34 protein-coding genes and 1 tRNA gene are annotated in these 42,190 nt (G+C 70.7%); 19 read left to right on the top strand and 16 right to left on the bottom strand.

The genetic code is table 11. The annotated features are described in order from the left end of the window. The first annotated feature begins 274 nt into the window (after window positions 1-274). Window positions 275-1,288, top strand: a complete 1,014-nt coding sequence (locus tag ABT170_RS39425; protein WP_351875882.1) for a questin oxidase family protein — start codon at window positions 275-277, stop codon at window positions 1,286-1,288. Between the two features lie 37 nt (window positions 1,289-1,325). On the opposite strand, the gene ABT170_RS39420 is transcribed toward ABT170_RS39425, so the two are convergent. Then, a complete protein-coding gene (locus tag ABT170_RS39420; RefSeq protein WP_329943862.1) occupies window positions 1,326-2,108 on the bottom strand; it encodes a dioxygenase family protein in 783 nt (260 codons plus the stop codon). 181 nt (window positions 2,109-2,289) lie between these two features. Between ABT170_RS39420 and ABT170_RS39415 the strand changes: the two genes are divergently transcribed. After that, window positions 2,290-2,802, top strand: coding sequence for a MarR family winged helix-turn-helix transcriptional regulator (locus tag ABT170_RS39415; RefSeq protein ID WP_329943863.1), 513 nt, complete (start codon window positions 2,290-2,292; stop codon window positions 2,800-2,802). Window positions 2,803-2,850: 48 nt separating this feature from the next. On the opposite strand, the gene ABT170_RS39410 is transcribed toward ABT170_RS39415, so the two are convergent. Then, a complete protein-coding gene (locus ABT170_RS39410; RefSeq protein ID WP_351875878.1) occupies window positions 2,851-4,401 on the bottom strand; it encodes an MFS transporter in 1,551 nt (516 codons plus the stop codon). A 43-nt stretch (window positions 4,402-4,444) separates the two neighbouring features. On the opposite strand from ABT170_RS39410, the gene ABT170_RS39405 reads away from it, so the two are divergent. Further along, on the top strand, window positions 4,445-4,609 hold the full coding sequence (locus ABT170_RS39405; protein ID WP_351875875.1) for a hypothetical protein: 165 nt from the start codon (window positions 4,445-4,447) through the stop codon (window positions 4,607-4,609). 116 nt (window positions 4,610-4,725) lie between these two features. On the opposite strand, the gene ABT170_RS39400 is transcribed toward ABT170_RS39405, so the two are convergent. Beyond that, a complete protein-coding gene (locus tag ABT170_RS39400) occupies window positions 4,726-5,388 on the bottom strand; it encodes a TetR/AcrR family transcriptional regulator (RefSeq protein WP_351875872.1) in 663 nt (220 codons plus the stop codon). A 260-nt stretch (window positions 5,389-5,648) separates the two neighbouring features. On the opposite strand from ABT170_RS39400, the gene ABT170_RS39395 reads away from it, so the two are divergent. Further along, window positions 5,649-6,926 carry a M6 family metalloprotease domain-containing protein gene (locus ABT170_RS39395; RefSeq protein ID WP_329943867.1) on the top strand — a complete coding sequence of 426 codons (1,278 nt, stop codon included), beginning with the start codon at window positions 5,649-5,651 and terminating at the stop codon, window positions 6,924-6,926. Window positions 6,927-7,003: 77 nt separating this feature from the next. On the opposite strand, the gene ABT170_RS39390 is transcribed toward ABT170_RS39395, so the two are convergent. From ABT170_RS39390 to ABT170_RS39365, 6 genes are all read right to left on the bottom strand, one after another. Further along, on the bottom strand, window positions 7,004-8,764 hold the full coding sequence (locus ABT170_RS39390; RefSeq protein ID WP_351875869.1) for a class I adenylate-forming enzyme family protein: 1,761 nt from the start codon (window positions 8,762-8,764) through the stop codon (window positions 7,004-7,006). 247 nt (window positions 8,765-9,011) lie between these two features. After that, window positions 9,012-9,947 (bottom strand): dihydrodipicolinate synthase family protein, encoded by a 936-nt coding sequence (locus ABT170_RS39385; protein ID WP_329943869.1) that lies wholly within the window; start codon window positions 9,945-9,947, stop codon window positions 9,012-9,014. Continuing rightward, the gene (locus ABT170_RS39380) at window positions 9,944-10,951 is read right to left on the bottom strand and encodes an ABC transporter ATP-binding protein (protein ID WP_329943870.1); all 1,008 of its coding nucleotides are present in this window, start codon (window positions 10,949-10,951) and stop codon (window positions 9,944-9,946) included. The genes ABT170_RS39385 and ABT170_RS39380 overlap by 4 nt, the downstream gene beginning before the upstream one ends. Beyond that, a complete protein-coding gene (locus ABT170_RS39375; RefSeq protein WP_351875866.1) occupies window positions 10,948-12,978 on the bottom strand; it encodes a dipeptide/oligopeptide/nickel ABC transporter permease/ATP-binding protein in 2,031 nt (676 codons plus the stop codon). Before ABT170_RS39375 ends, ABT170_RS39380 begins: the two co-directional genes overlap by 4 nt. Window position 12,979: 1 nt before the next feature. Then, entirely contained in the window at window positions 12,980-13,930 is a 951-nt protein-coding gene (locus tag ABT170_RS39370) for an ABC transporter permease (RefSeq protein WP_351875863.1), read from the bottom strand. 125 nt (window positions 13,931-14,055) lie between these two features. Next, window positions 14,056-15,651: an ABC transporter substrate-binding protein gene (locus ABT170_RS39365; protein WP_329943873.1), complete on the bottom strand. Its 1,596-nt coding sequence runs from the start codon at window positions 15,649-15,651 to the stop codon at window positions 14,056-14,058. Between the two features lie 168 nt (window positions 15,652-15,819). Here ABT170_RS39365 and ABT170_RS39360 point away from each other — a divergent pair, with 168 nt between their 5' ends. The 3 genes from ABT170_RS39360 (at window position 15,820) to ABT170_RS39350 (ending at window position 19,691) form a co-directional block, all read left to right on the top strand. Further along, entirely contained in the window at window positions 15,820-16,551 is a 732-nt protein-coding gene (locus ABT170_RS39360; protein WP_329943874.1) for a FadR/GntR family transcriptional regulator, read from the top strand. 461 nt (window positions 16,552-17,012) lie between these two features. Then, window positions 17,013-18,023 carry an acetylxylan esterase gene (locus ABT170_RS39355; RefSeq protein WP_329943875.1) on the top strand — a complete coding sequence of 337 codons (1,011 nt, stop codon included), beginning with the start codon at window positions 17,013-17,015 and terminating at the stop codon, window positions 18,021-18,023. A 183-nt stretch (window positions 18,024-18,206) separates the two neighbouring features. Continuing rightward, window positions 18,207-19,691: an exo-alpha-sialidase gene (locus tag ABT170_RS39350; protein WP_329943876.1), complete on the top strand. Its 1,485-nt coding sequence runs from the start codon at window positions 18,207-18,209 to the stop codon at window positions 19,689-19,691. Between the two features lie 122 nt (window positions 19,692-19,813). Here the strand turns inward: ABT170_RS39350 and ABT170_RS39345 are convergent, their stop codons facing one another. Next, the gene (locus ABT170_RS39345; RefSeq protein WP_329943877.1) at window positions 19,814-20,506 is read right to left on the bottom strand and encodes a FadR/GntR family transcriptional regulator; all 693 of its coding nucleotides are present in this window, start codon (window positions 20,504-20,506) and stop codon (window positions 19,814-19,816) included. 151 nt (window positions 20,507-20,657) lie between these two features. Between ABT170_RS39345 and ABT170_RS39340 the strand changes: the two genes are divergently transcribed. The 7 genes from ABT170_RS39340 to ABT170_RS39310 all read left to right on the top strand — a co-directional run bounded on the left by ABT170_RS39340 (window position 20,658) and on the right by ABT170_RS39310 (window position 29,800). Then, the gene (locus ABT170_RS39340) at window positions 20,658-21,617 is read left to right on the top strand and encodes a dihydrodipicolinate synthase family protein (RefSeq protein WP_329943878.1); all 960 of its coding nucleotides are present in this window, start codon (window positions 20,658-20,660) and stop codon (window positions 21,615-21,617) included. Beyond that, window positions 21,614-22,606, top strand: a complete 993-nt coding sequence (locus ABT170_RS39335; protein WP_351875858.1) for an ROK family protein — start codon at window positions 21,614-21,616, stop codon at window positions 22,604-22,606. The genes ABT170_RS39340 and ABT170_RS39335 overlap by 4 nt, the downstream gene beginning before the upstream one ends. Then, on the top strand, window positions 22,603-23,391 hold the full coding sequence (locus ABT170_RS39330) for an N-acetylmannosamine-6-phosphate 2-epimerase (RefSeq protein WP_329943880.1): 789 nt from the start codon (window positions 22,603-22,605) through the stop codon (window positions 23,389-23,391). The genes ABT170_RS39335 and ABT170_RS39330 overlap by 4 nt, the downstream gene beginning before the upstream one ends. Window positions 23,392-23,507: 116 nt before the next feature. Continuing rightward, window positions 23,508-24,998 carry a sialate:H+ symport family MFS transporter gene (locus ABT170_RS39325; protein ID WP_351875855.1) on the top strand — a complete coding sequence of 497 codons (1,491 nt, stop codon included), beginning with the start codon at window positions 23,508-23,510 and terminating at the stop codon, window positions 24,996-24,998. A gap of 146 nt (window positions 24,999-25,144) precedes the next feature. Continuing rightward, window positions 25,145-28,861: an AAA family ATPase gene (locus ABT170_RS39320; RefSeq protein WP_351875852.1), complete on the top strand. Its 3,717-nt coding sequence runs from the start codon at window positions 25,145-25,147 to the stop codon at window positions 28,859-28,861. Window positions 28,862-29,037: 176 nt separating this feature from the next. Then, window positions 29,038-29,110 (top strand) — tRNA-Arg (locus tag ABT170_RS39315). Window positions 29,111-29,224: 114 nt separating this feature from the next. Next, on the top strand, window positions 29,225-29,800 hold the full coding sequence (locus ABT170_RS39310; protein ID WP_351875849.1) for a hypothetical protein: 576 nt from the start codon (window positions 29,225-29,227) through the stop codon (window positions 29,798-29,800). A gap of 70 nt (window positions 29,801-29,870) precedes the next feature. Here the strand turns inward: ABT170_RS39310 and ABT170_RS39305 are convergent, their stop codons facing one another. Continuing rightward, a complete protein-coding gene (locus ABT170_RS39305) occupies window positions 29,871-30,164 on the bottom strand; it encodes a tyrosine-type recombinase/integrase (RefSeq protein WP_351875846.1) in 294 nt (97 codons plus the stop codon). Then, window positions 30,137-30,559, bottom strand: a complete 423-nt coding sequence (locus ABT170_RS39300) for a tyrosine-type recombinase/integrase (RefSeq protein ID WP_351875843.1) — start codon at window positions 30,557-30,559, stop codon at window positions 30,137-30,139. The genes ABT170_RS39305 and ABT170_RS39300 overlap by 28 nt, the downstream gene beginning before the upstream one ends. Window positions 30,560-31,119: 560 nt before the next feature. Here ABT170_RS39300 and ABT170_RS39295 point away from each other — a divergent pair. Beyond that, window positions 31,120-31,704: a hypothetical protein gene (locus ABT170_RS39295; RefSeq protein ID WP_351875840.1), complete on the top strand. Its 585-nt coding sequence runs from the start codon at window positions 31,120-31,122 to the stop codon at window positions 31,702-31,704. Next, a complete protein-coding gene (locus tag ABT170_RS39290; RefSeq protein WP_351875837.1) occupies window positions 31,701-32,270 on the top strand; it encodes a peptide deformylase in 570 nt (189 codons plus the stop codon). Before ABT170_RS39295 ends, ABT170_RS39290 begins: the two co-directional genes overlap by 4 nt. Before the next feature lie 65 nt (window positions 32,271-32,335). On the opposite strand, the gene ABT170_RS39285 is transcribed toward ABT170_RS39290, so the two are convergent. Both ABT170_RS39285 and ABT170_RS39280 read right to left on the bottom strand, forming a co-directional pair. Then, window positions 32,336-33,076 carry a hypothetical protein gene (locus ABT170_RS39285; RefSeq protein ID WP_351875834.1) on the bottom strand — a complete coding sequence of 247 codons (741 nt, stop codon included), beginning with the start codon at window positions 33,074-33,076 and terminating at the stop codon, window positions 32,336-32,338. Further along, entirely contained in the window at window positions 33,073-33,480 is a 408-nt protein-coding gene (locus ABT170_RS39280; protein ID WP_351875832.1) for a hypothetical protein, read from the bottom strand. Before ABT170_RS39280 ends, ABT170_RS39285 begins: the two co-directional genes overlap by 4 nt. A gap of 504 nt (window positions 33,481-33,984) precedes the next feature. Here ABT170_RS39280 and ABT170_RS39275 point away from each other — a divergent pair. Both ABT170_RS39275 and ABT170_RS39270 read left to right on the top strand, forming a co-directional pair. Then, window positions 33,985-34,617, top strand: coding sequence for a hypothetical protein (locus ABT170_RS39275; RefSeq protein WP_351875829.1), 633 nt, complete (start codon window positions 33,985-33,987; stop codon window positions 34,615-34,617). Between the two features lie 448 nt (window positions 34,618-35,065). After that, a complete protein-coding gene (locus ABT170_RS39270; RefSeq protein WP_351875826.1) occupies window positions 35,066-36,676 on the top strand; it encodes a S1 RNA-binding domain-containing protein in 1,611 nt (536 codons plus the stop codon). Window positions 36,677-36,763: 87 nt separating this feature from the next. Here the strand turns inward: ABT170_RS39270 and ABT170_RS39265 are convergent, their stop codons facing one another. Then, the gene (locus ABT170_RS39265) at window positions 36,764-37,621 is read right to left on the bottom strand and encodes an aminoglycoside phosphotransferase family protein (protein ID WP_329943884.1); all 858 of its coding nucleotides are present in this window, start codon (window positions 37,619-37,621) and stop codon (window positions 36,764-36,766) included. 423 nt (window positions 37,622-38,044) lie between these two features. On the opposite strand from ABT170_RS39265, the gene ABT170_RS39260 reads away from it, so the two are divergent. Then, complete coding sequence (locus ABT170_RS39260) at window positions 38,045-39,706, top strand: chitobiase/beta-hexosaminidase C-terminal domain-containing protein (RefSeq protein WP_351875823.1); 1,662 nt, start codon at window positions 38,045-38,047, stop codon at window positions 39,704-39,706. Between the two features lie 184 nt (window positions 39,707-39,890). On the opposite strand, the gene ABT170_RS39255 is transcribed toward ABT170_RS39260, so the two are convergent. Continuing rightward, complete coding sequence (locus tag ABT170_RS39255; protein WP_351875821.1) at window positions 39,891-41,966, bottom strand: DUF8823 domain-containing protein; 2,076 nt, start codon at window positions 41,964-41,966, stop codon at window positions 39,891-39,893. Window positions 41,967-42,190 lie beyond the last annotated feature (224 nt).

Raw genomic sequence — 42,190 nt, 5'->3', positions numbered from 1 at the left:
TTGCGGGCCTTTTTTTTTTTGGGTTTGTTTTGTTGGTGTGTTTTGTGGGGGGGGGGGGGGGGGGGGGGGGGGCCCCCCCGGCCCCCCCACCCCCGCACAGCCCGCCCCGGAACCCGCACAGCCTCCGGAACCAGGACCACGGCCCGATCCCGACCAGGACCCCGGACCGATACGACCGGGGCCGCGGCCCGATACCGACCGGGACCCCGGACCGATACCGACCGGGACCGCAGCCCGATACGCCCCGCCCCGCGGGTCTCTAGCGTGAAGCGGCATGAACGACACCACAGGCACCCTCGACGAAGCCCTGGAGCGCCTCCATCTCTCGGGTCCCGAGCGCGACGGCTGGCTCAGCAATCACGCGCCGATGGCCGTGGAGGCGCTGGTACGGCACGGCCAGGCCCCGGCCGTGCACCGCTGGCTCGACCACTACAGGGCGAAGCTGGAAGACATGCCGGACACCGATTCACCGGTGACCGAACGGAACTGGCGGGAGGCGCTCGGCGATCCGCGCCGCATCGCCGACTGGACGGCGTACTTCGGGCGGGAGACGGCCGAGCGTCCCTGGCGCGACGTACTCGCCGAGTGGTGGCCGATCCTGCTGCCCGGCATCGCGGCGGGCGCCACCCACCCGGTGATCCGGGTCGGCCACTCCGTACGCACCCTGCTGGCCGGGGAGCCGACCGCGCCGCGCGTCCAGGAGCTGGCACACGCTCTCGGTTACTGGGCCGCCCGGCACCAGCCGCTGCCGGACCTCCCCACGCTCGCCCCCGCGCCGAGCGCCGCCGCCGCGCTGGACGCGGTACCCGCGGTGGCCGTGCAGAGCGGCGGCATCCTGGACCGGCTGACGCAGCTCACCGGGTTCCCGGACTGGCCCGAGCGGACTCCCGCCGGTCCGGACGCCGCCCGGACCGCACTCCATGAGCTGGTCCGGGCCTCGACCCACCGTTACGCCACTCACGGGTACGGCGAACCGATCATGCTGGTGCACGCGGCGACCGCCCCCAACGCGGTGCTGCGCACCCTGCCCGCGCTCCCCCGCGAGCTGTGGGCGCCGAGCCTGGCGGCGGCCTGGGCCGCGAGCGCCGCGGTCACCGCCGCCTACACGCCCGCCGCGCCCGCCCCGTACACACCGGCGAGCGCCACGGCCGAGGAACTGTTCGAGCGGGCGGCCGCGCACGGCGACGACCACACCATCAAGTTCACCGACACCGCGCTGGACATCGGCGACGCGACCGCCCTCGCGGCGGCCCGGCGCGCGATCGAGCTGAACCCGCCGGCCCGGTAGAAAGAACCCCGGCAGAAAGAACCCGGGCAGAAAGAACTCAGCCGAACTGCACCGAGCGCTTCGCCAGCCCCATCCAGAATCCGTCGATGACGCTGCGCCCCCGGTCGAGTTCGCCCTCGGAGGCGCCCAGCGTCACGAACAGGGGCGCGAAGTGCTCGGTGCGCGGGTGCGCCAGCCGGCCCGCCGGGGACTTGTGCTCGAAGTCCAGCAGCGCATCGATGTCCTGCTCCTGGAGCGCCCGGTCGCCCCAGTCGTCGAACTCGGCCGACCAGCCGGGGATGCCGCCGCCCGGGTGCCGCAGGGCCGCCAGGTTGTGCGTGAAGAAGCCACTGCCGACGATCAGTACGCCCTCGTCGCGCAGAGGGGCGAGTTTGCGCCCGATGTCCATCAGCTTCTGCGGGTCCAGCGTGGGCATGGAGATCTGGAGTACGGGGATGTCGGCGCCCGGGAACATCTCCACCAGCGGCACATACGCACCGTGATCGAGCCCGCGGTCCGGGATGTCCTGCACCGGCGTACCGGCGCCGCGCAGCAGTTTGCGCACACTGTCCGCCAACAGCGGGGCGCCCGGGGCGTCGTAGCGCACGGTGTAGTAGTGCTCGGGGAAGCCCCAGAAGTCGTAGACCAGCGGCACGGGCTCGGTGGCGCCCAGCGCGAGCGGGGCCTCCTCCCAGTGCGCGGACACCATCAGGATCGCGCGGGGGCGGGGCAGTCCCGCGGACCAGGCGGCCAGCTGGCCGGGCCAGACCGGGTCGTCGGCGAGCGGCGGCGCACCGTGCGAGAGGTAGAGGGCGGGCATCCGCTCCGCGGTGACAGTCATGGCACTTCCCCAATCCACGGTGGCTCAAGGCAGGCGCTCCACAGGTCACACAAGGCCATACTCAGGGGTTCCTTCTTCAGGATTCCTGCGTAACCTTCCGGCGATGCTTCTTGAATCTTCAAGTTCCTATCTCTGGAGACCTTAGCTTCATCTAGTTAAACATTCAAGAAAAGGTCGTACAGTGGAGTACATGACCACGGCATCCACCAGCGCGCCGCGCTGGCTCACCGACGACGAACAGAGCGTCTGGCGTGCCTATCTGCATGCCACCACGCTCCTGGAGGATCACCTCGACCGCCAGTTGCAGCGCGACGCCGGCATGCCGCACATCTATTACGGACTGCTCGTCCAGCTCTCCCAGGCGCCCCGGCGCCAGATGCGGATGACCGAGCTGGCCAGGAACGCGAAGATCACCCGTTCCCGGCTCTCGCACGCCGTCGCGCGGCTGGAGAAGAGCGGCTGGGTGCGGCGCGAGGACTGCCCGTCCGACAAGCGCGGCCAGAACGCGGTGCTCACGGACGAGGGCCACGAGATGCTCCGCCGCTCGGCGCCGGGGCACGTCACCGCCGTACGGCAGGCGATGTTCGAACGGCTCACGCCCGAGCAGGTGCGCAGCCTCGGCGAGATCATGCGGGTGCTCGCCACCGGTCTGGAGCCGGAGGGTACGGACGCGGATCTGCCCTGGCTCCGCTGAGCGGGACCAGGGCAGATCAAATCCGGCCATTACGGGTACCGGCGGGTGTCAGTGCGCGATGACGGGGATCTTGAACTCGTCCTCCGCACCGGCCCCCCGGCCCGAACCGGCCGAACCCGCCGAACCCGCACCCGGGCCCACGCCCGGCCCCGCGCCCGGACGCCCGGTGTTGATCATCGTCACCGCGATCGCGGAGGCCGCGACGAGGATGCCGACCGCCCACCAGATGGCACTGGCGAAACCGCTGACCATCGCCTGGAGCTCCAGGAGCTTCGGGTCCGTGGCGCGGGCGGCGTGCTCGGCGACGTACGCCGTGGTGGCGCCGGCCGCGATGGTGTTCAGCAGTGCCGTGCCAATAGCGCCGCCGACCTGCTGCGAGGTGTTGACCATCGCGGAGGCGACACCCGCGTCACGCGGCTCGATACCGTGCGTGGCCAGGGACATGGCGGGCATGAAGGCCGTGCCCATGCCGAGGCCGAGCAGCAGCTGACCGGGCAGGATGACGCTCGCGTAGCTGGTGTCGACGTCCAGCTGGGTGAGGAACAGCATGCCGAGGGCGGCGACCAGGAAGCCGGGTCCCATCAGCAGGCGCGGGGGCACCCGGGTCATCAGCCGGGTGCCGATCTGGGTCGAGCCGGTGATCATGCCCGCGATCATCGGGAGGAACGCGAAGCCGGTCTTGACCGGCGAGTACCCCTTCACGACCTGGAGGTAGTAGGTCAGGAACAGGAACAGGCCGAACATCGCGATGACGGCGAGACCCAGCGAGAGGTAGACCCCGCCGCGATTGCGCTCGGTCAGGACGCGCAGCGGCAGCAGCGGCGACTTCACCCGCGACTCGGTCACGACGAAGGCCAGCAGCAGCGCTCCGGCCGCGACGAACATGGAGACGGTCAGCGCGTCGGACCAGCCGGCCGACTCGGCACGGGTGAACCCGTACACCAGGGCGACGAGGCCGAGCGTGGACAGGATCACACCGGGGATGTCGAGCGGCGAGCGGTTGCGGCCGCCGGCCGGTTCACGGATGACGAAGTACGCGCCCGCCGCCGCGATCACCGCGAACGGGATGTTGACGAAGAACGTCCAGCGCCAGTTCAGGTACTCGGTGAGGAAGCCGCCCAGGATCAGGCCGACCGCGCCACCGCCACCGGCGATGGCCCCGTAGATGCCGAACGCCTTGGCGCGCTCCCTGGCATCGGTGAACATCACGGCGAGCAGCGAGAGGGCGGCCGGTGCGAGCAGCGCGCCGAAGGCACCCTGAAGCGCGCGGGAGCCGAACATCATCGCCTCGCCGGTGGCCGCTCCGCCGAGGGCGGAGGCCAGCGCGAAGCCGATCAGGCCGACGACGAACGTGCGCTTACGGCCCCAGAGGTCGGCGATGCGTCCGCCGAACAGCAGGAGTCCGCCGAAGGCGAGCGCGTAGGCGGTGATGACCCACTGCTTGTTGCCTTCGGAGATCCCGAGGTCGGTCTGGGCGGACGGCAGCGCGATGTTCACGATGGTCGCGTCGAGGACGACCATCAGCTGGGCGAGCGCGATGAAGGCCAGGGCTTTCCAGCGACTTGGGTCGGGAAGCAGGGTGTCGGCCGTTTTTGACATGGGAGTAGCCACCTAGGGACGTGCGAGGACGCGCAAGGACGTCGTGAAGGTCGTGGGTGTCTTGAGGGTCTTGAGGGTCGTGGGAATCGTCGAGAAGGCCGTGGGAGTCGTCGAGGCCGCGGAGGCCCTGAAGCCCGTGCAGGCCGTGCAGGTGGTGCAGGTAGTGCAGGCCGTGGAGGCTGTGCAGGTCGTCAGCGGGCGGAAATGAGCGCACGCCGGAGCCCGCGCGTCGCACCCGTACGCACACGAAGGCGTACGGAGGCGTGGGTGAAGTCGTCGGCCGGGCGGGGCCCCGGGGCCGGAGAGGTCAGATGGGCGCGGGCGTCAGGAGCGACGCCGCAGGTCCTCCAAGGTCGCCGCCGATCCGGGCAGTACGGAGCGGGCCGGGGCTTCCAGGCCGTCCAGGAACAGCTGCAGATGGCGGTGGGTGAACCGGTCGATGTCCAGGCAGGCGGTGCCGGGCAGTGGCCGGGTGAGCTGGGAGAGGGCGACGAGTACGTCACCGACGGCGATGTCGGTACGCAGCCGCCCCGCGGTCATGGCCCGCCGCACAAGCCCTTCGACGGCCTCTTCGAGGCGCCGGCGCTCGGCGAGCAGGTCGGGGTGGTCCTTGTCGAAGACGCCGGAGAGCATCGGACACAGGGCGCCGATCCGCTCGTCGGCGGCCTCGTGCACGAAGCGGCTGAGCGCGGCGAACGGGTCGGACTCCGCCGCGAGTGCCTCTTCGGCCCGGTCGGTGGTGCGGGAGGTGACCACGAGGACGACCTCGTGAGTCAGCGCCGCCCGGTCGGGGAAGTTCCGGTAGAGCGTGGCATTGCCGACTCCGGCCCGGCGCGCGACATCGTCGAGCGGGACCTCGGGCCCGAACTCGACGAACATCTCGCGGGCGGCCGCCACGATCCGCTCCCGGTTGCGCAGCGCGTCGGCCCGCGGACGGGGCGTACGGCGCCGGGCTGCCGGTGCTGCGGTTTCGTCGACGGTCTGCACGACTGCGGCCTTCCCTCCGGGTGTCCGGTCGACCCCTTCGGGTAACCGGGGATCGTTTCCCCGTTTCACGGGGACACACGTGCAAACGGGGAGAGGCTCCCCGGTTATTTCCCCCTTCGGAGTGACGTGGGTCACACCTCCTCATGGGAAAACCCTCCGATCGGCGCACCCAGCGGGCGGCCCCGCACCGCCCGGCACAGGCTGATCGCCAGAGCGCAGTCAGGGGTCGGCCGGCTGCCGCGGACCCGAAGGCGCCTGAAATGCAGCAGCCCCGCCACCGGATACGCAGATACCGCCGCCCGGCCGCACTCGCCGGAGCGACCGCCCTGGTCATCGCGGCCATGGCATCGGCCAGCTCCACCCTCCCCGTACCCGGGCCCGCCGCCGCGGGCCCGGTGGCCGCCGTGCCGGAGTCCGGACACGGCCCCTGCCGGATCCCGGCCACCATGGGCGTACAGATGTCGGAGGGCATGCCGACCCCGTCCGGCTACTCCCGTTCCACCGGTCAGGTCCGAGCGCTCAACCTGATGATCGACTTCCCGGACGCACCGGGTTCCGGGACGGCCGAGGACCGGTTCGCGGAGTTCTTCCCGCAGACCTCGGACTGGTTCCGGACCAGCTCCTACGGCCGGCTCGACTACCGGCCCGAGGCCCCGGTGAAGACCTGGCTGCGGATGCCGCTGCCGTTCGCGGAGTACGGGATAGAGCGCGGCTCACCCTACGAACCGGGCTACCGCAAGCTCGTCGAGGACCTCGTCGAGGTCGCCGACCCGAGGGTGGACTTCTCCGCGTACGACCTGGTCAATGTGCTGGTCACCCCGAACGCGGGGCCCTCGGCACTGGACACCGTCCTGTCGGTGACCTTCTCCGGCAACGACGACGCCCCGTACGCGGACGGTGTCCCGCTCGCCAACACCTCGTTCGTCTACAGCCGCCAGGACGACGGCTCCGGCTCGTACGCCGAGACGGGCTACCGCGTCCTGCCGCACGAGAACGGCCATGTCTTCGGGCTGCCCGACCTCTACACCATGGAGGGCGGCGGCTCAGTGGGGCACTGGGACATCATGTCCGAGGACTGGGGGGCCAACAACGACTTCCTCGGCTGGCACAAGTGGAAGCTCGGCTGGCTCGACGACAACCAGATCAGCTGCGCCTCCCGGCCCGGCACCAGTGATCACGTCCTCGGCCCGCTGGCCACCACCGGCGGCACCAAGCTCGCCTTCGTGCCACTGGGCGCCCAGTCCGGCTACGCGGTGGAGGTACGGACGGCCGCGGGCAACGACGAGGCGGTCTGCCGGCCCGGCGTACTGGTCTACAAGGTCAGCTCCGACGTGGACACCGGCCAGGGCCCGGTCTCCGTCGCCGACAGCACCGAGGACAGCGGCGGCTGCACCCGGCGGCCCAATGTGCACGCCGAGCTGTCCGACGCGCCGTTCCGGCCCGGTGAGACGTTCACCGACCGGGCCAACGGCATACGGATATCCGTGCTCGACAAGGACTCGGCGGGCGAGTACCGGATACGGATCACCCGCCCTTGACCGCTGACCGCTGACCGCTGACCGCTGATCTCTGACCTCTGGCACCTGGTCCTTACGCCTGTCCTGGCACCTGGTCCTTACGCCTGCCCCTGCTCCTGCTCCTGCTCCTGCTCCTGCTCGGCCAACCGGTCGTGGACCGTGCCGCGCAGTTCCCGCTTGAGGATCTTCCCGGTCGCGTTGCGGGGCAGCGGCTCATCGGTGAACAGGACATGGGCCGGCACCTTGAACGCGGCCAAGTGCCGCCCGACGTGCTCCCGCAGCCCGTCCGCCGTGACCGCCGCACCGGTGCGCAGCCGGACGACGGCCGCGACCTCCTCCCCCAGCACGGGGTGCTCCACGCCGAGCACGGCCGCGTCCTCGACATCGGGATGGTCGTGCAGCGTCGCCTCGACCTCGATGCAGTACACGTTCTCGCCACCCCGGATCACCATGTCCTTGATCCGGTCGACGATGCTGATCCGGCCCTCGCGCAGCACGGCGAGGTCGCCCGTACGGAACCAGCCGCCGGTGAACGCCGCGGCGGTCGCCTCCTCGTCGCGCCAGTAGCCCCGGACCAGCGCCTGGCCGCGCAGCCACAGCTCTCCGGCCTCGCCGTCCGGCAGGGACTCGCCCTGCGCCCCGGCGATCCGCACCTCGGTGGTCGGGGTCGGGCGGCCGACGCTGTCCGGGTGGGCCCGGTAGTCGGCGCCGAAGTTCGCCAGGACGCCGCCGCTGGTCTCGGTGAGGCCGTAGCCGTTGCGAGCCTCGATCCGCTCGCCGTACCGGGCGGTGAGCCGGGCCACCAGGTCCGGCGGGGCCGCGGCGCCGCCCGTGTTGAGCATCGCCAGGCTCTCCAGCCCCTCGCCCGCCCCCTCGGAGGCGGCGGCGAGCAGCTGGAGCGCGGTGGCCGGGACTCCGGCGTAGTGCGTGACGCCGTGCTCGCGGATCAGCCGGAGCGCCTCGTACACGTCCCACTTGCGCATCAGGACGAGCGAGCCGCCCGCCGCCATCGACGCGTAGAAACCGGTGAACGCGGCGACGTGGAAGAACGGGAACGTCATCAGCGTGACCGGCGCGGGCCCCTGCCCCGGGATGACCCCGCGCCCCAGCGCGGAGGCCGCGGCGTGATAACGCGGGTTCAGTGCGGCTCCGGCCTGGGCGAGATGGGTGGCGACGGCCCCCTTGGGACGCCCCGTGGTGCCGGAGGTGTAGATGATCGTGGCGTCGTCCTCGGGCCGGACCTCCACGTCGGGCGGCGCGGCCAGCGGGTCGGGCGCGGGAAGGTCCTCGTACCGCTCCACACGCGCCGCGCCGGCGCCCCCGGCGGGCGGCCCGCCGTGGAACAGCACCACGCGCGCCCCGGTCCTCCCCGCCCAGCCGGCCACCCTGGGCAGCCGCTCCCCGTCGACCAGGAGCACCCGCGGTTCGCAGTCGTCGAGGGCGTACGCGAACTCCTCCTCGGTCCACCAGGCGTTGAGCGGTACGGCGACCAGCCCTGCCAGCTGCACGGCCCAGAACGCGATCTGCCACTCGGGGTGGTTGCGCATCGCGACGACGGCCCGGTCGCCGGGGCGCAGCCCGTACGTCCCGCTGATCCTGCACGCGAGGGCGGAGGCCGCGGCGAAGAACTCCCCGTAGGAGTAACGGCGTTCCCCGGCGATCAGGAACGGACGGTCGCCGTACGCCCAGGTGGTCTCCACGAACTCGCGGAGCGTGCGCGGCCCGTCCACGTAGACCAGCGGACCGTGCTCGGCACGCGTCACCGCGAAGGGGGCGCCTGGCGCGGTGAGGGAGGCCTCGATTCGAGCGGTGGCACCGGGGTCCGCGGGGGCGGGCCCGACCGGGTCCGGGGAAGGCATCGGGTCGGTGTGCGGCACGGGCTGCCTCTCCAAGCGCTTGCTCAGTATCCGGGCGACGCTATGCCCGTGCCCCGGCGCCGTCAAGGGAGCCCCGACCGCCGCCGCCCGGCACCCGTACCCGCCCCTGATCAGGCGCCGGACGGCGGAGTGACGGCGGAGGGCGGAGTGACGGCGGAGGGCGGAGTGACGGCGGAGGGCAGCCCCGCTTGTCCTCACACCCGGTCCGTCCTCACACCCGGTCCGTCCTCTACACCCGGTTCAGGCCCGCGCGGTCCAGGCAGGCGGCGATCGTCGCCGTCTCCTCGGCGTCCAGGGGGCGCATCGGCGGGCTCATCACGTTCGTCGCGATGATGCCGCGCAGCATCAGGGCCGTCTTGAACGCGCCGAGACCGGCGGCCGTGGCCGACGCGGTGCCGGGGCGGGCCGCGCGGATGATGTCGAACAGCGCGACGAGCCGGTCCTGTTCGGCCCTCGCCGTCGCCCAGTCGCCCCGTACCGCCGCCTCGTGCAGCCGCACATAGCCGTGCGGGTCCACATTGCCCAGGCCCGGGACCGAGCCGTCGGCGCCGCTGAGCATCATCGCGTCGACCACCAGCTCATGACCGGTGAGCAGGGAGAAGTCCGGCAGCTCGCGGGCTCCGAGGGCCAGCCGGCGGAACGAGCCGTCGTCGCCGCTGGAGTCCTTCACCCCGGCGATCACGCGATCGGCGGCGAGCGGCAGCAGCAGTTCCGGATCGAGCTTGCTGTGGACGCAGACCGGTACGTCGTACGCGAGCAGCGGCAGATCGACCGCGGCGGCGATGTCCCGGAAGTGGCGGTCGATCTCGTCGGCGTGCGTACGGGTGTAGAAGGGTGCGGTGGCGACCACCGCGTCGGCCCCGAGTCCGGCCGCGGCTCCGGCCCGCTCGATGGCCCGGTTGGTGGTCGTCTCGATGGCCCCGACGATGACGGGGACCTGGCCCGCCGCCGCACCGGTGATCACCTCGATGACCTCGTCCTGCTGCGACGGCGTCAGGTACGCGGTCTCGCCGGAGCTGCCCAGGGCGAAGAGGCCGCTGACACCTCCGTCGAGGAGATGGCCGACCACCCGCTCCAGGGAGGCCCGGTCGATGCCCCCGTCCGCCGTGAGCGGAGTGACGACGGGCGGGATCACGCCGGAGTACTGGGGAGTTCGGGCGGTCATGCGGTGCTCCTTGCGGACGGTACGGGGGTCGGGTCCCCGGTGAGGGACGCGGGGTTCTGCGGGTGGACGCAGTGCCAGCGGTGTTCGTCCGGCCCGGAGGTGACGGCCGGGAAGACAGTGGCGCACTCGTCGTCCGCCTTCCAGCAGCGGGTGCGGAACGGGCAGCCGGACGGCGGGTTGGTGGCCGAGGGCACGGGGCCGGTCAGCACGATCCGCTCGGTGGTCTCCAGCAGGCTCGGCGTCGCCGAGAGCAGGGCCTCGGTGTACGGGTGCGCCGGGGCGCCCGCGACATCGGCGGCCCGGCCCTCCTCGACGATGCGGCCGAGGTAGAGGACGGCGATGCGGTCGGCGAGGTACCGCACGGTCTGGATGTCGTGCGAGATGAACACCATGCCGAGGCCGAGGCGTTCGCGCAGATCGACGAGGAGGTTGAGGACCTGGGCGCGCACGGAGACGTCGAGCGCGGAGGTCGGCTCGTCGGCGACGATCAGTTCCGGTTCGAGGGCCAGTGCGCGGGCGATGGCCACCCGCTGGCGCTGGCCGCCGGAGAGCCGGCCGGGCAGCGCGGCGAGGGTGTGGCCGGGCAGGCCGACCAGGTCGAGGAGTTCCTCGACCCGGGCCTCGCGGGAGGCGCGGGTGCCGCGCCCGTGCACATCCAGCGGGTCGCGCAGGATCCGGCGGACCGTGAGCCGCGGGTTGAGGGCGGTGGAGGGGTCCTGGAAGACCACGCCGACCGCGGACCCGAAGTCGTCCCGGCGCTCGGCCGCCGACATCTCCCACAGATCGCGGCCGTGGAAGCTGACCTGGCCCTCGGTGGGCTTCTGCAACCCGGTCAGGACCCTGGCGAGGGTGGACTTTCCGCAGCCGGACTCACCGACCAGGCCGACGATCTCGCCGCGCTCGATCTCCAGGGTGGCGTCGGTGAGGGCGTGCACGGCGTCCCGGCGGAAGACGCCTCCGCTGCGTGCCTTGTGGCGTACGTGAACGCCGTCGAGCCTGATCACAGGGCGCTCCCTTCCAGCTGTGCGGCGGACGTCGCCGGGTGGTGGCAGGCGAAGCCGTGGTCGTCCGCACTGCCGCGTGCGGTGAGTTCCGGGGTGGCGGTGCGGCACAGTTCGGTGGCCGCGCCGCAGCGCGAGGCGAACCGGCAGCCCTCGCCGAAGCCCTGGGGCGCCGGGACCACCCCGCGGATCTGGTGCAGCCGGTCGGCGCCCGCCTCCAGGGAGACGACCGAGCCGAGGAGGCCGCGGCTGTAGTGGTGGGTGGGGTCGGTGAGTACGGAGCGGGTGGCGCCGATCTCGGCGAGGCGGCCCGCGTACATCACCGCGACCCGGTGCGAGAGATCACCGACCAGGGCGAGGTCGTGGGAGACCAGGACCATCGCGAAGCCGAGTTCCTCGCGCAGCCGGACGAGGAGTTCCACGACCTGGGCCTGGACGGTGACGTCGAGGGCGGTGGTCGGCTCGTCCGCGATCAGCAGACGCGGGCTGCGGGACAGCGCCATGGCGATCAGCACACGCTGGCGCTGGCCGCCGGACAGCTCGTGGGGGTAGCTGCGCAGGGTGCGTTCGGGGGCGAGGCCGACCAGTTCGAGGAGCTCGGCCGGGGTCTTGGTGCCCCCGCGCGAGGTGAGCTGCTTCAGCTGGGTGCCCACGAGCACGGACGGGTTGAGGGAGGAGAGCGCGTCCTGGTAGACCATCGCGATCTCCGGGCCCATCAGGGCGCGGCGCTCCTTCGGAGGGAGCTTCAGCAGGTCCCGGCCGCGGTAGAGGATCTCGCCGCTGACCTCGGCGTTGCGGGCGAGGAGGCCCATCACGGCGAGGCTGGTGATGGACTTCCCGCAGCCCGACTCCCCGACCAGGCCGAGGGTTTCGCCCTCATGGACGGTGAAGTCGAGCGAGTCCACGACGGGGACGGTGCCGTAGCGGTCGGGGAAGCGGATCGCCAGGTCGCGTACGACGAGGAGTTCGGCGGCGTCCTCACGTACCGGGACGATCGACGGCTCGGTGGCGTGGACGCGCCGGGCGAGCTTGGCGAGGGCGGCGTCGATGTCCACGGTGGAGCGGGCCTCCACCGGGTCCGGCGCGGCGGCGGTGGCCGAAGGATCGGCGGCGGAGGGATCGGCGGCCGAGAGACCGGCGGTAGCGGGATCGGCGGCGGGATCGGCGGTGGCGCGGGGCTTCTTCGGCGCGGCCGAGGCGTCGGTGAGGCCCTCCGAGAGGATGTTCAGCGCCAGCACGGTGATCAGCAGCGCGAGGCCGGGGAAGAAGGTGGCCCACCAGCCGCCCGCGAGGAGGATCTGCCGGCCGTAGGCCAGCACGCTGCCCCAGCTGGGGTCGGGGTCCTGCACACCGGCGCCGATGAAGGAGAGGCTCGCCTCGAAGATGATCGCCTCCGCGACCATGACGGTGGCGAACACCATGACCGGTGCCATGCAGTTGACGGCGACATGGCGCAGCACGATGTAGCCGCGGCGGGCGCCGATGACCTTTTCGGCGGCGACGTAGTCCTCGCCGTACTGGGACAGCACATTGGCGCGCACGACCCGGGCGAGCGAGGGGGTGTAGACGAACGCGATGGTGAAGATGATCACCGGAACGCTGGTGCCGAAGACGGCGACCAGGACGGCCGCGAGCGCGATCGGCGGGAACGACATCACGACGTCGAGCGTGCGCATCACGGACTCGTCGCCGAGCTTGCGCGAGGTCGCGGCGAGCGAGCCGAGGACGGCTCCCACGACCAGGGCGACGGCCGTCGCGCCGAGGCCGATGACCAGCGAGTAGCGCGAGCCGTGCACGACGCGGGCGAACACGTCGCGCCCCGCCCGGTCGGTGCCGAACCAGTGCTCGCCACTGGGTGCCTGCACCGGGGTGCCGGTGGTCAGCGGGTCCTGGGTGAGCAGCGGCGCGAGTACGGCGCCGAGGACGACGGCTACGAGGACGCCGAGGGCGACGCGGGAGGTGACCGGCAGGGAGCGGAACGCGATGCCCGGTCGGGAGAGCTTCTTGGCCAGACGGCCCGTGGCGAGCATGTCACACCGTCCTGATGCGGGGGTTGACCAGCAGATAGAGCAGGTCGACGACGACGTTGACCACCAGGAAGGCGATGGCGATGGTCAGTACGGTGCCCTGGACCAGGGCGACATCGCCGCCGGTGACACCTTCGAGGATGAGCTTGCCCATGCCGGGCAGATCGAAGATCGCTTCGATGACGACGGCGCCGCTGAGCAGATAGCCGACCTTGACCCCGAGCACGGTGAGCGGGGTCACGAGCGCGTTGCGCAGCACGGAGCGGATCACCAGGAACACCGGCAGGCCGTTCCCGCGGGCGGTGCGCACATAGTCGCGGTCGAGCTCGGCGACCATCGAGGTGCGTACGAGGCGGGCGAGCGACGCGGCGACGGGCACGGCGAGCGAGAAGGCCGGCAGGGCCATGGTGGTGAGCCAGCCGCCGAAGGAGTCGGCCGGGTTGGTGTAGCCGCCGGTCGGGAAGATCCGGACGTTCAGCGCGAACTGCTGGATGAGCAGCACGCCGAGCCAGAACGAGGGGATGGCGACCCCGGCCATGGAGAACACCCGGAACAGCTGGTCGGGCCAGCGGTCGCGGTACATCGCGCCGAGGACACCGCCGACGACGGCGAGCACGATCGCGAGGATCAGTCCGAGGAAGGTCAGCTGGAGCGTGAGCGGGAAGGCGGCGGTGATCCGGTCGAAGACGGGCTGGCTCGGCGGGACGGTCATCCCGAGGTCGAAGTGGAGCAGCTGGCCCAGGAAGTCGAAGTACCGCACGGGCAGCGGGTCGTTGAGCCCGTTGGCCTCGGCGAAGGCCGCACGGGCCTCGGGGGTGGCGCTCTCCCCGAGCGCGTTGAAGGCCGGGTCGACCGGCGAGAACTGAAGCACCACGAAGACCAGCAGCGCGATACCGAGGATCATCACCGGCATCATCGCGACGCGGCGCAGCGCGAGCCGGAGAAAAGCAACCATCGTCGGGTTCCTTGCGATTGGGCGGACGGCGGGTCCGGGCCACCGGGGGGAGGCGGCCCGGACCGGAGGCGGCCGGGCGCGGCCCGGACCGGAAACGGTCAGGCGCGTGCCCGGACCGGAAACGGTCAGGCGCGGCCGACGTCCACGAACGACAGGCCCGTGGTGGGCAGCGGCTTGAAGCCTGGCAGCGCCTTCTCGTTCCAGGCCGTGGGCAGCTTGCGGTGCAGGATCGGGTACAGCGCGGCCTCGTCGGCGACCAGGTCGGTGGCCTCGCCCCACAGCTTCCTGCGGGTCGTCTCGTCGGCGGCCTGGGCGGCCTTGTCGAGGAGCTGCCTGAGCTGCTTGTACGCGGGGGACTTGCCCCAGCCGTAACGCTTCTCCGGCCAGAAGCCGTAGTAGAACCAGCGCATCAGGAGGTCGGCGTCGTTGCCGAAGACGGACGGGTCACCGGGGGCCACGAGGACCTCGAAGTCGCCGCCGTCGATCTTGGCGTACTGGGCCGGGGACTGGGCGATGTCGAGGGTGACCTTGACGCCCGCCGCCTCCCAGCTCTCCTTGAGCAGCGGGGCGATGTCCTTGACCCAGCCGGTGTCGGTGGTCAGGACGGTGAAGGCCAGGTTCTTGACGCCGGCTTCGGCGAGCAGTTCCTTCGCCCTGGCCACATCGTGCGTGTAGACGGTGGCGGCCTTGTGGTAGTCCGGGTGGGTCGCCGGGACATAGCCGGTGGCGGCCGCCGCGTTGCCGACCATGGCGGTGCTGATGATCTTCTCGGTGTCCAGCGCGTAGTGCAGCGCCTGACGGACCCGCTTGTCGGCGAACCGCTTGTCGGCGGTGTTGAACATCAGGAAGAGCAGCCCAAAGGACTGGACGGACTCGGTCTTCGCCGAGGCCGCGATCCGCTTGACGTCGATGTAGGGGACGTCCTCGATGGCCTGCACCCGGCCGGACTCCATGGCGCTGACCCGCGCCGACTGGTCCGACATCAGGCGCCAGACCATCTTCTCGGCCTTGGCCGGGTGCGGGCCGTTGTACGTGCCGTACTTCTCGAAGACGATCTTGTCCTCGCGGGTCGCCTCGATGAACCGGTACGGCCCCGAGCCGACCGGCTTGGCGTCGAATCCCTTGGCGTCCGCCTCGACGATCTTCTTCGGCACGATGCGGGCGACGGCGATGCGCGACGGGAACAGGGCGAAGGCGTACTTCAGCTTGAACTCGACGGTCTTGGCGTCGACCGCCGTGACGGTGTCGATGAAGGGCACGAACTGCGCCATCAGCGAGGCGTTCTTCTCGTCCAGGATGCGTTCGAAGCTGAACACGACGTCATCGGCGGTGACCGGCGATCCGTCGTGGAAGGTCGCACCGTCGCGGAGCGTGGCCCGGTAGGTGGTGGCGTTGATCTTCTTCGGCATCTCGGTGGCGAGCGCGGGGCGAGCCACGAGCGTTGCCGGATCGAGATCGACGAGACCTTCGAAGATGTGCATATTGGCGGCGTACGGAGTCGCGCCCGAGGTGATCATGGGGTCGAAGCCGGTCGACAGCGGATACGACAGACCGGCCTCGATGGTGCCGCCGCCGTCCCCCTCGCCCGCCGCGCCGTCGGTGGTCGAGGACGGCCCGCCACAGGCGGACAGTCCTGCCGTGATGGCGACCGCCGCACCGACGGCGCCGGTGTATCGCAGGAAGGTGCGGCGCTCCACACCGGCTGATCTCAGCTCGGGCACGGGTCCTCCAGGAAGGTGAAGGTGGGACGGAAGGGCGGAACACAGAGCCGAGACACGATCGCGGGGATCATTTCCAGCTGAAGCATGAGACGTCAGATGTCTGATGCCTTGATAGCGTTGGAACGTAGCTTGACAATCGAGAGGGGTCAAGAGGTGGGGAGTTCACATATGTCCGGTACGAGGCCCAGCAGACAGCTGCTCCGGCAGGAAGTCGTCGACGGCATCAAGCGCTACATCCTTGAGGAGAAGCTCCGCCCCGGAGACTCGCTTCCCACCGAGCCCGCCCTGTGCGAGGCACTCGGCGCCAGCCGCTCCAGCGTCCGCGAGGCCGTCAAGATCCTCAACGCCCTGGACATCGTCGAGGTGCGCCACGGACACGGCACCTACGTCGGCAGGCTCAGCCTGTCCGCGCTGGTGGAGAGCCTGACCTTTCGCGGACTGCTCTCCCCGGACGACGATGTCCAGGTCCTGGCCGACCTCGTCGACGTACGCGAACTCTTCGAGCGCGGGATGGCCGACCGGATCGTGTCCCTGCTCGCCCCGGAGCAGCTCGACGCACTGGACGGCCTGGTCGCCACCATGCGTGAGACCGGCGCCCAGGACGGGACCGGCTTCGTGGAGGCCGACCGGGCCTTCCACGCGCTGCTCGTCGCACCGCTCGGCAACAATCTGATCGGCCAGCTCTCGATGGCCTTCTGGGACGTGTACGCGATCGTCGCGCCGCACCTCAACGGCTTCACGCACGCCGACGAGACGGCGACGGTCGCCGCCCATCAGAGCATCGTGGACGCGGCACGGGCCGGGGACATTCCCGCGTTCATCACCTCGCTGAGCGAGCACTACGCCCCGGTCAGGCGCCGGATCTCCGAGGCCCGCGCCCGCGAGGACCGCCAGGACTGACCCGCCGCCGACGGCCCGGGGGAACGGCGCCGGGCCTCCGTCCGGGCAGGGCACCGGCCCCGTTCCGGACGGAGGCGGCAGGACCGGCGAACAGCGCCGGCACCGACCTCCGCGACCGGCCCCCGCCCACGGCCCACCGGCCGGCCACCCCGCCGCCGGTCCGCCGCCCACCGGCCGCAGCTCCCGCCCCGGCCACCCCTCCGCCGACCCGCCGCCGACCGACTGACGGCCCGGCAGTCACCCCACAGCCGGGCCGTCAGCCCCTGCCGGAACCCTTGACGGTCACCGCGACGGGTGCCTAGGGTCCGTGTGCCGACAGGACATCTGACGTCTTCTGTCGCTGTTTCATGACGAGCGGCGCCATCGCCCCACCACCTCGCCCCCCATCGCCTCCCCCACCGCCCCACCGCCTCATCGCCCCACCACCTCATCGCCTCATCGCCTTCCAGGAGGGCACCGCCATGCCTCTGACGGACCTTTCGCTCGCGGAGTGCCGCGCCCACCGGCCGGAACTCGCCGTGCCCGACGGCTTCGACGCCTTCTGGGCACGCACCTTGGGCGAAGCCCCCGTCGAGGGCCCGGACACGGTGGAGAAGCCGGTGTTCACCGCCGTCGACACCGGGGTCACCCAGATCCGTACGTACGACGTGACCGTGCCCGGCTTCGCCGGACGGCCGGTCCGCGGCTGGCTGCGGCTGCCCGCCGGGACCACCGGACCGCTCGGCTGCGTCGTCGAGTTCCTGGGCTACGGCCGCGGCCGGGGGCTGCCCCACGAGGATCTTCTCTGGGCGGCGGCCGGATACGCCCACCTGGTCATGGACACCCGCGGCCAGGGCTGGTCGGCCGCGGGCGGCAGCACCGACGACTCGGACGCGGGTTCCGCCGGAGCCGTACCGGGCTTCGTCACCCGCGGCGTCGAAAGCCCGGAGACGTACTACTACCGCCGGGTGTTCACCGACGCCGTGCGCGGTGTCGAGGCCATGCGCGGCCACCCCGAGGTCGACCCCGAGCGGATCGTCGTCACCGGGGTCAGCCAGGGCGGCGGCATCGCGCTGGCGGTGTCGGGCCTCGTCCCGGGGCTGGCCGGGGTGATGCCGGACGTGCCGTTCCTCTGCGACTTCCCGCGGGCGGCGGCGATCTCGGCCCGTCCTCCGTACACCGAGATCGCCGACTATCTCAGCCTGCACCGCGACCGCACCGCGACGGTCTTCCACACCCTGTCGTACTTCGACGCCGCGCTGCTCGCCACCCGCGCCACCGCGCCCGCGCTGTTCTCCATCGCGATGATGGACGACATCTGCCCGCCCTCCACCTGCTTCAGCGCCTACCACCACTACGCCGGCCCCAAGGACGTACGCGTCTACGAGTTCAACGGGCACGAGGGCGGGGCGGCGTACCAGCAGCGGGAGCAACTGGCCTGGGTGCGTTCCCTGTTCGCCGGCCCGCCGTCCGGGCGGGCCGGCCACCCCTGACCCCCTCGACGACGGGCTCCACCCCGAACGGCGGGGTCATCACCGGCCCGCACCGAAGATGATCAAGGATCTGCGGATCCTCGACGTCACCGGCCGGGTCTGCTCACTGTCCCTCCCCTGACGCGGCGGACGCCCTCTCGCGTCCCCGCCCCGGTTCTCCCCCCTCAGGAAGTGAGATCGTCCATGCAGCGAAACGTCTCCGTCGCCCTGCTCTCGGCCGCCATGCTGGTGGCCACCGCGGCAGGCACCGCACATGGCACCACCTCTGCCCCCTCTGCCCCTTCCGCCGCGGTCTCCGCGGCCTCTGCCGTCACCGCCGGTGAACTGACCTCCCAGGACCTGACCGTCGACGGAGTGGGCTCGCCCCACTACCGCATCCCCGCGCTGACCACCTCGGTCAGGGGCACCCTGCTCGCGGCCTACGACGCCCGGCCCACCCTCGGCGACCTGCCGGGCAACATCTCCATCGTGCTGCGCCGCAGCACCGACGGCGGGGCGACCTGGCAGCCGCAGCAGGTGGTCCGCAAGGAGGCCGCGCCCAAGGGCTTCGGCGACCCGAGCCTGCTGGTCGACCGCACCACCGGCCGTATCTTCGTCTTCTACGCGGCCGGGGTGAACCAGGGCTTCTTCGGCTCCGCCACCGGGAACGACGAGACCGACCCGAACGTCCTCCAGGCCGACTACAGTTACTCGGACGACGACGGTGCGACATGGACCCACCGCCGTATCACCCGGCAGATCAAGAACCCCGCCTGGGCAGGCATGTTCGCGGCCTCCGGCGAGGGCATCCAGCTCCGCGCGGGCGCGTACAAGGGCCGGCTGATCCAGCAGTACGCCATCCGGAACAACGGTGCCAACTACGCGGTCAGCGCCTACAGCGACGACCACGGCGAGACCTGGCGGATGGGCAACCCGGTCGGCCCCGGCGGCGACGAGAACAAGACCGTCGAGCTGTCCGACGGCAGGATCATGCTCAACAACCGCTCCAAGCCGTACCGCACGATCGCCTACTCCACCGACGGCGGCGTCAACTACACCCCGTTCACCCAGGACACCGCCCTGACCGACCCCGCGAACAACGCCTCGGTCATGCGTTACGCCCCCGACGCCCCGGCATCCGACCCCAGGTCGTCATGGCTGCTGTTCAGCAACACCGAGGACGGGTCGGCGCGGCGCAACCTCACGGTGAAGATGTCCTGCGACAACGGGAAGACCTGGCCGATCAGGAAGGTCGTCGACCCGGGCGCCGCCGCCTACTCGACGCTGACCGGGCTGCCCGGCGGACGCGTCGGACTGCTCTACGAGCGCGCCGACTACCAGCACATCACGTACTCGTCGTTCGACCTGACGTGGCTCGGCGGCACCTGTGCCGACATCACCATCACCCCGCCGGCCACCCTGAAGGCGGGCACCGGCGCGGAAGTGGTCGTCCGGGTGGTCAACCGGATGGACGTACGCCGCGACGCGGGCACCATCGATCTCACGGTCCCCGGCGGCTGGACGACGAGCCGGGCCGGCATCCCGGCGCTCAACCCGGGCCAGGGCGCCAACATCAAGGTTCCCGTCACCGTCGCGGCGGGCGCCTCGGGCAGCGTCAAGCTCACCGCGACGTACCGGGCGAGCGGCAAGCAGGCCTCCGGCAGCGCGACGGTGACCGTCACCCCGTAGGCACCGCGCCCCGGGGTGCCGGCCACCGTCACCCCGGGGCGTGAGGGCCGTTGCAGGCGTCCGGGCCGGGGAGTCGGGGCCGGGCAGGGGCGACCGGACTCGACGGGTTCGAGTCCGGCGGCTCACGGACCGGCCGGTTCCAGGCGGGTGCGGATGCCGTCGAAGTGGGTGCGCATGGCGCGTACGGCGCGTTCACCGTCGGCCGCCGCGACCGCCTCGACGATCTCCCGGTGCTGGGCACAGGTGACGGCGGGGTCCTGGTGGCTGTCGTCGAGGTCTTCGCGCACCCGGTCCATGGCCGCCCAGAACGCGTCGAGCACCTCGCTGAGCAGGTGGTTGTCCAGCGACGCGTAGAGCGCGAGGTGGAAGGCGCGGTCGGTGGAGCGCGCCACCCGGCCGCTGAGGGCCTCGGTCTCCATCTCGGCGACCAGGCCGCGCAGCACGTCGAGGTCCTCAGCGGGGATACCGGCGGTGACCGCGCCGACCAGACCCGCCTCAAGCGCCTCCCGCACCTTCATCAGCTCCAGCAGACCGGGCTGCCCCTGCCGGTACCGGACGGCGGCACGGAAGGCGAGCCCCTCGACGAACGGCTCCAGCGAGAGCGAGCCGACGAAGGTGCCGAAGCCGCGCCGGATCTCGACCACATTCATGGCCTGGAGCGACTTGAGGGCCTCGCGCACCGAGACCCGGCCGACCTCGAAGAGGTCCATCAACTCGCTCTCGGTGGGCAGCGCGTCGCCGGGGGCGAGCCTGCGTTCCAGGATCAGCTCCTTGATCCGACGCTCGATGTGCTTGGCCGTGGTGGGGCGGGCCACAACGTCCTCCTGAGGTGCGATTGCCCCTTGACCGGTCGCAGGAGCATCTGTTTAAGGTAAGCCAGACATAGGACATCTTACGTCTTGTGTCTCGGTCCGACAGCCGCCCGGCGCCACGGACCGGTGCATCGACCAAGCTGGAGTCCTCACCATGTCTCTGACCGCACCGTTGCGCGGCATCGTCCCGCCGGTCTGCACTCCGCTCGACTCCCGCGGGGAAATCGACACCGCGTCCCTCGGGCGGCTCGTGGAGCACCTGATCGACGGGGGCGTGCACGGACTGTTCGCCCTCGGTTCGACGAGCGAGGTCGCCTACCTCACCGACGAGCAGCGCGCCACGGTGCTGGAGACCGTGGTCAATGTGGCCGACGGCCGGGTTCCGGTGCTGGCGGGGGTCATCGACACCACGACCGCGCGGGTCGCCGCACACGCGAAGGCCGCCGAGGGCCTGGGCGCGGACGCGCTCGTGGCGACCGCGCCGTTCTACACCCGCACCCACGGCAAGGAGATCGCCGGGCACTTCCGGCGACTGCGCGCCGCGGTCGACCTGCCGCTGTTCGCGTACGACATCCCGGTCGCCGTGCACTCCAAGCTCTCCGCCGCGCTCGTGCGCGAACTGGCCGAGGACGGCACGCTCGCGGGGCTGAAGGACAGCAGCGGGGACGAGGGCGGGCTGCGCCGGCTGATCGTCGAACTGGGCGGGCGGGGCGGGCGCGAGGAGGGCCCGGCACCCCGGTTCAGCGTGCTGACCGGGTCCGAACTCACCGTGGACGCGGCCCTGCTGGCCGGGGCCGACGGGGTCGTACCGGGAATCGGCAATGTGGACCCGGCCGGCTATGTACGGCTGTACGAGGCGGCGCGGGCCGGTGACTGGGCGCTGGCCGCGCAGGAACAGGAGCGGCTCGTCGAGCTGTTCGCCATGGTCGACGTGGGCCCGGAGGCCGACATGGGCCGCAGCTCCTCCGCGCTCGGCTCGTTCAAGGCCGCGCTGCGGCTGCTCGGTGTCATCGAGTGCGGCGACACCGCGTTCCCGCAGATCCAGCTGTCCGCCGAGTCGGTCGTCCTGGTCGCGCGCCGACTGCGCGCCGCCGGCCTGCCGCCGGTCCGATGAGCACCGGCACCCTGCCCGCCTCCGCCCGCCCCGGCACCGGCACCGGCACCGGCACCGGCACCGGCACAGTCGTGATCGGCCTCGATCTCGGCGGTACGAAGATCGCCGCCGCGCTCTTCGGACGCGACGGCACCGTACTGGCCCGGCACACCCGCCCCACCCCGGCCCGGGACGGTTCCGCCGCCGTGCTCGACGCGCTGGCGGCGGCCGTCGCGAGCGTGGACCCGGACGGGTCGGCCACGGCGCTCGGAATCGCCGCGGCCGGGGTCGTCGACCCCCGTACCGGCATGGTCACCAGCGCCACCGACTCCATCCGCGGCTGGGCGGGCACCGCGCTGGGCGCCGGGCTCGCCGACCGTACGGGGCTTCCGGTGGCCTGCGACAACGACGTACGCGCCACGGCCGGACCCGAACTCGCGGCGCTGGACGGGGAGCACGGTTCGCTGCTGTTCGCGGCCGTCGGTACGGGAGTGGGCGGCGCCGTCGCCGTCGACGGGCGGATGCTCCACGGCGCCCACGGGATGGCCGGGCACCTCGGCCACCTGCCGAGTCCGGAGGCGGCCGGACTGCCCTGCACCTGCGGTTCCACCGGGCATCTGGAGGTCATCGCCTCGGGACCCGGCATCACCGCCTGCTACGAGCGGCTCGCCGGTACGTCCGTGGACCGGCTGGAGACCGTCGCCGCCAGGGCCGCGCGGGGCGACGCCGACGCCGTACGCGCGATCACCGCCGGCGCCGCCGCGGTCGGCCGGGTGCTCGGCGGGCTCGCCAACGCGCTCGGCCCCGACCGGGTCGTCGTCGGCGGCGGCGTCCCCCGGATCGGCCCTCTGTACGGCAACGCCCTGGCCGCCGCCTTCACCGCCGAGCTGATGCCCCCGCTGCGCGGGCTGACCCCGGTGGCCCCGCTGTTCGGCCACGACGCGGCTGTGCTCGGCGCGGCCTCACTCACCACCACACTTCCCCTCCACCACCCGGGAGCCCTCCGATGAGCACGCCGCACGAACGACCGGCCGTCGGCACGGCTGCCGCCTACGCCTCCGAGGCCGACGCCTCCACCACGGTCCCGCCCGCTGCCCCTTCCCCTTCCCCCGCCGCGTCCCCCGCCGCCCGGCTGACCGACGCGCTCCGGGGCAGGCTGATCGTGTCCTGCCAGGCACCGCCCGGCGATCCGATGCGGGAGACCGCCACGCTGGTGCGGCTGGCGCGGGCGGCCGTCGCCGGTGGAGGATCGGCGATCCGTGCCAATGAGCCGGAGGTCGTCGCCGCGATCGTGGCGGCCGTCGACCTCCCGGTCATCGGCCTGTGGAAGGACGGCGACACCGGCGTCTACATCACGCCCACCGTCCGCCACGCGCTCGCGATGGTGGAGGCCGGTGCCGCGGTGATCGCCGCCGACGCCACCGACCGGCCGCGCCCCGACGGATCGGCCTTCGCCGAACTGGTCGCGGCCGTCCACGCTGCCGGGGCCCTGGTCATGGCCGATGTCTCCACCCTGGCCGAGGGCGTCACCGCGGCCGGCCAGGGGGCGGACTTCGTCTCGACGACGCTCTCGGGCTACGTTCCCGGCACCCCGGAGCAGACCGGCCCCGACCTGGACCTGGTCGCCGCGCTCGCCGCCGCGATCGAGGTGCCCGTCGTCGCCGAAGGCCGTATCAACACCCCGGAGGAAGCCGCCGAGGCCCTGACCCGTGGCGCGCACAGTGTCGTCGTGGGCACCGCCATCACCGCGCCGACCGCGCTGACCGCCCGCTTCGTGGCAGGCCTCCGCCCCTGACCCACCCCCGGTCCGGCCCGGCCCCCGGCCCACCGCCGGTCCGCCCGGCCCCGGCCCGCCCCACACGTGGGACGGCCGTTCACAGGCGAACGGCCGTCCCGCATCCTGGAGTCCTCGTGCAGACCCCGACACCGCCGGCTTCCCCGGCGCTCCCCACGCTCCCCTGGTACCGCGAGGTGAGCCGCACCCAGTGGAAGTCCTTCTTCGCCGCCTGGATCGGCTACGTCCTCGACGGTTTCGACTTCGTGCTGATCACCCTCGTACTGACCGAGATCAGCGACGAGTTCGGGCTGAGTACGGTGCAGGCGGCCAGCCTGGTCTCCGGAGCGTTCATCACCCGCTGGCTGGGTGGCGCGGTGCTCGGCGCCATCGGCGACCGGTACGGCCGCAAGCTCTCCATGGTGCTGAGCATCCTGCTCTACTCGCTCGGCACCTTCGCCTGCGGGTTCGCCTGGAACTACCACAGCCTCTTCGCCGCCCGGCTCGCCATCGGCATGGGGATGGCCGGGGAGTACAGCGCCAGCGCCACGTACGTCATGGAGAGCTGGCCCGCCAGGGTCCGCGGCCGGGCCAGCGGCTTCCTGATCTCGGGCTTCTCCGTGGGGTCGGTGCTCGCGGCGCAGGTCTACGACTGGGTGGTGCCCTCGCTCGGCTGGCGCTGGATGTTCTATCTGGGCCTGCTGCCCATCGCCGTCGCGCTGTGGATGCGGCGGGCGCTGCCGGAGGCGGCGGAGTGGTCGGAGTCGGTCGGGGCGAAGGGTGCCGGGCCCAACCCGTTCCGGCCGCTCTTCGCGACACGCGGCCGGGCCACGCTCAACACGGCCCTCGGTGTCGCCGCGACCGCCTCGCTCTTCCTGATCTTCACCCCGGGCGGCACGGGACTGGTTCCCGTGCTCTCCGTGACCGCCGGACTCGCGCTCGCCGCCTTCGCGGTCCAACTGGGCGGCAGGCGCGGGTGGCTGCTGTACGTGTCCATGATCGTGACGCTGTTCTTCGCGTTCCTGTACTCCTGGCCGATCCAGGCGCTGCTGCCCACGTACCTCAAGAACGACCTGGGCTACACCACCGACCAGGTCACCGATGTCCTCTACTTCGCGGGATTCGGCACCATGGCCGGCTGCTGGGCGGCGGGATTCCTCGGCGACCGGATCGGCGCCAGGAAGGCGTACGCGCTGACGCTCCTGGCCTCCCTCGCCTTCGTGTTCCCGGTCTTCGCCGTACGGGACAACCTGCTGCTGCTCGGCATCCTGCTCTTCGTGCTCCAGGCCACCGGCTTCGGGATCTCCGGTCTGCTGCCGCGCTACATCGGCGGCCATTTCCCGACGGAGAGCAGGGGCGCGGCACTCGGCTTCACGTACAACGTGGGGGCACTGGGCGGAGCCGTCGCCCCGGTCCTCGGCGCACATCTGGCCTCGGGGATGGACCTGGGGCAGGCGCTGGCGGTACTGACGTTCGCGGGCACCGTGATCGTGGCGCTCCTGGTCGGTCTCGACGTACCGGCCCGGCTGAACCGGCTGACGGACCCCGACGCCACGGAGGACCACCTCGCGGAGGACCACCGCACGGCGGACCACCGCACCGCGGAACCGGCGCCGCGAAAGGTCTGACGGACGAGGACCATGCGTCCGACGGGACCCTGACCGGGAACAGGCCCACTGACTGTTCGTCACCGGCCGGTTTCTGATAGTTGTTTCCGCGGGGACGGGCGCAGTCCCGCAGCGGCGCCTCGCGGGCGCCGCAGGGGAGGATGTACATGAGCACCACCACACGCGACGAGGTCATCGCCGTCGAGCAGAAGGCGGTGGACCACGCGTACGACTGCTACGCCACGCGGCTGTCCGAGATGACGGGGGCATCGGCCGCAACGGCGTCGGCGAGCGGCAAGGACAGCGTGGCCATCCGGCAGGACGCGGAGGCGCGCGCCGAGGCGTACGGGGGACTGGGCGACGAGGCGCTGGTCTTCTCCCGTGTCGACGCCCCGGAGGAGCCCGGGGGCGAACCGCGCCCCTGGTACATCGGGCGGCGGGGCGTGCGCGACGCCGCGAACGACCCGGTGGTCCTGCTGTGGACCAGCCCGCTGGCGAAGAAGTGGTCCGAGGCGAGGCCCAAGGCGCCCGGGGAGGTGGTCCTGCGGCGGCAGTTGCGGTGCGTGCGGCGCATCGTGGAGGACTACTTCGACGACATCGCGCCGGCGGCTCCCGCGCCCGCCACTCCTCGAACGGCACCTCGTACGGCACCTCGTACGGCTTCTCGTACCGCTTCTCGTAAGGCCCCTCGCCCCACGACCGTCCCGGAGCCGAGGCGAGCGGCGGACGACACCACCCGGGACGACTCCCCGCTCGTGGACGACGAGGGCGCGGACGACGAGGGCGTGGACGACGAGGGCGTGGACGACGAGGGCGTGGACGGCGAGGGCGTGGACCACTCGCCCGTGGACGACGAGGGCGCGGACGGCGGGGTCGCGGACCACTCGCTCACGGACGACGGGGTCGCGGGGGACGGAGACGCGGCGGACGGGACCGCGCTCCCCCAGGGCGCCGTCGCCACCCCCGGGTCCGCCGGCCCGCCGTCCCCCGGCACGCCCGGGGATGTCGCCCGCGTCCAGCGCCGTAGGCCGCTCCAGCCGGACGACTTCCTGCTGCGGGAGCTCCAGCGCTCACGCAGCGGCCGTATGCGGGACATCGTCGAGACCATCCGCCGTGACCAGATGGATCTGGTCACGGGCTCGCCCGCCGACATCCTGGTCGTGCAGGGCGGGCCGGGCACCGGCAAGTCCGCGGTCGGTCTGCACCGGGTCACCTGGCTCGTGAACAACGAGCACTTCAAGGCGCAGGACATCCTGGTCATCGGACCGCACCAGCGGTTCCTGGACTATGTCGGCCAGGTTCTGCCCACGCTCGGCACGCGCGACGTCAACGCCGTACAGCTGGACCGGCTCTGGGTGGGCGAGATCCTCGGCACCGACACCTCACGGGCCCGTGAGGTGAAGTCCGACGAGCGGATGGCGGCCGTCCTGCGGCGCCGGGTCGAGGGCGACTGCCGCCCCGAGGTGCTCGACGACCTCACCACCGCCCCCTCCTTCGAGGGCGACGAACCCGCGATCGTCGTCAACGCCGGGAGTACGACACTGCGCGTACCGCGCTCCGAGGTGATCGGGATCCTCGACGCCGCACGCGGGGGCGACGGCGCCTACCGGGAGCGCCGCGAACGCTTCCGGAGCCTATTCGTCGACCGCCTCCTCCAGGAACTCGCCGCCATCGCCCCCCGGCGCGGACAGGGCGGCACGATCCGCCGCGACCTGGAACGCAATCGACGGGTCGAACGGCTCGTCGACCGCATCTGGCCGTCGCCGGGCGCCCGGGAGGCGCTGCGCGGCCTCTACGACTCGCCCGAACTCCTCCGTACCTGCGCCGAAGGCATCCTCGACGCCGAGGAACAGGCCGCCCTGCACCGCCCCCGGGCCGCCTCCGCCGACGCCGATCCCTGGACGGTGGACGACCATGTCTGCCTGGAGGAGCTGCGCCATCTCATCACCGGTGAGACACCGCTGCGCTACGGGCACATCGTCGTGGACGAGGCCCAGGACCTCACGCCCATGCAGGCCCGCGCGCTGCGCCGCCGCTGCGCGGTCAACGGTTCCATGACGGTCCTCGGCGACCTCGCCCAGGCCACCGGCCCCCACACCCACACCGGTTGGGACGGTCTGGGCACCGTCCTGTCCGACCACGGGGACTGGCGCGTCGCCGAGCTGAACACCAGCTACCGGGTGCCCGCGGAGATCATGGACTTCGTCGCACCGCTCGCCCGTGCGGTCGCGCCGGGGCTGCCGTATCCGAGGGCGGTACGGGAGGCCGGCGAGGACGCCGTACGCACCCTGGCGACCGAACCGGAACAGCTCCTCGACGACACCGTCGCCCGGGTGATCCACCTGGTGGGCACCAGCGACGGGCAGAACCCCCGGTCCGTGGCCGTCATCGTCCCCGACGGCTCACGGTGGCTCGACGCGATCAGCGACCGGCTCGACGAGCACCCCGGCCTCATGGACCGGAGCCGGAACGCGGTGTCCGTCCTGGCCGCCGCCCAGGCCAAGGGCATGGAGTACGACCACGTCCTGGTCGTCGAGCCCGCCGAGATCGCCGATACGGGCCCGGCGGGACCGCGCCGGCTCTACATCGCCCTCACGCGCAGCACGCAGAGCCTGACCGTGCTGCACACCTCCCCGCTCCCGGAGATCCTCACGCACACCGACGGCCCCGGGGAACCGTCCTCGGCGGAACCGGAGCCGGGTACGGCACCGGGCGACGTCCCCGAGATCGGAACCGACATCCGGGTGCGGGTCCTGGGCCCCGGGCCTGGTGGCCGCTACAAGGTCAAGGCACTGTCCACCGTCGCCGCCCGCCCCCTGTTCCTCACCGTCCGCCACGGCTCCGCTCCCCCGCGTCCGGGCGATGAACTGGACTGCTGGGTCTTCGCCAACGAGACCAACCAGAGCGTGCTCACCGCCGACCAGCGCGGACGCCTGCCCATCTCGCCCAGGATGGCGGAACGGTACGTGGCGGCGCTCACCGTCCTCGACGAACTGCTCACCCCCGACGCGGACGTCCCCCCGGACGCCCGCGGCCGTCTGTCCGAGCTCCAGGGCATGGCCAACCGCGTCCTGCGCCGGGACCAGGCGGACTGGGTGGACGTACGACGCGTACTCGGCTCCCCTGACCGGCACCGGCTGGGCGTGCTCCGCGACCTCGCGGCAGGCGCCAACCGCGCGCTCAAGGACGGCACACCGGACATCGGCCGGCTCCGTCACGAGCTGGCGGACTCCGGCTGGGCCCAGGCCCTGCACATGGCACAGCAGACGCTCCGATCGAGGCTCGCCGAACAGCAGACGCTCCGGCCGAGTCTCGCCACCCCACCACCACCGCCCCCCGAGCCCACCCCCGCCCCGGCCTCCACCCCCGCCCAGGCCCCCGCCACCCCGACGCAGCAGCCCGAGCCGAAGGAAACCACCCCCGTGACCACCGCCGCAGAAGCCCCCGCCGCACAGCCCACCACCAGGGCGGGCTTCCTGCGCGCACTGGAGACCGCGGCGGCCACCGACCGCACATGCAGGAAGCACGAAGCGGTGCGCCACGCCCTGAAGTCGGCCCTGCTCTGGTCCGACATCCAGCCCTCCGACTCCGAGATCGTCGACGTCAGCTGCGTCACCGACCAGGGCCTGTCCGTCTACGAGGTCCTGGGCGCCGGCCGTTCCACCTACCAGGACCTCCGCTCCGGAGCGACCCGCCTCCTGGAGATCAACCACACCCTCCCCACCCCGGCCACCACCCTCTACCTGGTCCTGTGCGAACAGCCCGCCGAGGACTGGTCGGCCGACACGGTCCGCGACATCTTCCACGTCCGAGTCCTGTGGCGAACCCCCGACGGCTGGGGCGGCCAAGACGCAGAAACGGCCTGGAACCCCTCGGGGGCGTGACCGCCCCGCGGTACCCGACAGCACCCCCACACCCCGGCCCCCAAACCCCAACACCGCCCCGCCCCCTCATCCGCTAAGCTGGCCAGGGCCGCTGTCAAAGGTGGCCCAGGACCTTGCCGGAACCAGGCAGACTCACACCGAGGACTACCACCACGTTCCACGCACGGCTCCGCCCCGCCTTCGTAGCTCAGGGGATAGAGCACCGCTCTCCTAAAGCGGGTGTCGCAGGTTCGAATCCTGCCGGGGGCACGCTAAAGCAGCAGGTCAGAGGCCCTGTCGTCCACTAGGGCGACAGGGCCTCCGGCGTGCGGCACACATTCAGCACACAACCGCGTGTGCTCCTGGTGTGGGGAGCTGCGTCCCATGACCGCGAAGGACGAGCTGGCACTGCGCCGCTACGAGCATCTGGTCGACCGCCTGGAAGGGCTCCTGCGGGCAAGCCTGAAGCCGGAGTACACCGGGTACTACGGGCAGCTGATCCTCAGCGCCGAACGCCTGGAGGAGCTGGGCGACCTCAAAGACGTCCGGCTGGCAGCACGTGAGGCCGGAAGCCGACTGGGCTGGAAGACGATCACGAGACTGGTCGGCGGCCAGCTGTTCCCCGCGCTTTTCGTCTCAGTCTCCCGCTGCCTCGATGACCCCGATCCGCATGTACGCGAAGCGGCCATCTCCGCCTGCATCCCACTCCTCGACGATCCGCTCCTGTTCAGCCACCGAACGGAGCTGGCTCCGCTGCTGCGGAGGACCCTGGCCGTAAGCGCACGTTGGCAGCACCGCGATCGTGCGATCGAAGCCCTTGCCAGGTGGGGTGAGGAGACAGCGGAGCTTGAAGTCCGAAGGGAGGCATTCGAGGTGTGTGCCGCGGAGAGACGTGACGCCCGCGATTGGTCCACCGAACCACCATTGCTGACGGACTACACGTCTGCTCCACCGTTCTGACCGTTGAGCCGCCACTGTCTCGGCGTCCCGTTCCACCAGTTCCTGAGCCCCGGCACGGATCAGGCACACATCACGCTGTGGCAGCCTCCAGCGTCGCCATCGCCTCGGCTGCCTCGCGAGCCTTCCGCTCGGCCTTCGCCTTGGCCAACTGTTTGGCCCGGCGCTTGTGCATCTTCTTCGACACCTCGTCCAGCCGGTCGGGAAAGAGGTGACCATAGGTGTCCAGGGTCAGGGTCGCCGACTTGTGGCCGAGCACGGTCTGGACGACGTTGACGTCCGCGCCGCTGGCGATGGCGAGGGAAGCCGCCGTGTGGCGAAGCTTGTGCGGCGTGAGCTTCAGGTGGCTGAGGCTCGCCTTGGCCACGGCCGGGGCGAAGAACCGCTGTCGGAAGTTCCGGGTCCGCAGCGTCCGCGCTGCGGGGCGGTGAACAGCAGATCGGCCTCGTCCCGCCCCTCGACGTGGGGCTTCAGCTCCTCGGCGAGGAAGCGGGGAATCGGCACGGTGCGGCGCGCGTGGTTCTTGGGCGTGTCGAGGTACAGCTTGCCGTTGTCCTCGACGTACGCCTCGACGATGTGCGCCCGGCAGGCGTCGAGGTCAACCCGCCCCACCTTCAGCGCCGATGCCTCGCCCCAGCGCAGACCGGTGTAGGCCAGCAGCAGGATGAACACCCGGTACTCGCCGGCCGCGTCGGCCAGCGCCTCGGTCTGCATGTCGTCGAGATAGACGTGGTCAGCCGGTGCGGGTTTGGGCAGGGGCACCCCGACCGCCGGGTTGAACGCCAGGCGGCGGACTTCACCGCGAAGCCCAGGACCTGGCTGAGGATGACGTACGCCTTGCGCACCGAACGCGCGCTGAGCTTCCTGCCGCCTGCCGCCTCGCCCGACAGCATGGCGGAGAGCCATTCGGCCACGTCCTCGAAGCGGACACGGTAGAGCGGTGTGGTCCCCCACCGCGGGATCACATGAACGTCAAGAACACCCCTGTACCGGTTGCGGGTTGACCGCTTGAGATGGATCTGGGCCGCCAGCCAGGAATCCGCCACCTCGGCGAACTTCACTCGCGCGGCGGCAGCCGTCGTGGCGGCAACCCGACGATCCCGTGCTGCCCACGTTGATGAATCGCAAGCAACGAGGGAGGGGGACACCGAGCCGAGCACCATCACGGTCCCGATCACCTCATGTCCCTCGCCGAAGAGGTAGTTGATCAGGCCGAGGGTGCTGGAGCCGGTGGAGACGTCAGGCACCATGCAGGCTCCACCCTCGTCGTCGAACACGACGCCGCGCACCTTCGCTACGACGGCCGCGCTTACCGGCTCACAATGCGACGACGGCTCCGGAACACCGGAACGGAACCGGTCACCCGGTATCTGATCCGCATCTCGGTCGACCGCTACCCCGGCGACCCGGAACAGTCCAACGCCCACTACCGAGCCCACCCGCTCACCTGGGACGAGCTCGACCTCACCGCCACCTGCCGGGGCGAGCCAATGCGCTGGCAGGCCAAGCACGACCATGACGCCTTCAAGGAGATCTGGCTGCTGTTCGACAACGAACACGGCCGCTTCCTCCTCTACCCCGGCGAATCCGTCTGGATCGAGTACGCCTACACCGTCGGCGACGACAAATGGGGCAACTGGTTTCAGCGGGCCGTCCGCCTGCCCACTGAACAGCTCGAAGTCCAGCTTGTCTTCCCCACCGCCCTCGACCCCGTGGTCTGGGGCACCGAGACCCCGATGACCGCCGAAGCCTCCACGCTCCGCACCCCACCTGTCCGCCGTGACGACGGCGAACAACGCGCTTTCACGTGGATCACGACCACACCCGCACTGCACGCTCGGTACCGTTTGGAGTGGCGATTCCGGGCGCAACCCGAACACGAGACGGACCAAGAGGAGTTCAGTTGACGGACGTTCGGCCCAGCCAGCAGATGCGAGACCTCGGCGTCGTCCAGGAGGGCGCCGCTATCCTGACCACACCTGCTCGCCCCTTCAACCTGCCCAGCGAGCGCGACGAGGCCGAGCGCATCGTGGATGAACTGTTCGCCGCCCTCAATCGCATCAGCCAGGTGCACCCCTTCGCCAAGGGCATGGGCATCGCGGCCCCGCAGATCGGAATCGGTCGCGCCGCCGCCATCGTCCAGCCGCCGGGAGATGTGCCGGCGATCATTCTGCTTAACCCACGGATCACAGCGCATGCGGAGGCTAACGACGAGCAGTACGAGGGCTGCCTGAGCTTCTTCGACGTCCGGGGCCTCGTCACCCGCCCCATGGAGATCACCGTCGAGAGCACCGCCCTAACCGGCGAGCGCGTGACCACCGTGTACGAACACGGCCTCGCCCGCCTCACCCACCACGAGATCGATCACCTCGATGGGCTCCTCTATACCTCCCGGGTTCTGCCAGGAGTCGAACCGATCCCCGTGGACGAGTACCGGCAAACCGGCCGGGCATGGACGTACGAGGAAGCCTGATCAGCCTGTCCTCATGGCCTGGGCCCTGGGCCTGTCGTTCACTTTAGGGGTGCAGGCTGAACGGCTCAACGGTTCACCAAGTAGAAGATGAAGGCTGCGCCGATTCCGAGGCCCCAGAAGAATGCGACGGCTCGTGCCCGATGGTCGGGAAGGATCTGCGGTGGAGGTGGCGTCACCGTGGCCTCGATTCGCTCGGCCACACCGTTAAGTGCGTTCCCAATCTCCTCCATCCGGCCAAAAGGTTTTTCCCTACTCTGCAGTCTGTCCATGCCCCTGACCAGTTGGTCCAGAGAACTTAGACTGCCCTCCAGGCGCGTGACCAACCCGCTGAGGTCATCGCGACCTTGTGAGCTGACGGCCTCCTCGAAGCGACTTACAACCCTGCTAAGCTCGTTGAGGTCGAGCTGCTTGGACGCTTTGTCGAAGGTGTCTGCGGCGTGAAAAAGCTGACCTGCGACGTCCTCGTTGATGCTACGACTCGCGTGCATGAGCAACGCGGCGACATCCTCGTTGATGCTCTGCGCAGCACGCGAGAGAGTGTGAGCGACATCTTCGTTGATACTGCTCGCCGCCAGCGCGAGCAAGCTCGCGGTATCAGGGGATATCAACCCGTCATCCAGAGCCTCTTCAAGCAGTTCGGCCAGGGCGGGGGAGTCCTTAGAGACCTTTCTGAGCAGCGCCTTGGTCTTCGCATCGACCGCCTCGATGCGGATCTGGCCGTGGTTGTCACCACCTACGAAGGCACCATCTCCGTGGTTGTGCTGCTCAGTGATGTGCCCCTCCGGCTCCTGAACGGAGGACGTCACTTCCCCTCTTGACCATCGACGCGGATCGTGCCGTGGTTGTCGCCGCCGATGAACGTGCCGCGCCCGTGGTTTTGCTGAGAACCAATGTTGACCGTCTTCGTGCCGGATGGCGTCGCAGAGCGCAGTGCCTCAATGTCCACTCGGGCCTCGGGGTAGGCGGTGAGGAAGGCGGTCAGCATGCCGCTCCACTGAGCAGTAACCTCGGTCTGGCTAACCCGGCGATGTTCCAGGGCCTCGATGTGCTCATCAAGCGCACGCAGCGCATGGGACTCTTCCTGCACGTTCCCGCGCCGGAAGATTGCAGAGATCCGGGTGCGCAGGACGTCGGCCCGGCCTTGAAGCAGGTAGGCGAGAACATTACTGGCGGCACCGGTGGTGACGGCTATGGCTGCTGCATCAAGCATGGAGAGGAAGACCCCCGAGGAAGGTATCGAGCAGGCTGCTACGCGCATCTGTGGCAACTCGATAGTCTCTCGCGACGGAGACCGAGCGCCGGGACTTCCCAGTACCCACAGCTCACTTTCTCGCAGTTGGCTGAACATACGGCACCGCGTGGCGGAATCACGCCGAACTCGGTACCGCGGAGCAAGACCACTGAACGCCCGGAGAACATCACCAGGTACGACCGAGACAGACCATGATCGCTCTCAGCAGTGGTGGGCCAGTGCGGCTTTCGCAGTCGATTCCAGGATGAACAACGTGGCATCCCGACTCCTCCGCCTTGGGCCACACCCCCACATCTTGGTCGATACTCGACCTACGCAGGGAGCCGTCAAGATCTTGCAAGCGCGCTGGCAGCCGCTCCGACTACATTGTCCAAGGAATGCAAGTGCGGGGCTTCGACCTGCATGGCTAGTCCGGAGACAGGCACCCTGTCACTCCATCAGGCAGCGTACAAGGATGCGCCTATGAACAACTGGGAAGAACTAGCGGGCCAAACCGGAAGCGCTCTCCTTGGCACCTTGATCGGCGGAATCATTTCAGTGTGTGTTGCACGTTGGCAGATGTCGAAATCAATCACCGCACAGACCGAGTTAGCCGCTTCGCAGCATGCCGCAGCCATCACGTTGACACGGCAGCAGTGGGAACGCCAGCGATCGGCCGAGGCCGCACAAAGGCTCTTGGAGAGACTCGCGGGCCTCTACGCGTACTTACCGTCACTCCCCGACATAGCGCTGGAATGCCCAACCCTGAGCGTCTCCGCACGCGAACAGTGCTCCACAGCCCTGGCAGCGCTGCGGCACGGGATGCAGACCGATCTGCTAGCGATTCAGGGAGCAGAGGTCCGTGATCGCTACTGCACCTTGGTCAAGCTAGGTTTTGACGTCGCATGGCGAGGAGTGGGCCAAGGAGATCGCAAGCGCCAGATCCGTGACGTACGGGCGTACTTGCGCTACGTCCAGCTGACGCTGGAGGCAGTGGTGGACGATGCAGCGCCTCCACCACACATAGAACCACCAGTTCTTGACCGGCAAGACGACAACGCCTGGGCTCCCCCTCACCTGCCTTGGTACCGGCACGACCCTGCCGATGGCAGCTGACCTCGCATCTCAGCGGCAACAGCCCGTTATGGCCATGCCACCGACTGCCTGTCGGACAGCCCCGCCAGAACGGATTCAGCACACACCAGGACGGGTACCCTCGCGAAAGCGCGAGAACTACTGAGACGGGTTTTCCCAGGCCAGACTGTATGCGGGCATCGTTTCCCCAGTTCACGGCCCTGACCCGATGAATCTCCTAAAGCGGGTGTCGCAGGTTCGAATCCTGCCGGGGGCACAGGCGAGAAGGCCACCTATCGATCTTGGTAGGTGGCCTTTGACATCTACTTCTGTCATCGACGGCGGCAATCACTCACGACTGGGCCGCCTCCTGAGCAGCCGAGCCGCCGAGCCGCCGACGGACGTGGTGCTGTGGTCTGTTCGGTAACCAGGGCCATCCGTACACTCGCGGAAATGCATGACTCCATCCGCTGCACACCGTGCCTTCTCAATGAGCAGCACTGCACCTCCCGGGAGCCGGCTCACCACGTCGCAGGGTGCCCCGTTGGTGGGCGGTGACGTGCTGCCGTACGTCTACCGGATCACCAAGTACGATCCCGCCGACCGCGACCAGCACGGCAGCTATGTCGGCGCCGCCGAGGCGATCAGCGACCACGGTCCGGTCGAAGACGCGTATCTGCGGGCGGTGGCCGCCTTCGCCGCAGGTGCCGGGATCGACCAACTGGCCATCCGGGAGCCCCAGGTCCCAGGCTTCGTCCACTTCGGCCTGGAGCCGGCGGTGTCCGGTCACGGTCTGGCGGGCATCTTCCCGCCGGACCTCACCGGCTACCACGACGGGGCGACGGTGCCCGTTGCCATCGGCCTGGAACTAGTCCGGGCCATGCTCCGCGACACTGGCGCCTGGTGCCGCCTGGAGGTGGAAGGCGCCTTCGCCGTACATGTCGGGTGGGACCAATACGTCTACGTGGGCACCAGTACGCCACCCGACCGAGCGGTGGCCCGCACTCGATCCCTTGGACTGTTCCCGGAACGCATGGATGCCTCCCCCTGCGACGCGGCTTTCGAGGAGGAGGAGGAGGAGGGCGGGCAGCGCCCCGCCGACGACGACTTCTGGGCACAACTGTGCATGGCCGTCTCCATGGGCAGTGCCGCGATCCTGGAAGAGTGCTACGTCAGCAACGCGTCGCGCCGGCACCGCCTCACAAGCGACACGGTGGACGCGGTACGCGCTCGACTCACACCCCGCGCTCAGCTGACCGTCTGGCCGGACCTGTCCCCGGACGTCGGCACGGTCCTTGCCGGCCTCCCCGACGAGGGCCTGGTCGAAGTCGTCCGGGAGGACGAGAACAGGCAGATCACCAGCACCGTCGTCGACGAGACCCAGTTCGCCGAACTGGCCGGACACGTCGATGGCGCCCGTGCCGCGACCGTCTTGTCCCTCGACATCGATCAGCGCCACCCGCTGTTCACCGCAGTCCTGCCCGACAGCGACGGTGTGCTGCGGGCCCGGTGGAGAACCGAGCCGACGCCGAGCGACCGGCATTGGGCCATCCTGAAGACCCTGCGCAGCGGCCAGACCTGCACCGGGACGGTGACCGAGATCGCCAGTTTCGGCGTCACGTTCGTGGATATCGGCGGCTTCACCGCGATGATCAATATCCCCGAACTGTCCTGGCGGTACATCGGTCACCCCTCTGACGTGGTGGCTGTCGGCCAGGAGATCACTGCCGAGATCCTCGGCGTCGACATGGCGCGGCAGCGGGTGCAGCTCTCGCTGAAGTCGCTGCAGGTGGATCCGATGGAGGAACTCGTCCAACAGGTCGGCCAGATCATCACTGGCCCCGTCACGAAGCTCGTACCGTTCGGCGCCTTCGTCCGCGTCGAAGACCGGGACGACGGCTTCGAGGGCCTGGTGCACAACTCCGAACTCGCCGAGAGGCATGTGGAAAGACCCGAAGACGTCGTCCAAGTCGGCGACACCCTCACTGTGAAGATCCTCGTAGTCGACCCCACGCGGCGCCGGATCCTCCTGTCACATACACAGGCACTGGCAGCCGACAGCGGTGGAGCCGATCTCGTGGCCGTGCCGCGCCGGCCTTGAGCCCGCTGACGGTTGCTGTCCCCACGGTCGACGACCAGGGCCCCGGTTCGGGCCCGGCCTCGGAGCGGAGGGGCGGCGGGCCTGCCGCTATCGGGAGTCGAGCAGTTCGCCGATCACGTGGCGTGCCGTCGTCGCCATGAAGGGGTTCGTCTCGCGGTAGTACGAGAGTTCCATGAGCGCGATGGACAGCGCCCAGCCGCGGCCACGGGCCCACGTCGCGTCGTCGGCCGACAGTGCCGTACGGAATTCCTCCCGTGCTCCGGCGGGCAGCAGGTACCAGGCCGCGATCAGGTCCACGGCGGGGTCGGCGAGGCCCATGCAGCCGAAGTCGATGACCGCGGCGAGGCGGCCGTCCGCGACCAGGACGTTGCCGGGCTGGAGGTCTCCGTGGGCCCAGACGGGCGGGCCGGACGGGGCGGGGGCGCGCAGGGCGTCGTCCCAGGCGTCGGTCGTGGCCGTGGTGTCGAGGTGTCCGCGCAGGGACGCGATCGCGTCCCGGGTCGCGGCGTCCCGGGATGCCAGGGGTTCGCTGCGGTACGCGGGCGGGCCGTCCGTGGGGTCGGTCCGGCGGAGCGCGCCGACGAACTCCGCCAGGTCCGCGGCGAAGGCGTCGGGGTCGACCGGGTTGTCACGGCCCGGGTTCTCGCCGTCCAGCCAGCCGCACACGGACCAGGGCCACGGGTAGCCCTCGCCCGGTTCGCCCTTGGCGAGCGGGGCGGGGACCGCGAAGGGGAGCCGCGGGGCGAGGTACGGCAGCCAGCGGTACTCGGTCGCCACGTCCTGCGCGCCGCCCTGCGCGCACGGCAGCCGTACGACCTTGTCCGCGCCGAGGCGGAAGAGGGCGTTGACCGTGCCGTGGGAGTCGACCGGCTCCACCGGAAGGTCCGCCCACCGCGGAAACTGCGCCGCGATCAGACGGCGTACGAGCGGGACGTCAGGCACCATGCCGCGATCGAAGCCGGTTCCGCGCCCGGCCGCAACAGCATTCCTCCGTACCGTCGGCCGCCCTCCGCGTCCGAGCCGTACGTCCACGTGTACGCGTACTCCGCCGTACGGAGAGCCGGTCGGCGGAAGGCCGGCCGCCCCGTCGGACCGCGCCCGGCTCCCCACGGGGCGGAGCCCCCAGCACCACACCGAGTACCGGACATTCACGGGCACTTCACTCGGGAGTCAGCCGCACACCCACCGGGGCTGGTGCGCGGTGCCTAGCGTTCTTGGGTACAGACCGGTTACCAGGTCGTTATCCCGGCCCAGCGAGCAGGGGACACCAAACCGGCCCCCCGAGGGCGCTCGAAGGACCCAGAAGGCCCCGACCGCCCCGAGGGAACCCCGAGAACCAGAAGCCCCAGAGAGCAGGCAGGCACCCCCGTGAGATTCGCTCCCCTCGTGATCGCCGCGACCTCCGTCGCGCTCGTCTCCCCCGTCGTCGCCCAGGCCGCCCCGGCCCCGTCGCCCGCGCAGGGCCCGGCCCAGGCCCACTCCCACAAGCCCGGCCACGGCACCCCCGCCGCTCCGGGCGTCAGCGTGCCCGGCGGGCGCTACGAGCACGCGGTCTCGCTGAAGTTCAAGGCCGAGCGCGGAGTCACCGTCCGCTACACGCTCGACGGGACGACACCGACCCGCGACAGCCGTGCCTTCCATTCCGGCCGGCCGCTGCGGATCACGAAGGACACCAACGTCACCGCGGTCGCGTTCCGCGGCAACAAGGCCAGCGTCCCGGTGTCGTACGGCTACCTGATCAAGACCCGCGAGAAGCCGATCGCCAAGTTCGTCGTCATGTCCGACGTGCACATCGGCAGCCACGCGACGGCGGACAAGAAGTACGAGAGCTTCTTCGACACCATCGGGTCGATCTTCCCGAAGCCCGACGCGATCCTGTCCAACGGCGACATGATCAACGACAACGGCGACGGCAAGGGCCCCGACCACAAGATCGTCTCCGAGGTCTTCCGGTCCAACCTCGCCCGCAAGGGCATGACCGACACCCAGCTGCTGATCTCCAACGGCAACCATGACGCGAGCCTCGCCGCGATCCGGGCCGGTTACCCCAAGGCCTGGTTCCCGGACTCGGGCGGCGGCTACTACGAGTCCACGGTCAAGGGCCTGCCGGTCCTCACCGTCAACACGGAGACGTACGACTCCAGCGCCGCCCAGCGCACCTGGCTCAAGGCGCGGCTCGCCGCGATCACCGCCAACCCCGCCAACGCGGGCAAGCCCGTCTTCATCCAGGGCCACCGGCCCACCACCGGCACCACGATGGACGGCCAGCAGGCCTCCAACCCGCGGCTCGCCGAGGACCTGAGCGCGTTCCCGCAGGCCGTCCTCTTCTCCGGCCACTCGCACCTCAACATCAACGACGACCGCTCCATCCACCAGCGCGACTTCACCTCCGTCAACGACGGCTCGATGAGCTACATCGAGATCGACCACGGCTACCAGATGGTGACGGACGAGGGTCTCGCCAACCGCTTCGAGTCGCCGACCGCACAGGCGCTCTTCGTCGAGGTCTACAAGAACCGCACCGAGATGGCCCGGGTCAACATGGCCGCGGACAAGCACGACATCTACACCGGCGGCCAGTGGTCGGCGAACTGGCAGCCGCCGTACGCGAGCGCGGGCACCCTCAGCGGTGACACCTGGACGGTGCGCCTGAAGGGCTCGACGAACCAGGAGATCAAGGACAACTTCCGGTACACGGACGCCGCGCGCAACACCGTGGCGCCGAAGTTCACCACCCGTAAGCCCCTCAAGGAGGTGCACACCCCCAAGGGCGGCACGGCGGTGCGGATCGCGCAGGCCAAGGACGACCAGATGGTGCACCACTACAACGTCGACATCACCGACGCGTCCACCGGCGCCTCGGTCGTGTCCTCCAAGGTGCTGTCCGACTTCTACTTCACGCCCCGCCCGAACACGCTCGACATCCCGGTCCCGGGTGCGGTGAAGGGCGGCCGGTACGTGGCCAGGGTCGTCGCCGTGGACGCGTACGGGAACGCTTCCCCGGCCGCCTCGCTGGCCTTCCGCCGGTAGTCGCGGGGAGGCCCTGTCACCCTGTCCCCTGCTCCCCGTTCCCTGCTCCCCGTTCCCTGACGCCCGTCCCTGACCCCTGTTCCCTTCCCGGCCGTGGACGCCGGGGAGGGATGGGAGGGGACGGGGCGGGGCCGGCCAGGACGGGACCGGGCGGGACCGGGCGGGGAGCCCCGGCTTCAGCGGTTCAGCGCAACTCCTCCGGGCACGGGGTGCCGGGCTGCAACTGGTACGGCGCCGCCAGCCGGTACACACCCGGCCGCGGAGCGAGCAGCTCGGTCCACTCGTCGCCCTGCGAGTCCTCCTGCACCTGGATCAGGCAGCCGTTCGCGTTGTCGAAGGTCTTCGGGGCGTCCTCACCCCGCTCCGACCTCAACTTCGACTCCTCGGTCTCCTGCGGCCGCTCCAGCCCCTTGCCCTCCTCGTCGACCACGGCGAGCCAGCGCGAGTACGGGATCCGGATCAGTACCCGGCCCGCCGAGCGCACCCGGATGGTCAGCTCGTCCGCGCCCGCCCGTTCCACCGTCGCGGGCGGGTCGGCCATCGGCACCGGTTCCAGGACCTGGAACAGCTTCCAGTTCGCGTCGCCCCAGATCTCCTTGAGGTACGGCTGGCCCTTCTCGACGAGCGCCGCCTCCTGCACCGCACCGCTGGAGTCCGGCTTGCCCGTGGGCAGCACCACGTAGTGCACCGCCCAGCGGTCCAGCCACTCACGGTAGTTCATGGCGTTCAGGGTGTCGTCGTAGAAGAGCGGGTTGCGCTTCATGTCGGCCTGGCGGTTCCAGCCGCGGGCCAGGTTGACGTAGGGAGCGAGCGCGGACGCCTCCCGGTGGCTGCTCGCGGGCACCACCTCGACCCGGCCCCGCTCGGCCCCCGCCTCCTGGAGTTCGTTGACGAGCGGAGCCAGCTCGCGGGCCCAGGAAGCGGTCGGGGCCGTACGCACGATGTCGTCGACGCTCTTGAAGCCGATCCAGAAGTTCAGCCCGGCGAAGGCGATGACCAGCGCGTACCAGCGGCGGGTGCGGGGAGCCGTGTACGGCAGGGCGGCGAGCAGCGTCACCCCGGCGAACAGCATCGCCATGCGCGTGACGTTCGACCCGATCTGCGAGTCGACGAAGTAGGTCAGCAGCGTCCCGACGCCGTACACGGCCGCCGCCGTACGGACCGTCTTCCATTCGCGCGGTACGAGGACGAAGACGATCACCGCGAACAGGAACGGCAGCGACAGCGTCCCGACCGACATCGGCTGCGTACCGGAGAACGGGAACAGCCACGAGGACAGCGCCACCACGGCGACCGGGGCGAGGCCCAGGGCGTACGCCCCGGGGCGCCTCTTGTTGAGGAAGAGCGCGGCGGCGACCACCCCGAGGAAGAGCCCGGCGACCGGGCTGGCGGCGGTCGCGAGTGCGGCCAGGGGCGCGGCGACGGCCGCCTTGGCCCACCGCTTGTAGCGCCACTTGTACGGCCAGCAGAACACGGCGGCTGCGGCACCGACCGCGAACATCATGCCGAGCCCGAACGTCACGCGCCCGGACAGCGCGTTGCACAGATAGGCGAAGACCCCCGCGAGCGAGCAGGCCAGCGGGTTACGGACGGCCCGGACCCGGACCAGGATCATCGCGGTCAGCGCCGCCGACACCGTACCGACGACCATCATCGTCGTACGGACGCCGAGCACCGACATCAGGTAGGGCGAGACCACGCTGTACGAGACGGGGTGCATGCCCCCGTACCAGGCGAGGTTGTACGCGGTGCCGGGGTGCCGGCCGACGAACTCGGCCCAGGCGTCCTGCGCCGCGATGTCGCCGCCGCTGTTCGCGAAGAAGAAGAACCACAGCACGTGGGTGACGGCCGCCGCCGCCGTCGCGATGGTGACGGGATGCCGCAGCGTGCGCCGGAGGCGGCTGCGGCGCGTCGCGGCTCCGGACCCGGATTCGGCGCTGCGGTCGTCGGGGGCGGATTCGCCGCCGCCGTCGTCGTCGGGAGCGGTTTCGGTGGTGGTCGCGGGCTCGGACTCGGGCACGGTCGCGGGCCCGGGGCCGGTCACGGGCTCAGGGGCAGTCACGGGCTCGGGGCCTGTCACGGGTCCAGGGCCGGTCACGGGCTCAGGAGCGCCTTCGATCACGCCGCCGGAGGCACGGGGAGCGGGCAGCCGGACGCGGGCGGGTGAGCTCTCGCCGCTCCCGCCGTCCCCGCTGCTCCCCGCGTCGTTGTCAGTGATGCTGTCCGCCTCGCGGCCGGGTTTCGGCTCCGCGGTGGTCACTACGGCTCTCCCCGTCGTCCGCCGGCCCCGTACCTTCCATGGACGCTGTCCCGGCGTCCCAAGTTGCCCGGGGACGCTAACACGTGCGCGGCCGGGCGGGGGGGGGGGGGGTGGGGCCCCCCCCCCCCCCCCCCCCCGGGGGGGGGGCGGGCGCCCCTACGGGCCAGCGAATAGACCCACGCGGCCGGGGGGCGCGCGCGCAGGGGGGCGGCGCGCGCCAAAAA

The sequence above is a fragment of the Streptomyces sp. NPDC001787 genome (assembly GCF_040297465.1).
In the GTDB taxonomy this organism is placed as follows: Bacteria; Actinomycetota; Actinomycetes; order Streptomycetales; family Streptomycetaceae; genus Streptomyces.
The sequence above is the reverse complement of the archived record's forward strand: the minus strand, read 5'-3'. Positions and strand labels throughout refer to the sequence as shown.

Excerpts from the sequence above, each read along its gene's own strand:
- ABT170_RS39280 (WP_351875832.1), bottom strand. The coding sequence starts at position 33,480 with ATGCTTGATGCAGCAGCCATAGCCGTCACCACCGGTGCCGCCAGTAAT.
- ABT170_RS39265 (WP_329943884.1), bottom strand. The coding sequence starts at position 37,621 with ATGGTGCCTGACGTCCCGCTCGTACGCCGTCTGATCGCGGCGCAGTTT.
- ABT170_RS39310 (WP_351875849.1), top strand. The coding sequence starts at position 29,225 with ATGACCGCGAAGGACGAGCTGGCACTGCGCCGCTACGAGCATCTGGTC.
- ABT170_RS39340 (WP_329943878.1), top strand. The coding sequence starts at position 20,658 with ATGTCTCTGACCGCACCGTTGCGCGGCATCGTCCCGCCGGTCTGCACT.
- ABT170_RS39385 (WP_329943869.1), bottom strand. The coding sequence starts at position 9,947 with ATGACCGCCCGAACTCCCCAGTACTCCGGCGTGATCCCGCCCGTCGTC.
- ABT170_RS39420 (WP_329943862.1), bottom strand. The coding sequence starts at position 2,108 with ATGACTGTCACCGCGGAGCGGATGCCCGCCCTCTACCTCTCGCACGGT.
- ABT170_RS39270 (WP_351875826.1), top strand. The coding sequence starts at position 35,066 with ATGAGCAGCACTGCACCTCCCGGGAGCCGGCTCACCACGTCGCAGGGT.
- ABT170_RS39375 (WP_351875866.1), bottom strand. The coding sequence starts at position 12,978 with ATGCTCGCCACGGGCCGTCTGGCCAAGAAGCTCTCCCGACCGGGCATC.
- ABT170_RS39360 (WP_329943874.1), top strand. The coding sequence starts at position 15,820 with ATGTCCGGTACGAGGCCCAGCAGACAGCTGCTCCGGCAGGAAGTCGTC.
- ABT170_RS39395 (WP_329943867.1), top strand. The coding sequence starts at position 5,649 with ATGCAGCAGCCCCGCCACCGGATACGCAGATACCGCCGCCCGGCCGCA.
- ABT170_RS39275 (WP_351875829.1), top strand. The coding sequence starts at position 33,985 with ATGAACAACTGGGAAGAACTAGCGGGCCAAACCGGAAGCGCTCTCCTT.
- ABT170_RS39295 (WP_351875840.1), top strand. The coding sequence starts at position 31,120 with ATGCGACGACGGCTCCGGAACACCGGAACGGAACCGGTCACCCGGTAT.
- ABT170_RS39320 (WP_351875852.1), top strand. The coding sequence starts at position 25,145 with ATGAGCACCACCACACGCGACGAGGTCATCGCCGTCGAGCAGAAGGCG.
- ABT170_RS39335 (WP_351875858.1), top strand. The coding sequence starts at position 21,614 with ATGAGCACCGGCACCCTGCCCGCCTCCGCCCGCCCCGGCACCGGCACC.
- ABT170_RS39350 (WP_329943876.1), top strand. The coding sequence starts at position 18,207 with ATGCAGCGAAACGTCTCCGTCGCCCTGCTCTCGGCCGCCATGCTGGTG.
- ABT170_RS39410 (WP_351875878.1), bottom strand. The coding sequence starts at position 4,401 with ATGTCAAAAACGGCCGACACCCTGCTTCCCGACCCAAGTCGCTGGAAA.
- ABT170_RS39330 (WP_329943880.1), top strand. The coding sequence starts at position 22,603 with ATGAGCACGCCGCACGAACGACCGGCCGTCGGCACGGCTGCCGCCTAC.
- ABT170_RS39425 (WP_351875882.1), top strand. The coding sequence starts at position 275 with ATGAACGACACCACAGGCACCCTCGACGAAGCCCTGGAGCGCCTCCAT.
- ABT170_RS39370 (WP_351875863.1), bottom strand. The coding sequence starts at position 13,930 with ATGGTTGCTTTTCTCCGGCTCGCGCTGCGCCGCGTCGCGATGATGCCG.
- ABT170_RS39390 (WP_351875869.1), bottom strand. The coding sequence starts at position 8,764 with ATGCCTTCCCCGGACCCGGTCGGGCCCGCCCCCGCGGACCCCGGTGCC.
- ABT170_RS39355 (WP_329943875.1), top strand. The coding sequence starts at position 17,013 with ATGCCTCTGACGGACCTTTCGCTCGCGGAGTGCCGCGCCCACCGGCCG.